We start from the raw sequence: 56,832 nt of genomic DNA, 5'->3' as shown, positions 1-56,832 counted from the left end.
TGGGCCGGGGTCAGCCCCGGGTGGGCCGCCTTGACCAGGGCCACCGCGCCCGAGACGAAGGCGGAGGCGGCGCTGGTCCCCCATCCCTCGTAGTACTTGTGGTCCGGGTCGGCGATGACGACGTCGACGCCGGGCGCGCTGACCGTGGCGTACCAGCGGCGGGTGGAGAAGGAGGCGCGGGTGCCGTAGCGGTCGACCGCGGCGGCGGCTATGACACCGGGGTAGGCGGCCGGGTACGAGATGTGGTCGCCCTTCTCGCCGCCGTTGCCCGCGGAGGCGACGACGACTGCGCCCTTCTTGAGCGCGTACTGCACGGCCTCGTCCTCGCTCGGCTCCGGGTGCGCGGAGGCGGAGTCGTCGCCGAGGGAGAGGTTGATGACGTCGGCGCCGTGGTCGGCGGCCCAGCGGATGCCCTCGGCGAGGGCGTTGCCGCGGGTGCTGCGGGCCTTGCCGCGGGCGGTGTCGCCGTCCTCGAGGATGACCCGCACGGGCAGGATCTTCGCCTCGGGGGCGATGCCCATGACGCCGTCGGCGTCACCGATTCCGTGGCCGTGCCCGGCGATGATCCCGGCCATGGCGGTTCCGTGCCGGGCCCAGGCTCGGTCGCCGCGCTTCGCGCCGAAGCCGATCAGGTCCTTGCCGGGCAGGACGTTGCCGTCGAGGTCGGGATGGTCGGACTCGACGCCGGTGTCCAGGACGGCGACGGTGATGCCCTTGCCCTTGGTGGTCTGCCAGGCCTGCCGGGTGTGCATGGCGGACAGGGCCCACTGCTGGGCGCGGATGCCGTCGGCGTACGCGGTGGTGGCCGGCACGAGGGCCAGGGAGCCGGCGAGGAGGAGGCTCAGGGCCGGGCCGGTCAGGCGGCCCACGCGGCGGTAGCCGCACATCCAACGCCTCATGAGGGCGTCTCCGTGGCCGAGCTGACGGTCTGGCGCAGGCGCCGCTGGATGCGGTCGGCGAGGCCCTGCGCCTCCTGGCCGAGGCCCGCCTGGGCGGGGGCGCTGGTGGCGCCGGACTCCATGGCGTCGGCGGCGGGCAGGGGCGAGTCGGCCGTACGTCCGTCGGCCCAGCCGGAGACCGCGTAGACCACGACCGGGGCGTCGGTGAGGACGGAGATGGTCCAGGAGGCGCGCTGCTTGGCGCCGAAGGCGGCGGCGACGGTGTTCTTTGCGGCGTACGGGCGGGGCATCAGGTCGGTACGGCGGTCCAGGCCCTCCTTCTTGAAGCGGGTGGCGAGGGAGGTCATGGCCGCGGAGTCGGCCTTGGTGAACAGGAGGCCGACGGTGGTGACATAGCTCTGGGTGGCGTCCGTGTAGGTGGCCCTGAGCAGACGCTGGCAGCCGACGGGGGCGAGGGCCTTGCGCAGCAGCGGGTCGAGGGCGTGCGCGCAGCCGCTGTCCGGGGCGACGGCGACACGGGTCCAGGTGCGGTCGGCGCCGCCGGGTCCCGCGCCGTTGCCCTCGACGGCGGGCGGGAACAACTCGTCGACCGGCACGTTGTGCCACATCGCTGCGGCCGCGGTGAATCCGTTGCCGGTCCCCGGGCTCCCCGAGTCACCGGTGAGCCAACTCCCGGTCACCGCACCGCCGATGAGCCCGAGTCCGAGCACGACACAGGCGGCGGCAGCGGCGGTTCGCGGCGCCACCCACGCCCCCAGCGGCCGGGGCCGCCCGCGCTCGTCGTACCCCTCGGCGTCCCCGAACGACACGACATGCCGGGCCGCGCTCCAGGAAAGGGCCGGGTCCGGGGACACGTGGCTCGCCGACGAGCCGGGCGCCTGGGAGGCCGGGGCGTCGCCCACCCGGGCCGGACCCCACGCCTGGCCGGAGACCGGTTCACCGACGGGCCGCGGGGGCACGCCGTCGGCCGAGCGGGGCGGGAAGACCGGCGCCGGGGAAGTGACGTTGCCGGACGCCCCGCCGCCCGCCGAAGGGGGCGCGGACGACGGAGCGGGCGGGCCGGCAAGGTGGCGCGGGTCGCACTTCACCGGGCGCGGCGGAGCCGAGGTACCCGAGGCATCGGCAGCGCGGGACGCCACACCAGCCGGGTGCCCGTCGGGCCGGGTGGTCGGCTCGGGCGGCACGGCAGCGGAATCGGTACGCCCGAGGGACTCGGCACTCCTGGAGTCCGGTTCCCGATCAGGCTGCGGTGGTATGCCCGCGGAACCCGGGCGGGCGTCCGGCGCGGGTGTCGTGGCGGGAGAGGCGGAGTCCGGCCGGGTCGCCGGCCTGGGCGGTACGGCGGGAGAGGCCGGGCCCGACGGGGCCGCCGGGGCGCCGGCGGCCCGGCCGGTGGGCGGCTCGGGCGTCCGGGCCGGGGGCACCGGTCGCAGGCGGGCGGGCCGCTCCAGCCGAGTGGCCGGCGGGGTGCCGGGCCGCCGGGGCGGCGCCGTGGCTCCCGGTCCGGTCTGGTCGGCGCTCGTGCGAAGCGGCTCGCGACCGGCGGTGGGCGGTGCGTCGGGGAATCGGGCGGAGGCCGGCGGCGGGGGCGCGGACGTCGTGCTCGGAGTCAGGCGGAACGGGCGGAGGGTGGGGAAGCGGGGCTGCCCGTCCGGGGGACCGGAAGCGGTGCGGCCCGCGTCGTCCTCGCCGCCGCTCCGGGACACCGACTCGGCCGAGGGGACGTTCGAGCCAGGCGTGCGGCTGCCGGCCGGGGCACCCGGACCTACGCGACGGCTCCCGGACGGCCCGCCCGGCAGTGGCCTGCCCTCGGCGAGGTCACCTCTCGTCGTGGCCTCGCCGGAGGCGGAGTCGTCGGGGTGGCCGGGCGGAGGTGTCGTGGGGCGGGGCGGGATCGGGGCGTGCTGCGCTTCCCTGCTCATGCACCCCCCGTTTCCTTGTGCCCGGGCCGTTTCCTCGTACGCGGGCCGCCGTCCTCGTCGCCCGGGCCCGGTGCGGATCAGTCCGCCCCCAGGCACGCATACCCGCAGCGGCGGCCCGGCATCCCGGCGCAGGGCGTCGGCCGGAGTCGTTCCGTCGTGCGTGCGCGTCACTCTACGGGGTGTCGCAGGGCGAACGGGAACCAGTCCGTGACCCCGGGGGTATCTGCCCGGAACGTCCCCCTACCCTGCGGTAATCCTGTCTGGCAGGCTTCGTGCATGACTGCGCGCGCCGCCGACAGGGCCCGTTACGACCGGGCCACCGCCCATCTCGACGCCCCTCTCGCGATCGTGGACCTGGACGCCTTCGACGCCAACGCGGACGATCTCGCCCGCAGGGCCGGCGGGAAGCCGATCCGTGTCGCCAGCAAGTCCGTACGCTGTCGTGCCCTGCTCGAACGCGTCCTCGCGAAGGACGGCTTCCGGGGCATCATGTCCTTCACCCTCGCCGAGTCCCTGTGGCTGGCCCGCTCCGGTTTCGACGACGTCCTGCTCGCCTATCCGTCCGCCGACCGCACCGGTTACGCGGAGCTCACCGGCGACCCCAAGCTCGCCTCGGCCGTCACCGTCATGGTCGACGACGTCGCCCACCTCGACCTCATCGACGCCGCGCGCACCGGCGGCCGTGAAGTCGTGCGCGTCTGCCTGGAGTTGGACACCGCGCTGAAGCTGCTCGGCGGACGGGTGCGGGTCGGGGCACGGCGTTCGCCGCTGCACTCCCCCGCCCAGGTCGCGGAGCTGGCGCGGGTGGTGGCCCGGCGGCCCGGTTTCCGGCTCGTGGGGATCATGGCCTACGAGGGGCACATCGCCGGTGTCGGTGACGCCGTCGCCGGGCGGCCGCTGCGCTCCCGCGCGATACGGCTGATGCAGGCGACCGCCCGCCGCGAGCTGGCCGAGCGGCGCGCCGCGGTGGTGCGGGCGGTCCGGGCCGTGGCGCCGGACCTGGAGTTCGTCAACGGCGGTGGCACGGGCAGTGTGCAGCACACGGCGGCCGAGGACTCCGTCACCGAGATCGGCGCGGGTTCCGGACTGTATGTGCCGCGCCTCTTCGACAACTACACGTCCTTCAAGGGGCGTCCCGCCGCCCTCTTCGCCCTGCCCGTCGTACGGCGGCCGGGGGTGGGCGTGGTGACCGTGCTCGGCGGCGGCTACCCGGCCTCCGGCGTGGCCGGGCCGGACCGGCTGCCGGTGCCGTATCTGCCCGAGGGGCTGCAGTACGACTCCCAGGAGGGCCCCGGCGAGGTGCAGACCCCGCTGCTCGGCTCGCCCTCCGACGACCTCCTCATCGGCGACAAGGTGTGGTTCCGGCACGCCAAGGCCGGCGAGCTGTGCGAGCGCTTCGACGCGCTGCACCTGATCGAGGGGGACGCGGTGACCGCCACCGTGCCTACGTACCGGGGCGAGGGCCGCACCTTCCTCTGATCGGTGCACGGTTGATCAGTACACGGTGTCCGGCTCGTCCGGGACCGGCGAGCCGTCCTCCCGCCGGAGCGGCCCGTGGGTGCCGTCGGGGGCCGTGTAGGCCGTGGTCGAGCACGGGTACGGGTGGGGCCTGCGGGGCAGCGGGTCGATGAACATGGGGGTGACCAGCCAGCGTCCGTCGGCGTCGTCGTAGGCGCGGCACATCAGCTCGGGCTTGTTGCGGTTGACGGCCAGATGGACGCCGGTGGCGTCGCCGACGAAGGTGACGTCTGTGTCGGCGTCGCCGGCCGCGAGGGCGGGCCGCCGCCGCCAGGGCTGCCGTTGCCAGGCCGCGGCACCCCGGACGCCGTACACCTCCTGGTTGATCCAGCAGCGCTTGCCGTCGATGTAGGGGATCACCTCGCCCCGGGTGGCCGGGATGCCGCCGCAGCCCTCGTTCCGGGGGGTGATGCGGCCCTGGTGGTCCAGGACCGGGCGGATGGCGATCGTGTGGGCCGCGTCGATGCCGACGCCCGCCGACCAGACCTCGGTGATGGGCTCGGCGCCCGCGGAGACGATGTAGACGTCGAAGCCCGCCCGCTGGAGGGTGTGGATCAGGTCGCGCTGCTGGTCGTAGTGGCGGACGTACGCGGGGAGGGTGTGCGTGCCGAGGGTGCGGGTCGCGCCGACGGGGGCGGCCAGGGCCTCGCGGCGGGCGGCCGCGGTGTAGGCGGTGAGTTCGGCGGGGGTGCGGCCGGTGAAGAGCTGGGGCACCCAGGCGTACTGCGGGACGGTGCGCCGGTGGTTCCAGGTCCCCGCGAAGGCCGGGGCGCCGGTCGTGGTGGTGGCGTTCTCGCGGATCTCAAGGATCTCGTCCGCGCAGCGGGAGCCGGACAGGACGGGGCCGGTGCCGGTGCCGCAGGCCTTGCCGAGGGCCTTGTCGGCGGCCGGCGTCAGCCACGTGCTGGTGTCCGTCCAATGGTCCGGGCGGAGCAGCTTCCCGTGGCGCAGGGCCCAGGTGAGGGTCGTGTCGGTGACGTCGTTCTTGGTGACCGTGTTGTCCCAGTCGAACGCGGCCACCGCGCCCCGGTGCCCGGAGCAGGTGCCGTAGGTGTCGATCACCTGTTGGAGGCGGGCGCGGTCGTCGCCGTACCAAGTGCCGGTCAGCCGCGGGCAGTCGGAGGGTGCGGGCGGTTGCGGGGTCGCGGCCGTCAGGGTGGTGGCGGCCGCGACCAGGGTCCACGCGAGAAGGTGTCGCATATGACCCGAACCGTACCGGTTTGCCCCCTAGAGCGGTGTGACGTACGCGCCCGAGATTCCGCCGTCCACCAGGAAGTCGGTGGCGTTGACGAAGGCGGAGTCGTCGCTGGCCAGGAAGGCGACGGCGGCGGCGATCTCCTCGGCCTCGGCGAACCGGCCGACCGGGATGTGCACCAGACGGCGGGCGGCCCGCTCCGGGTCCTTGGCGAACAGCTCCTGCAGAAGCGGAGTGTTGACCGGGCCCGGGCACAGCGCGTTCACGCGGATGCCCTCGCGGGCGAACTGCACTCCGAGCTCCCGGGACATGGCCAGCACGCCGCCCTTGGAGGCGGTGTACGAGATCTGGGAGGTGGCCGCGCCCATCCGGGCCACGAAGGACGCCGTGTTGATGATGGACCCCTTGCCCTGGCGGCGCATGTAGGGGATGGCGGCCTTGCAGCACAGGTAGACGGAGGTGAGGTTGACCTCCTGGACGCGCTTCCAGGCCTCCAGGCCGGTCTCCAGGATGGAGTCGTCGTCGGGCGGCGAGATGCCGGCGTTGTTGAAGGCGATGTCGACGCTGCCGTAGGTGTCGAAGGCCGTCTTGAAGAGGGCCTCGACCTGCTCGGGGTCGGTGACGTCGACCTTCACGAAGATCCCGCCGACCTCGTCGGCGGCGGACTTGCCGCGGGCCTCGTCGACGTCGCCGCAGACGACGTGGGCGCCCTCGGAGGCGAGCCGGCGGGCGGCGGCCAGGCCGATGCCGCTGCCGGCTCCGGTGATGACGGCGGTACGGCCGACCAGGCGGCGGCAGATGGTTTCGTCGGTCATGAGCGGCTCAGGCCTCCGTGCTGATGAAGACGTTCTTGGTTTCGGTGAAGGCGGTCAGGGCGTCCGGGCCCAGTTCGCGGCCGAGGCCGGACTGCTTGAACCCGCCGAACGGGGTCCAGTAGCGGACGCTGGAGTGGGAGTTGACGGACAGGTTTCCCGCACGGACGGCCCGGGAGACGCGCAGCGCGCGGCCCAGGTCGCGGGTCCACAGGGAGCCGGCGAGGCCGTACGGGGTGTCGTTGGCGAGGCGTACGGCGTCCTCCTCGTCCGTGAAGGGCAGAAGGACGGCGACCGGGCCGAAGATCTCCTCGCGGGCCGCCTCGGAGTCCGGCCGCTCCCCGGTGAGCACGGTCGGTGCGAACCAGAAGCCGGGTCCGTCGGGCGAGCTGCCGCGCAGCGCCTGGGCGTCGTCCGGCACGAAGGACCGTACGCGGTCCAGCTGCTGACGGGAGATCAGCGGGCCCATCTGGGTCTTCTCGTCGGCGGGGTCGCCCACCACCACGGCCGACAGGGCGTCGGCGAGGAACTCGTGGACCTCGTCGTACACGGACTCCTGGACGAGGATGCGGGTGCGGGCGCAGCAGTCCTGGCCGGAGTTGTCCAGGAAGGAGAACGGGTCGACCGCGGACTTCAGGTCGGCGTCGGCGAAGACGATGTTCGGGCTCTTGCCGCCGAGTTCGAGGGTGACGGGCTTGACGAGCCGGGCGCAGCGCTCCATGACCTCGCGGCCGGTGCGGCTGGAGCCGGTGAACACGATCTTCGCCACGTCCGGGTGGTCGACCAGGGCGCGGCCGGCGATGTGGCCGTATCCGGGGAGGACTTGGAACAGCCCTTCCGGCAGGCCCGCCTCCAGCGCGAGTTCGGCGAGGCGCAGTGCGGTGAGCGGGGTGGTCTCGGCCGGCTTGAGGACGACGGCGTTGCCCGCGGCGAGCGCCGGGAAGGAGCCCCAGGCGGCGATGGGCATCGGGAAGTTCCAGGGGGCGATCACGCCGACCACCCCGAGAGGTTCCTGGAAGGTGACGTCCCAGCCGCCGGGCACGGGGATCTGCTTGCCGAGGAGGCGTTCGGCGCCGCCGGCCGCGTACAGCAGCAGATCGCGGGCGTTGCCGGCCTCCCAGCGGGCGTTGCCGAGGAGGTGGCCGGCCTCGCGGACCTCCAGCTGCGCCAGTTCCTCGACATGGGCGTCGACGACGTCGGCGAAGCGGCGCAGCAGGCGGGCGCGGTCGGCGGGAGCCGCGGAGGCCCACCCCCGCTGGGCGGCCGTCGCGCGGGCGACGGCGCGGTCCACCTCGGCCGCGTCGGCGGCGGGGACGGTGGCGACGACCTCCTCGGTCGCCGGGTTGAGTACCTGGAGCTCGGACTCGTTCGACACGGAAGGACCTCTCACATGCGTTCGAAGGAGCGGCGCAGCTCCCAGTCGGTCACCGCGGCGTCGAAGGCCTCGAGCTCGACGCGCGCCATGTTGCGGTAGTGCGCGACGACCTCGTCACCGAAGGCGGCCTTGGCGATCGGGCTGTTCTCCCACAGCTCGGCTGCCTCGCGCAGCGTGGTGGGGACGTGCTCGAAATCGGCGGTGTAGGCGTTGCCGGGGCAGGGCTCGGGCAGCTCCAGCTTCTGCTCGATGCCGTACAGACCCGCCGCGACCAGGCCGGCGACGGCGAGGTGCGGGTTGACGTCGCCGCCGGGCAGCCGGTTCTCGAAGCGCAGGGAGCGGCCGTGGCCGACGACCCGCAGGGCGCAGGTGCGGTTGTCGTGGCCCCAGGCGACGGCGGTCGGGGCGAAGGAGCCCGGCTGGAACCGCTTGTAGGAGTTGATGTTGGGGGCGTACAGGAGGGAGAAGTCCCGGAGGGCGGCGAGCTGTCCGGCGAGGAAGTGCCGCATGACCTCGCTCATCCCGCCGGGTCCGGCCATGGCGTTGTTGCCGTCGGCGTCCGCGAGCGAGAGGTGGATGTGGCAGGAGTTGCCCTCGCGCTCGTTGTACTTCGCCATGAAGGTGATGGACACGCCCTCCTGGGCGGCGATCTCCTTGGCTCCGGTCTTGTAGATCGCGTGCTGGTCGCAGGTCACCAGGGCCTCGTCGTAGCGGAAGGCGATCTCGTGCTGTCCGGGGTTGCACTCGCCCTTGGCGGACTCGACGGTGAGTCCGGCGCCGGCCATCTCGTTGCGGATGCGGCGCAGCAGGGGCTCGATGCGGCCGGTGCCGAGCACCGAGTAGTCGATGTTGTACTGGTTGGCCGGGGTCAGATCCCGGTAGTTCGCGTCCCAGGCCTGCTCGTAGCTGTCCTTGAAGACGATGAACTCCAGCTCGGTGCCGACCTGGGCGGTGTAGCCGAGCTCGGCGAGGCGGTCCAGCTGGCGGCGCAGGATCTGGCGGGGCGCGGCGACCACCGGGGAGCCGTCCTCCCAGGCCAGGTCGGCGATGAGCATGGCCGTGCCGGCGTTCCAGGGCACGCGGCGCAGGGTGGAGAGGTCGGGGTGCATGGCGAAGTCGCCGTAGCCGCGGTCCCAGGAGGACATCGCGTAGCCGTCGACGGTGTTCATCTCGGTGTCGACGGCGAGGAGGTAGTTGCAGCCCTCGGTGCCGTGGTGGAGAACCTCGTCGAGGAAGAATCGTGCGGCGAACCGCTTGCCCTGGAGTCGCCCTTGCATGTCGGGGAAGGCCAGGACGACAGTGTCGATCTCACCGCTGGCGACGAGGGCGTGCAGCTCCTCGACACTGAGCGGGGGTGTGCGGTCTGCCACGGGAGAGCTCCTTCGGCTTCTTCGCGCTTTTTCGGCCGGGCCGGGAGCCATAAGGTATTGCGGAGAACCATTGCTTGGGAAGGGGGTACGGCCGGATGTCGCAGGACACTGACCCGGGGAGGGTGGGCGACCGTCTCACGCCGGTGCTGCGGACGGTGCGTGCGGGGAACGGCTTCGAGGAGGCTCTGGAGCAGATCCTGCAGGTCGTGCGGCTCGGTCTGGTGCCGGGCGGCGAGCGGCTGCCCGCCGAGCGGGAACTGGCCGAGCGGCTCGGGATCAGCCGGGTGACGCTCCGCGAGGTGCTGAAGGTGCTGCAGGACCAGGGGCTGGTGGAGTCGCGGCGCGGGCGGTACGGCGGAACGTTCGTGCTGCCGCGGACCGATGCCGGCGGCGAGGACGAGCTGCGGCGGCGGATCGCCGAGGTCGACATCGAGGACATGCTGCGGTTCCGGGAGGTCCTCGAGGTGGGCGCGGCCGGGCTGTGCGCGGCGCACGGCCTGACCGACGAGCAGGCAGGACGGCTGCGCGAGGCGCTGGCCCGCACGCACGACGCTCCACTGGCCGACTACCGGCGCCTGGACACGCTGCTCCACCTCACCCTGGCGGAGTTGTGCGGCTCGCCGACGCTGACCGCACAGTACGCGGCGGTGCGGGCGACGGTGAACGACCTGCTCGACTGCATCCCGCTGCTGGTCCGCAATCTGGAGCATTCGCAGCGCCAGCACATCGCGCTGGTCGAGGCCGTGCTGGACGGCGACGCGGACGGGGCGCGGGAGATGATGCGGGAGCACTGCGCGGGCACGGCCGCGCTGCTGCGGGGCTTCCTGGCCTGAGGGGCGCGGGACTCCCCGCCGGGAGCGAGGGCTTGCCGTTCACCGGCACCTCGGCAAAGGTATGAACTCAATCCATTGCGGGGAGCGTGAGGACGTATGGCGGGCAGGCCACTGATCGGCATCAGTACCTATCTGGAGTCCGAGGTGCGGTGGAGCGCGTGGGTGCTGGAGGCCGCGCTGCTGCCGGCCGGCTATCCGCGGCTGGTGCAGCGGGCCGGGGGGCTGGCCGCGATGCTGCCGCCGGACGAGCCGGAGCACGCGGCCGCGGCCGTGGCGCGGCTGGACGGCCTGGCGATCGCCGGCGGTCCGGACGTCGAACCGGTGCGGTACGGCGCGGAGCGCGACCCCCGCACGGGGCCGCCGGCCCGGGAGCGCGACGCCTGGGAACTCGCCCTGATCGACGCGGCCCTGGACGCGGGCGTACCGCTCCTCGGCATCTGCCGGGGCATGCAGTTGCTGAACGTCGCCCTCGGCGGCACGCTCACCCAGCACATCGACGGGCACGCGGAGGCTCCCGGGGTGTTCAGCCGGCATTCGGTCAAGCCGGTGCCGGGGACGCGGTACGCGCAGGCAGTCCCGGAGGAGACGTCCGTGCCGACGTTCCACCACCAGGCGGTGGACCGGCTGGGCGAAGGACTCGTCGCCTCGGCGTACGCGGCGGACGGCACGGTGGAGGCGATCGAGCCGGCGTTGGGCGACGGGTGGCTGCTGGGGGTGCAGTGGCATCCGGAGATGGGTGAGGACCTGCGGGTGATGCGGGAGCTGGTGCGGGCCGCTTCGTGAGCGGCCCGCACCGAGGCGTTCACCCCCGCGTCAGCGACAGCAGCTCCCGCGCCGGCCCCGTCGGCCGGTGCCCTGTCGGCCAGACCGCGCGCAGGTCCCGGGCCAGCAGGACCCCGTCGACGGGAATGCTCACCAGGCGGCGCATGGCGAGCTCCTCGCGGACCGCGAGTTCGCTGAGGACCGCCGGGCCCGCACCGCTGACCGCGGATGCCTTCACCGCCGTGGTGGAGGAGAGTTCGATGAGCGGGCGGGCGAGGCCCCCGAGGGCGGCGTCGAGGACCTGACGGGTGCCGGAGCCTCGCTCCCGCAGGATCAGCGGGGTGGCCGCCAGTTCGGTGGCCGGGAGGGGTTGTCTGCGGCGGGCCCAGGGATGGGCGGGGGCCGTGACGACGATCAGGCGGTCATGGGCGATCACGGCGGAGTCCAGACCCGGAGGCACCGTCAGGCCCTCCACGAAGCCCAGGTCGGCCTCGTCCGCCAGCAGGCGCTCCGCCACCGCCGCCGAGTTGCCGGCCAGCAGCGACACCGCCGTGTCGGGGCGCTCGGCACGCAGCGCCAGCAGCCAGCCCGGGAGCAGATACTCGGCGATGGTCATGCTGGCCGCGACCCGCAGACGTGAGTCGCGGCGGTCGCGCAGCGCCTGCGCCCCCACGTCGAAGGCCTCCGCCGCCTCCACGACCCGCCTGGCCCAGTCCGTCACCAGCGCGCCGGCGTCCGTGAGCCGGGAACCGCGCGGTGAGCGGTCCACGAGGGCCACACCCAGCTGGCGTTCCATCGAGCGGATCCGGCTGCTGGCCGCGGGCTGGGTGATGCCGAGCTCCCGCGCGGCCGCCCCGAGACTGCCCAGCCGGGCCACCGCCAGCAGCAGTTCCAGGGCCCCGAGGTCCGGCACCCGGTGCGCCAGGGTCCCGGGTCCGCGCCGCTCCTCCGCATCACTCATAAAACCAGCTTATGCCCTCATAGGGACGAACTCCCTGGTCGCAGGCGTCCGCCCGCGCGACGGTGGAGCCATGGTCACCGCAGCCGTCCGCAATCTCGGGCCCAACTGGTACGCATCCGTCATGGGCACGGCGGTCGTGGGCACCGCCGGGGCCGCACTCCCCCTGCACAGCGGCGCCCTGCGTCTCGCGTGCACCGTCGTGTGGGCGGTCTCGGGCGTGCTGCTCCTGGTCCTCCTCGGCGCCCGCGCCCTGCACTGGACCCACCACCGCGACCAGGCCCGGGCCCACCTCCTCGACCCGGCGACGGCCCCGTTCTACGGCTGCCTGTCCATGGCCCTGCTGGCCGTCGGCGGCGGCGCGATGGCCGTCGGACGGGACTGGATCGGAATCCGGGCGGCGGTCGCCCTCGACAGCGTGCTGTTCGTCGCCGGTACGGTCGTCGGGCTCGCGGCGGCCGTCGCCGTGCCGTACCTCATGGCCGTACGGCACCGGATCGAACCGGGGCAGGCCACGCCCGTGTGGCTGCTGCCGCTGGTCGCGCCCATGGTGTCCGCCGCGCTCGGGCCTGCCCTCGTGCCGCATCTTCCGGCCGGGCAGCCCAGGGAGACCCTGCTGCTCGCCTGCTTCGCGATGTTCGGGCTCAGTCTGCTCGCCACACTGCTGATGCTGCCCGTCGTCTTCGCCCGGCTGATCACCTCGGGCCCGCTGCCGCTCGCGCTCACGCCGACGCTGTTCCTGGTCCTCGGGCCGCTCGGGCAGTCCACCACCGCCGTCGGGATGTTCGCGGACGTCGCGCCGGGGGTCGTGCCCGCACCGTACGACCAGGGCTTCGGTCTGCTCGCCGTCCTCTACGGAGTGCCGGTCATGGGCTTCGCGCTGCTGTGGTCCGGGCTGGCCGCCGCCCATGTGGTGCGGGCCCGGCGGCACGGGATGGGGTTCGCGATGACCTGGTGGGCGTTCACCTTTCCGGTGGGCACCTGTGTCACCGGGGCCGCGGCGCTCGCCCGGCACACGGGGCTGGCCGTGTACGGCTGGCTGGCGGTGGGGCTGTACGCCGTGCTCGTCGCGGCCTGGGCGGCGGCGGCCTCCGGCACGGCGCGCGGGCTGCTCAGCGGTGAGCTGCTCGCAGGGCCTCGGCCAGCACCCGCGGCGCCTCGGCCAGTGACGGGCCGTACCACGTCAGGTGCCGTCCGCTGACGAGGGCGCAGGGCAGTCCCGGGAAGGCCTCCGGGCCGTCCTCGGGCGTGAAGCGGTACGGCTCGTCCGGGAGGACGACCAGGTCCGGAGCCGCCGCGCGCAGCTCGTCGAGCGGGATGCGGGGGTAGCGGTCCGCGTGCCCCGCGTAGAGGTGGTCGACGCCCAGGCGGTTCAGTACGTCGCCCGCGAAGGTGTCCCGGCCCAGGACCATCCACGGGCGCCGCCAGATCGTTACGACCGCCGTGGCGCGGGGAGCGGGTGCCAACAGCGACGACCAGGTGCGCTCCGCCTCCGCCAGCCAGCCGGGGCGTTCCGGCGCGCCGCACGCGGCCAGCACCCGGGTCAGTTCCCGGAAGGCCTGCGGCACGTCCCGGACCTCGGTGACCAGGACCTGAAGGCCGGCCGCACGCAGGGCGTCGAGGTCGGGGGCGCGGTTCTCCTCCTCGTTGGCGATCACCAAGTCGGGGGCGAGGTCCACGATCCGGTCGAGCCGGGGGTTCTTGGTGCCGCCCACCCGGGTGACGTCCAGGCCCACCGGATGGGTGCACCAGTCCGTCGCGCCGACCAGGACACCGGGCGCGGACACGGCCACCGCCTCGGTGAGCGACGGGACCAGCGAGACGACCCGCACTAGCGGGACCGGTCCTGGACCGCCTCGATGTGCTCGGCCACCGCCACGACGATCACGCGGGTGTCGGGCACCGTGGCCCGCCAGCGGTGCCGGACCCCGCCCGTGAGGTAGAGGGTGTCGCCGCGGCCGAGCCGGTAGGCGCGGCCCTCGGCCTCGATCTCCACGGCGCCGTCCGCGACGTACATCAACTCGTCGTTGCGGTGCTGGAATTCGCGCCCTGCGTCATGGTCGCCGGTGAACTCCGAGGCGTGCAGCTGATGGTGACCGCGGACCAGGGAGCGCACCCGGGGGGTGAAGTCCTGCTCGGGGCTGTCGGAGCGCACGACGCCGACACTGCAGGCGGGGTCGGCGGCGGCGAGGAGTTCGACGGCCGTCGTGCGCAGGGCGTCGGCGACCTTCTCCAGGGAGCTTGTGCTGGGGCGTGCCCGGTCGTTCTCGATCTGGCTCAGGAAGGGCACCGACAGTCCGCAGCGCTCGGATACGACGGCGAGGGTGAGTTCCAGCGCACGGCGTCGCCGCCGGACGGCCGCGCCCACCCGCACGGGCTGTTGTTCTTTGTGGTCGCCCATCGCTCCGGCTCCCTCCTTCGCTCGTCGCTGCGCTCTGCGGGTGCCCGGCATCGGGCACATCGCGTCTGATGAGTTCTCTGCACCCTACGCATGTTCGGCAAACCGTTTCATGCGGCCGTCACATCCATGTCACATCGCATGGGTGTGACCCTTACGGTTCGCGCCAGTGGACGAGCCCGTGCGCCCGCCCCGTCCCGGGGCCGTGATCGTGCGTCACCCCCTCGGTACTGTGCGCGGTCGGCCGCTCCCGGTTGCGGGGACGCGAAACTCGGGCGAGGACGTAGCGCTATGTGGTTGGCCGGATCCTTCTCGTGGACGGTGAAGGCGCCCAGGATCACCGCCGGTGGTTGGCATCACTGTTGGGGGGACAACCGTGCAACGCCCGGACCACCGTCTCGCTTCCGCGCTGCGCTTCGCGACGGAACTCGTGGCCTGGGTGGCCACACCCCGGGCCCTGGCCGCTCACTCCTGGGCGTGGGCGGTGCTCTCGCTGGTGCTGCCGATCGGTCTGCCGACCGTCTTCGCGACGCCGGGCGACAAGTCGAACGTGATCGTCCCCGTTCCGGGCGAGGTCACCATTGTGCTCGTGCTGCTCCAGTTCGGCGCGGCCGTGGTTGTTCACGGACCGCCCGCGCCGGCGCCGGCTGCGGTCCCTGCCGGTTCGGGGCGGCGGGTGACCGTCAGTGCCGTACGGCATGATGCGATGCGTGACCGGACGACTGATGCTCCTCGACACCGCCTCGCTGTACTTCCGCGCCTACTTCGGCGTCCCCGATTCGGTGAAGGCGCCGGACGGCACGCCGGTGAACGCCGTGCGCGGGCTGCTGGACTTCATCGACCGGCTGGTCAAGGACCACCGGCCCGACCGCCTGGTGGCCTGCATGGACGCCGACTGGCGGCCGCAGTGGCGGGTCGACCTCATCCCCTCCTACAAGGCGCACCGGGTGGCCGAGGAGCACGAGGTGGGACCGGACGAGGAGGAGGTGCCGGACACGCTCTCCCCGCAGGTGCCGGTCATCGAGGACGTGCTCGACGCGCTGGGCATCGCGCGGGTCGGTGTGGCGGGGTACGAGGCCGACGACGTGATCGGTACGTTCACCGCGCGCGCCGACGGCCCGGTGGACATCGTCACCGGTGACCGCGACCTGTACCAGCTGGTGGACGACGCACGCGGAGTGCGGGTGCTGTACCCCCTCAAGGGCGTGGGCACCCTGCAGATGACCGACGAGGCTCTGCTGCGCGAGAAGTACGGGGTGGACGGCAGCGGGTACGTGGACCTGGCGCTGCTGCGCGGCGACCCGAGCGACGGACTGCCCGGCGTGCCCGGCATCGGCGAGAAGACGGCCGCCAAGCTGCTGGCCGAGTTCGGCAACCTGGACGGGATCATGGCGGCGGTCGACGACCCGAAGGCGAAGCTCACGCCGTCGCAGCGCAAGCGCCTCGACGAGGCCCGGCCGTATGTGGCCGTCGCGCCGAAGGTCGTCCGGGTGGCCGCGGACGTGCCGCTGCCGGAGGTCGACACGACGCTGCCGCACACGCCGCGCGACCCTGCGGGGCTGGACGCGCTGGCGGTGCGCTGGGGTCTGGGCGGTTCCCTGCACCGGCTGCTGACGACGCTGGGGGCCTGAGCGGCCCGAGTTTTTTTCCGGCAAAACACGTTCAACCGGTCCGCATGATGGAGGTGTCACCCGAAAGGGGATGCTAACTTAGGTAAACCTAACCAATGGAGCAGGGAGGCCGACATGGCAGAGCGCCCGGCACGCAGGCCGCGCAAGCCCCATTCCGCCCAGGTCGTTCGCACGGAACGGCTGACCCCGCATATGCAGCGTGTGGTGCTCGGCGGCGACGGCCTCGCGGACTTCGCGGCGGACACCTGCACCGACCATTATGTGAAGCTCCTGTTCGGCCCCGAGGGCGTGACTTATCCGGAGCCCTTCGACCTGCAGCGCATCCAGGAGGAGTTCCCGCGCGAGCAGTGGCCGGTGACCCGGACGTACACCGTGCGCGACTGGGACCCCGAGACCCATGAGCTCACCCTCGACTTCGTGGTCCACGGCGACGAGGGCCTGGCCGGCCCGTGGGCGCTGCGGGCACAACCGGGCGACGTCGTGCGGTTCATGGGTCCCGGCGGCGCCTACGCACCGGACGCGGGCGCCGACTGGCATCTGCTCGCCGGCGACGAGAGCGCGCTGCCCGCGATCGCCCGTTCCCTGGAGGCGCTGCCCAAGGGCGCCAAGGCCGTTGCCTTCGTGGAGGTTTCCGGTCCCGAGGAGGAGCAGAAGATCGACTCCGATGTGGAGGTCGTCTGGCTGCACCGCGGGCACCGGCCGATCGGCCACGCCCTGGTGGAGGCCGTGCGGGCGCTTGAGTTCCCGGAGGGCCGGGTGCACGCCTTCGTGCACGGCGAGGCGAGCTTCGTGAAGGAGCTGCGCCGGCTGCTGCGGGTCGAGCGCGAGATCCCGCGCGAGGACCTGTCGATCTCCGGCTACTGGCGCCTGGGCCACAACGAGGACGGCTGGCAGGCCTCCAAGCGGGACTGGAACGCGCGCATCGAGGCGGAGCAGGAGGGCGGCTCGGCAGCCGCCGCGTAGGACGGCGGCAGCGGCGGCACCCCCGGCTGCCGGCGCGGCCTGCTTCGCGGAGCCGGCCGTGCGCTGTCCGAGGTACTCCCCGCGCTCGGGTCCGGCTTCCAGCTGGTGGGCGACGCCGCTTCCGGTCAAAGCGCTCGCCCTCCTCCACGGTCTGGCCATGACCACCAACCTCGCCCGGCCGCGGGCGGCGGTCTACGACTCGACGGGCGGACACCGGTACTTCCCGCCGGTTCACGGTGAATGTTCCTCCTCGGTCGCGCTGGGGCCGCCTACCGCGTCCACCGGGCGCGCACCGTCGTGATCGAGCCGGAGGCGGCCGAGCCGGTGCCCGCGTAACGCCTACGCTGGGCACCGATGAGACGCAAGACCCGCACCCCGCCCTCCCCCCTGCCCCAGCGCGAGGGGGTGGACCCGGTGCGGGTGCGGCTGCCCATGGCCGGGTCCTGGGCCACCGTGGGCGAGCATCTGGTGGAGCGGCTGTCCGGGGCCGGGCCCGGGGTGGTCGAGGCGATGCTGGACGCGGGGCGGATCGTCGGGGCCGACGGGCTGGCGGTTGCGGCCGACGCCCCGTACGTGCCCGGGATGTACGTGTGGTTCCACCGGGAACTCGCCGCCGAGATGCCGGTGCCGTTCCCGCTGACGGTGGTGTACCGCGACGCGCATGTCATCGTGGCCGACAAGCCGCACTTCCTCGCCACCACACCGCGCGGCAGCCATGTCACCGAGACCGCGCTGGCCCGGCTGCGGCGGGAACTGGACGTTCCGGAACTCTCCGCGGCGCACCGGCTGGACCGGCTCACGGCCGGGCTGGTGCTGTTCATCGTGCGGCCCGAGGAGCGCGGCGCGTACCAGACGCTGTTCCGCGACCGGCTGGTGCGCAAGGAGTACGAGGCCGTCGCCCCGTACGACCCCGCGCTCGCCCTGCCCCGCACCGTGCGCAGCCGGATCGTGAAGGAGCGCGGGGTCATGGCCGCGCGGGAGGTCGAGGGCGAGCCGAACGCGGTGACGCGGGTCGAGCTGCTCGAGCACCGGGAGGACGACCGACTGGGGCGCTACCGGCTGACCCCCGGCACCGGGCAGACCCATCAGCTGCGGGTGCACCTGAACGCCCTGGGTGTGCCCATCCTCGGCGATCCTCTGTATCCGGAGGTGACCGGCCCCGTACCGGCCGGTGACTTCCGGCGTCCGCTCCAACTGTTGGCGCGAAGGCTGGAGTTCACCGATCCGGTCACGGGGGTGGAGCACCGGTTCTCCAGCGGGCGTGTGCTGGAGGCCTGGTCCTCGTATGCGCGGTGGGCCGGTCAGTGACCGCGCCACCAGCGCTTGACGCGCTGCCAGACACCGCGCGGGCGAGCCGGTGCCAGAGGTGCCGCGGGAGGTGTCGGAGCCGGAGCCGGGCTCGGGGCCGCGGGGCCGGGCTCGGCGGCGGGTGCCGGCTGCGGGCGAGCGGTGGTGACCTGCCAGTGGGCGCGCTGCGGCGGGACGGGGGCGGGGCTGGGCTTGAGCGTGACGTCCTGCTGGGGCTTCGGTTCGAACCGCACGGGCAGCTCCACCAGATGCCGTGAGGCGATGGACGAGCGCCAGCGCAACTCGTCCTCCTCACAGTCCAGTTGGATGTCTGACAGCCGGGTCAGCAGCGCGTCGACGCCGACGTCGGCGATGGCACGGCCGATGTCCTGGCCGGGGCACTCGTGCGGGCCGCCGCCGAAGGCGAGATGGGAGCGGTTGCCCTGCATACTGGCCGACAGGTCGGGCCGTACCCGAGGGTCGATGTTGCCCGGAGCCGGGGCGAACAGCAGACCGTCGCCCCGGCTGATGCGCTGACCGCCCAGCTCCGTGTCCTGCTTGGCGAAGTAGCCGAGGACGGCGCTGAACGGCGGCTCGTCCCACAGGGACTGCTCGACCGCCTCCGGCACCGTCATCTGGCCGCCGTTGAGCTGGGCGCGGAAGCCGGGCTCGGTGAGGACCATGCGCAGCGCGTTGGCGAGGAGGTTGGTGGTGGCCTCGTAGGCGGCGATGAGCACGACTCTGAGGTGCTGGCCGATCTCGTCGTCGGTCAGCCGCGCCGGGTGGTTGATGAGGTGGCTGGTGAAGTCCTCCTCGGGTCGGGCGCGGCGGCGCTCGGTGAGCCGCATCAGGCAGCCCATGATGTACTCGTTGCTCGCGATCGCGGTCTCGGTGCCCTTGAGCATGTCTCGGGCGGCCTGCACGATCCGGTCGTTGTACTCCTCCGGCATGCCGAGGATCTCGCACATCACCGCCATCGGCAGGTGCTCGGCGAACTGGGAGACCAGGTCGGCCCGGCCCGTCTCGCAGAACTCGTTGACCAGGCGCTGGGTGTAGCGGCCGATGTAGCGGCGGATGTAGCGGTGGTCGATGGTCGACATGGCGCCGGTGACCGCCGCGCGCAGCCGCTGGTGCTCGTCGCCCTCGGCGTGGGAGCAGATGGGCTGCCGGGCGATGTGCGGCATGAGCGGATGGTCGGGCTTGACCATGCCTTCCAGGAGCGGGGTCCAGATGCGGCTGTCCCGGGTGTACTGCGAGGGGGTACGGACCAGGTGCAGGTTCTCGGTGTGCCCGAGGACCACCCAGATCGGCACGTCGTCGTGGAGCAGCACCGGCGCCACGGGCCCGTACTGTTCCCGCAGTTGCTCGTACAGGTCGCCCAGGTCGTCCGCCTCCGGGCCGTACAGCCGATGCAGCCCCCCGGGTCCGAGGCCGTGCGCCGGGCAGCCGGGCGGCGGGCCGAGCATGGGGTCGTCCGTACCGGTCGGGGAGTGGGATTCAGGCGTCACAGTGGTCGCTCCGAAGCTGAGGTGGATCCGGGGTGAGGGGGGTGGGGGTCAGGTGAGCACGCCGGCCATGGCGAGCGAGTGCAGGAAGTGCATCAGGGTCATCAGGACGTCGCGGCTGGAGGCCCGGCGCCGTGCGTCGCACTCCACGATGGGGATGTCGGGAGCGAGGTCGAGTGCCGTGCGCAGTTCCTCGATGGGGTAACGGGGTGCGCCCGGGAAGGAGTTGACGGCCACGATGAAGGGCACGCCGCGCTCCTCCAAGCGCCCTATGACCTCGAAGCTGACCTCCAGGCGGCGGGTGTCGACCAGGACGACCGCGCCGAGAGCCCCTTCGAACAGCCCGTTCCACAGAAACCAGAAGCGCTCCTGGCCGGGGGTGCCGAAGAGATAGAGCACCAGTCTCTCGGTGATGCTGATGCGGCCGAAGTCCATGGCGACGGTCGTGGCCGTCTTCGAATCGGAGCCGTAGTTGTCGTCGACGCCGACACCGGCCTGGGTCATGGTCTCCTCGGTGGTCAGCGGTCTGATCTCGCTGACCGAGCCGACCATGGTGGTCTTGCCGACCCCGAAGCCGCCCACGATGACGATCTTCACCGCGGCCTGGGCCGTGTGCGGCAGATGGTCCTGCGTCCGTGGACCGGGGACGGTGTCAGAGCTTTTGAAGTCCATGCATCACCGCTTCGAGGATGGAACGGTCGGGGAGCGCCTGACGGACGATCGGGGCGCGCGCCTGCACCAGTTCGGCCGTGATCAGCTCGGTGATCAGCACCGTCATCGCGCTGAACGGCAGGTTGAGATAGGCCGAGAGTTCGGCCACCGACAGGGGGGAGGAACAGAGCCGGAGCAGCGCCGCCTGCTCCGGTGCGACGGACGGCGGTGGATCGGCGCGCGCCACAATCAGCGTGACGAGGTCGAGCTCGGCGCGCCCGCCGTCGGCGCCGCCGGCGATGACATACAGCCGTTCGGGATTCTTCTTCTCCCCCTCCTGATCCCCGGTGGCGGGGAGCGCCATGGGCGGCGGTGGGGGCGGTTCCTGCCTGGGGGGTCGCCGCTTGCGTTGCGGAGGAGTCATACGGTCTGCCCGTTCCGCCGGGGCGGACTGGTGAGATGGGCGCCGATACGGACGACGAGGTCGCGCATCCGGCCGCTCATCCGGCCGGGCTCGCAGACCACGTCGGCGAGCACGGCGAGATAGGCGTTGGCACCGGCCGACATGAGGTAGAAGTAGCCGCCGTCGATCTCGATGACGACCAGGTTCATGTCCCCGCTGCTGCCAGGGAGTTCCTGGGCGACGGCACCCGCGAGGCTCTGCACGCCCGCGCAGGCCGCGGCGAGGCGGTCGGCGGCGTCGGGGTCACCGCCGTAGCGGGCGATGCGCAGTCCGTCGGACGACAGCACCACGATCATCTCGATACCCGGTACGCCGTCGGCGAGGTCCTTGAGCATCCAATCGAAGTTCGCTCGCTGCTGGATCACTTGAGGTCCCCCTCGTCGTCGGCCTCGCTGGGGGCCGGCTTCTCGATCAGGTGCATGTATGCGGTGGGATTGCGCGTGAAGTCGGTCGGATGCACGCCCGGGTTGCCCTCCTTGAGGCCCTCCCAGAAGGCCTCGACCCACATGCCGGGCTCGCGGTTGCGCAGCTTCTCGCGCTCGGGGTCGACCTCGGGCTCCGGTTCGGGTTCGGGCTTGGGCTGCGACCAGATGGTCGGCCTTCCCTCGCGTTCGGCCTGCTCGATGGCGGCCTGTTCGGCGTATCGCTGGGCCAGCGGGGTCTTCACCTTGCTCCGGCGCTGTGGCAGCCCCCCCGCCGTCCACTCGGTGACCACGGGGACGTCGTCCTCCATGGAGATCCCGGCGGGGATGCGCGGACTGGTGGGGCGGCGCTTCTTGGGCGGGCGCTTGGGGCCTTCCAGGGCGCCCAGTTCGGCCTTGGGCACGGCGGTGGCGCCGATGCCGTGAGCGAGCCCGGGGGCGGGATCGGTGGTCATCATGTTGCTGGGCACGATCAGGACGGCGCGGACGCCTCCGTACGCCGAGGAGCGCAGCGAGACCTGCATGTTGTAGGCCGAGCAGAGCCGGCCCACGACGGCGAGGCCGAGGCGGGGGCTCTCGCCGAGGTCGTCGAGGTCGACCCCGGCCATGGCGCGCTCCAGCATGTTCTCGACTCGGGCGCGAGCCTCCTCGCTGAGGCTGACGCCGCCGTCCTCGATCTCGATGGCCACCCCGGTCTGGACCTCGGTGGCGGTGACATGCACCTTGGTCTGCGGCGGCGAATAGCGGGTGGCGTTGTCGAGGAGTTCGGCGGCGGCATGGATGACCGGCTCGACGCAGGTGCCCTTGATATTGACCTTGGCGATGGAGGCCAGGTCGATGCGCCGGTACTCCAGGATCCGGGACATGGCGCCGCGCAGCACGCTGTACAGGGCCACGGGGTTGGGCCACTGGCGGCCGGGGCGGCCGCCGCCGAGGACGGAAATGGAGTCGGCGAGGCGGCCGATCAGCGCGGTGCCGTGGTCGAGGCGCAGCAGGTCGTCGAAGACCTCGGGGTTGCGGCCGTGGTCCTCCTCCATCTCCCGGAGTTCGTTGGCCTGCTGGTGGACGATGGCCTGGACGCGCTGGGCGATGTTGACGAAGGAGCGCTGTGCGGCGTCGCGCATGGCCATCTCGTCGTCCACGGCCTTGAGCACGGTGCGCAGCACGCGGCGCCGCGAGTCGGGGATGTTCCGCAGTTCGGGGTCGGCGTCGAGGACCGCGAGAATCGCCTCTCGGGGAGACTCTCCGGCGCGCAGCCGGTAGAGCGCCGTGGGCACGATCTCCTGGCTGAACCGGACCCACTCCTCGTCGTGGGCGGCGATGCGCCGCTCCAGATACGCGGTGTGACGGGCGTGCTCGGCCCGCAGGCTCTTCAGGTGCCGTCCGCGTCGTACCGCTTCTGCCGCCGTCGCGGTCACCAGCGCCGTGGCGACGGCTCCGCACCAGCCGACGGCGGCCCGGGCCGGCCCCGCCACGAGGGCGACGGCGGCCCCGGTCGCCGCGGCCATCACTATGGCCGGCAGCAACAGCACGCGCTTAAGGGGAAGTTCACGGCCACCGGGAGGCGATTGCACACTCACCATGTATGCCCTCTGAGACGAATCGGCTGGGTGTCGGGGGAGCTTGCAGGGGGAAGAGTCCTGGGGTACTTGGGATCTTCGTCACCTTTGGGAACAAGCGCACGAATTCACCTCAACTCGGTGCGCCGCGGGCGAGCTTAGTCCGACCGGATCATCGTCGTGTCATATTCAGCAAGCACCTGAAATGGCCTGTGCGACAGGAGTACGCTCAGCTCTTTTGTACGCTCGGATTACACTCGCACACGGTGCGTGATGGCGTACGGGCGTACGACGACGACTCACCGTGACGAGTGAGCGGGCCCCAGCGGGGGGATCAGACGCCGCCGATGCGCAGGGCCGCGTCGGCGGTGGCACGGGCGAACTCCGAGACCGGCGCCGCATCCGAGCGGTGTACGAGGATGACGCCCTCGATCAACCCGAAGACCGGGTCCCTGCGCAGCTCCAGCCCGCCGAGGTTGTGCGGCCCGCCGCACAGCGGCTCCGCGTCCGTCCGGTACAGCTCCCACAGCCGGTCCTCGGCGGAGCTGCCGTCATCCGCGAGCAGCCGGCGGGCGCGGGTCAGCGAGGGGGACGGTGGACTTCAGCAGCTCGGCGAGCAGTTCCACGTCGTGGCGGCGTATCCCCGGCTGGTGAACAACTCCGTGGTGGGCGCCCGTCCGACTGACAGAGCGGTACCGGGAAGGGGCGCGGAGCTGAATCAATGTGCGGCCCCGCCGCGTGGGCGCGACAAGCCACATCGCACCCGCCCCGCGCCCGCCAACGAACCATCACCCCACCGACGAATAGGCGACAACACCCCGCAGCAACTGATCAACCGCCTTGCGCGCAACCTTGGCCACAGTCGAGCCCTCCGCAGGAGACGCCGCCGAGATCTGCCCCAGCACATCGATCACCTGCTTGCACCACCGCACGAAGTCGCCCGCCGGCATCTCCGCCTCCCGCAGCACCTCGTCCAGTCCCTTCCCGGAGGCCCACATATAGGCCGCCCAGGCGAAGCCGAGGTCGGGCTCGCGCTGGCCGACGCCCTCGGTCTGGGTGATCCGGAACTCCTCCTCCAGCGCGTCGAGCCGGCCCCAGATGCGGACCATCTCGCCCAGCGCGGCCTTCGCCTTGCCCGAGGGCAGCTTCGGCGCCATGGCGTCGTCGCCGACCCGCGCCTCGTACACCAACGCGGAGACGCACGCGGCGAGTTCGGCGGGCCCCAGGCCCTCCCAGACGCCCTCGCGCAGGCACTCGCTCGCCAGCAGGTCCAGCTCGCCGTACAGCCGGGCGAGCCGCTTGCCGTGCTCGGTGACCTCGTCGCTGCGCAGATAGTCGAGCTCGGTCAGCAGCGCGACGATCCGGTCAAACGTGCGCGCGATCGTGTTCGTACGGCCCTCGATGCGCCGCTCCAGCTGCGAGGTGTCGCGCAGCAGCCGGTGGTAGCGCTCGGCCCAACGGGCGTGGTCCTCACGGTCGTTGCAGCCGTGGCAGGGGTGGGCCCGGAGCGCGGTGCGCAGCCGGGCGATCTCCCGGTCGTCGGCGGCCTGGGAGCGCTTCTTGCGGGCTCGCTCCGCCGGGATGTGCCCGGCCTTGGTGCGCAGCGCGGAGGCGAGGTCCCTGCGGGACTGCGGGGAGCGCGGGTTGAAGGACTTCGGGATCCGCATCCGCTCGAGCGGCTCGACGGGCACCGGGAAGTCCATCGACGCCAGCCGCTTGACCTGCCGCTCGGCGGTCAGGACCAGCGGGCGCGGGCCGTCGTGGTGCTCGAAGCCACGGTGGCCGTTGGACCGCCCCGCGGGCAGGCCGGGGTCCAGCACCAGTGCCAGGCCCGCGTACTTGCCCGTCGGTACGTGGATGACGTCGCCCGGCTTCAGCTTCTCCAGGGCAACGGCCGCCTCTGCCCGGCGCTGGACCGCACCCTGGCGGGCCAGTTCGGTCTCGCGGTCCTTGAGCTCGCGGCGCAGGCGCGCGTACTCCTCGAAGTCGCCGAGGTGGCAGGTCATGGAGGACTTGTAGCCCTCCAGGCCCTCCTCGTTGCGCTGCACCTGCCGGGAGATCCCGACGACCGACTTGTCGGCCTGGAACTGTGCGAAGGAGGTCTCCAGCAGCTCGCGCGAGCGGTGCCGGCCGAACTGCTCGACGAGGTTGACCGCCATGTTGTACGACGGCTTGAAGCTGGAGCGCAGCGGATACGTGCGCGTACCCGCCAGACCCGCCAGGTGCTCGGGGCTCATGCCGCGCTGCCAGAGCACGACCGCGTGGCCCTCGACGTCGATGCCTCGGCGGCCCGCGCGGCCGGTCAGCTGGGTGTACTCACCGGGGGTGATGTCGGCGTGCTGCTCGCCGTTCCACTTGACGAGCTTCTCCAGCACCACCGAACGCGCCGGCATGTTGATACCGAGGGCGAGGGTCTCGGTCGCGAACACGGCCTTGACCAGTCCGCGCACGAACAACTCCTCGACGACCTCCTTGAAGGTCGGGAGCATGCCCGCGTGGTGGGCGGCGATACCGCGCTCCAGGCCCTCCAGCCACTCGTAGTAGCCGAGGACGTGCAGATCCTCGGAGGGGATGGAGGCGGTGCGCTCCTCGACGAGGTCGCGGACCTGTTCCCGCGCCTCCTCGTCGTTGAGTCTGAGGCCCGCGTAGAGGCACTGCTGGACGGCGGCCTCGCAGGCCGCACGGCTGAAGATGAAGGTGATCGCGGGCAGCAGGCCCTCGGCGTCGAGCCGCTCGATGACCTCGGGCCGGCCCGGCGTCCATACGCGCGAGCGCTGTCTGCGCTCCCTCTCGCGGTCGGCCTCGCGCATCGCGCGGCCGCGTCTGCGGTCCTGGTAGGACGGCCGGCTGGCCTCCATGCGGGCCAGGCGGGCGAGGTCGGGGTTGACGGCCTTCTTATGGCCCTCCCCCTCCTCGAACAGGTCGTACATCCGGCGTCCGGCGAGCACGTGCTGGAACAGCGGCACCGGCCGGTGCTCGGAGACGATCACCTCGGTGTCACCACGGACCGTGTCGAGCCAGTCGCCGAACTCCTCGGCGTTGGACACGGTCGCCGACAGGGACACCAAGGTCACCGACTCGGGCAGGTGGATGATCACCTCTTCCCACACCGCGCCCCGGAAGCGGTCGGAGAGGTAGTGCACCTCGTCCATGACCACATAGCCGAGGCCGAGGAGGGTCTGGGAACCGGCGTAGAGCATGTTCCGCAGCACCTCGGTGGTCATCACGACCACGGCGGCGTCGGGGTTGACGCTGTTGTCGCCGGTGAGGAGGCCGACCATGCCCGTGCCGTAGCGGCGGCACAGGTCGGCGTACTTCTGGTTCGACAGCGCCTTGATCGGTGTCGTGTAGAAGCACTTCTTGCCCTGCATCAGGGCGAGGTGGACGGCGAACTCGCCCACGATCGTCTTGCCGGAGCCGGTGGGGGCGGCCACCAGCACGCCCTTCCCCGCTTCGAGCGCCTGGCAGGCCTCGATCTGGAAGGGGTCGAGGCCGAAGTCGTACATCTCGCGGAAGGATGCGAGCGCGGTGGCCTGCTCGGCAGCCCGCCTGCGGGCCGCCGCATACCGCTCGGCCGGGGAGAGGTCCTCTGTCATCGTGCTTTCGAGCGTACCGGGCCGCGCTGACAACAGGACGATCATTATCCGGAACGAGGGACGAACGGCAACAGGAGGTGCCTCCGTCCCCGGGGACGGAGGCACCTCCTGACGGTGTGGCGGCCTGGGGTCAGGTCACGTCGTCGTAGCCGTTGACCCGGTCCGGGCCCGCCTGCTCGGGCAGTGCCCGGGTGGCGGCGACGGTCTCGACCTCGCCGATGTCCTCGGGGGTGAGGTCCAGGTCGGAGGCCTCGTCGTCGTGGGGGCCCTCGGCCTCGCGGCGGCGCTTGCGCTTGTCGTTCATCAGCGAGAAGGCGACCGCGCCGAAGTACAGCACCCAGATCGGTCCGGCGAGCGCCAGCATCGAGATGGGGTCGGTGCTGGGCGTGGCCACGGCCGCGAAGACCGTGATGCCCAGGATCATCGCGCGCCACCAGCCGAGCATGCGCGTGCCGCTCAGCACCCCGGTGAGGTTGAGCATCACCAGCAGCAGCGGCAGCTCGAAGGAGAGCCCGAAGACGACCACCATGCGTGTGACCAGCTGGAGCAGGTCATCCAGTGGCAGCAGGTTGTCCACGCCGTTCGGCGTGAAGTCGATCAGCACCTTCGCCGTGGTGGGCAGCACCTTGTACGCGAAGAATCCGCCGCCCAGGAACAGCGGGACGCCCGTGAAGACGAAGGCATAGGCGTACTTCTTCTCGTGCCGGTGCAGGCCTGGCGCGACGAACGCCCACAGCTCGTAGAGCCAGATCGGCGAGGCGAACACGACACCGGCCATCAGGGAGACCTGCAGGGCCAGTGTGAAGGGCGCGAGAAGACCGTTGATGGTGATCCGCGCGCACTGGTGCGTGTCGGCGGACGACTTCGCCAGCTGTTCGAACGTTTCCTTGCAGCCGACCGAATCCAGGATCGGCTTCGTCAGGAAATTGATGATGTCGTTGTAGAAGAAGGCGGCCACGATCGTCACGATGACGATGGCCAGCATCGCCTTCGCGAGCCGGTTGCGGAGCTCGCGAAGGTGATCCGCAAGGGGCATCCGCCCCTCGGGATCCTTCTCCTGCTTGCGGGCAGACTTGGGCAACCCACGTCCTCATCTCATGCGGCGGGCCGGGGGCTTCCGGCCCTGCGTCAGCGCTGGGTGGTGTCCGTCGGCTCGTTGACCGGCCGCGAGCTGGTCACGTCGCCGGGGGCCGCCTGGATGGTGCGCTGCGCCGCGGGCTGTTCGTTGGTGGTGGGCGCCTGGGCGGAGGCGTTGCCCTCTTCCTTCATCGCCTTGGCCTCGCTCTTGAGGATGCGCGCGGACTTGCCGAGCGAGCGGGCCATGTCCGGAAGCTTCTTCGCGCCGAACAGCAGGATGATGACGACGAGGATGAGAATGATCTCGGGAGCTCCGAGCCTTCCGAACATAAGTCTTTACCTTCTCACCGAGGCGGCTGGGTGGGGTGCTGTCCGATCAGTCGGACATGTGTCCGAGTGATCGTGCTGACAGCGATCGTAACGCTCAGGGGTAAACGTCAGGCAATCCCCGTGCGTACTCCCGGTCAGCGGTACGGGCCTCGTTCTCCGCGCCGCGACCAGCAGCGTACCTGCCGAGGCGGGCAGCATGACAGGGCGAAGTGACGCAAAACGCTTGCGGCGCGGGACTCACAGTGCGTCCACAGTGGCCGTCACAGTGAGTCGACCGTACGGGCCGCGCTCACGGCCGCCCGCTCCAGATCCTCGGCCGCCCTGTTGATACGGCGCGCCGAGTCCGCGACCTGCGCTCCCAGACGCCGCGCCTCCAGGAAGACCCGGACGGCGAGCACGCCGAGGACGGCAAGACCCACAAAACCCACGGCTATCGCGAACATCGGCCAGAACATGAGGCCGAGCCTAGCCCCAGTCACACAGTGGAATGCAGCCGCAACGTCTTGACCCCGCCCCCGGTCAGCAGTTCGACGATGCGTTCTCCGGCGGGCTTGCGGACGGAGACCCCACAGTCCGGGCAGGTGAAGGAGTAGAAGGTCGTACGGCTGGTGGCGCCGATGGCGAGGCGCAGGGCGCTCGCGGTGAGTTCGAACCGGCCCCGGCAGTCCGGGCAGCCCGCCTTGAACACGACGGGGACCACTCTCTTCATCCCCGCGAAAGCGGCCGCGACCGTCATTTCCCTGGCACCGGACACCGGAGACTCGCTCAAAGCTCTCGCTCCTCTTTCTCTGGTCGTTCGCCTCTGGGACGCCACAGCCGGCGTCGGCCGCGGCGTCCCGGCCGCCGCGTCGCAGCCGGTCAGCCGGCTTCCTGCGCCGCCTCGAGCCCGTCGTACGCGGCCAGCGCCTCGCGGGCCGCCTGCCGGGCGCTGTCGGCGAGCTCGGGCGGCGAGACGATCCGGCCGTCACGGCCCAGGCGCAGCGCCAGTCGTCTGAGCGACGTCGGGTCGGGGGTGCGCAGAGTAATACGCAGCCCTCCGTCGGGAAGCTCATCGGCGCTGTCATGGGGGTAGTACTCGGCGACCCAGCGTCCGCCCGGGGCGACCTCGACGACGACCTCCGGGTCCTCGGCGGCCGGCTGGACCAGGGCCTCGGACAGATCGCGCAGCTCGATCTCAGGCGGCGCGGACGGCTCGTCGAGGATCCTGATCTCGGCGACCCGGTCGAGCCGGAAGGTGCGGCGCGCCTCGGAGCGGCGGCACCAGGCCTCCACATAGGTGTGCCCGACGCTGACCAGGCGGATGGGGTCGATCTCGCGCTCGGTGACCTCGTCTCGGGCGGGCGAGTAGTAGCGGATCCACAGCCGGCGGCGCTCGGAGATAGCCCGGTCGACGTCGGCGAAGACCCCGCCCTCGGACTCGAAGGTCACCGACAGGCGCGCACTGGCGCCCGCCGCCTCGCCGGCCGCGGTCTCGACCTTGGCCGTCGCCCGCAGCAGGGCCTGCCGGTCGCCCTCGCGCAGACCCGGCAGGGTCGCCACCGCCCGCGCGGCCACCAGCAGCGCGGTCGCCTCGTCGGCGGCCAGCCTGAGCGGCTCGGCGGCCTCGGCTCCGAGCGCGGCGGGGTTGTGCCACCAGATGCGCTCGCCGTCGGTGTCGATGTCCAGCAGGTCGCCGCCGCGGAAGCTGGTGCCGCACATGGGCAGCACGTCGAGGTCGGAGACCAGCTCGTCCTCGGTGATGCCGAAGGCGCGCGCGACGTCCGCGACCCGGGCGCCGGGGCGCTCCCGCAGATAGGTGACCAGGGAGAGCATCCGCCGGGTCTGGTCGATGGCGTTCACGGCCCTGACCGGTTTGCCTGCCACTGTCTTGCTCCGCTCCCCCTCAGCCCTTGGCCACGGCACGCAGCCGGTCCACCACGTCCGCGCGCAGCTCGGCCGGCTCCAGCACCACCACGTCCGGCCCGAACTCCACCAGCCAGGCGTCCAGGCCGTGCCCGTACGGAATCTCCAACTCGTCCCACCCGTCGCCGAGTTCCCGCACCGCCGTGGCTTTCGCCCGAAGGGGGTACCCCGAACCCGAGCGCAGCCGGATCAGCGCCGAGCGGTCGGCCGTCTCGCCGGCCCAGCTCGCGACGGTCTCGCGCACGGTGACGACGTCCGGCACCGGCGCCGTGAAGCCGGTGCCCCGGGAGCGGACCCTGCCGGTGATCCGGGACAGCCGGAAGACGCGCTCGGCGCTCCGGTCGCGGTCCCAGCCCGCCAGGTACCAGTGGCCGCGCCAGCACTCCAGGGCCCACGGCTCCACATGCCGGGTCTCGGGGTGGGCGGCGTTCGCCTTGCGGTAGTCGAAGACCACCGGGCGGCGGTCGCGGCAGGCCAGCATCAGCGGCTCGAAGGCGGCCTCGTGCACCGGGATGCGCGGCTCCAGGGCGCCATGGGCCTCGTACGGGTCCACGTCCTCGGGCAGTCCGGCCGCGCGCAGCTTCTGCAGGGCGCCGCTGGCCGCTCCCGCGAGGCGGGCCTGCTGCCACACCTTGGCGGCCAGCCCCAGCGCGGCGGCCTCCTCCGCGTCCAGGGTGATGGGCGGGAGGCGGTTGCTGTCCCGGCGGGCCAGATAGCCGACCTCGCCGTCCAGGTTCTCGACGGTCTCGATGACCAGGCCGAGCTCTCGCAGGTCGTCCTTGTCCCGCTCGAACATGCGGTTGAAGGAGTCGTCGCTTCCCGCTTCGAGATAGGCCTCGATGGACTCGCGCAGCTCACGCTTGCTGAGCGGCCGCCGCGTCCCCAGCAGACACAGCGCCAGGTTCATCAGCCGCTCGGCCTTGGCAATGGCCATCGACGCCCTTCGCCTCCCTATGGTGCTTACGATCGATGACCGTACCGCTCCTGAGTGGCGCGGCAAAAGCCGAGGGCCCATGCCTGTACGGGCATGGGCCCCGGATGACCGGCTCCGATCGGACGACGATCAGACCCCGAGCAGGTCCACGACGAAGATCAGAGTCTCACCGGGCTTGATCGCCGGCGTCGGGCTCTGGTTGCCGTAGGCGAGGTGGGCCGGGATGGTCAGCTGGCGACGGCCGCCGACCTTCATGCCCTGCACGCCCTGGTCCCAGCCCTTGATGACGCGCCCCCCGCCGAGCGGGAAGCGGAACGGGGTACCCCGGTTCCAGCTGGCGTCGAACTCCTCGCCGGTGCTGAAGGCGACACCCACGTAGTGGACGGTGACGGTCTGACCCGCCTGTGCCACCGCGCCGTCGCCCTCCCAGATGTCCTTGATCTCAAGGTCCGCCGGGGGCTCGCCGCCCGGGAAGTCGATCTCGGGCTTGTCGATGCTCACGTCTCTCGCTCCTGCTTGTGTACGACACGGAACGCGGACAGTCTTTCATCTCCGCCCGGGTCCTGCCTGCGACGGCAGGCCCCACCCGCCGCCGCTACATCGCCGCGAGGATGTCCACGGAGAAGACCAGGGTGGCCCCCTTCTTGACGACACCGCCGCTCGGCGGGTTGTCGCCGTACGCCAGCTCCGGCGGCACGACGATCATCACCCGGCTGCCGACCTTCTTGCCGGTCACGCCCTGTGCCAGCCCGTCGACGACCTGCTTCATCTGCTCCACCGAGAACTGGCTCAGCCGTCCCGAGCCGTACGTCTGCTGGAACGCCTTGCCGCCGTCCCAGACCACGCCCTTGAACTGGCACAGGACCGTCTGGTCCGCCTGGACCTCGGCGCCGTCGCCCTCCAGGACGTAGTTCGACACCAGCTTCTTCGGCGGGTCGGTCTTCGGGATGTCGATCGAGGGAGCCTTGCCGTCGGTGTTGGTGCCCACCTTCGGCAGGGCCGCGTCATTCTGCGGGACCGGCTTGCCGTGGGACGAGCTCTTCGAGTTGAAGGAGTCCAGCACGTCGACGACGAAGACCAGCGTGTCCGTGCCCTTGATGCCCGCCTGCGCATTGCCGGACGTGCCGTAGCCCCACTTCGGCGGCACCGCCATTTCGACCCGGCTGCCGACCTTCTTGCCGGTCAGTGCGTACCGCCAGCCGTCGATCACGCTGCCCTGCGCGACCTGGATGACGATCGGCCGGTTGCGGTCGTAGGAGTTGTCGAAGACCTTCGCCGTGGACCAGATCTGGCCGAGGTAGTTCGCCTGGATGAAGTCGTTCTCCGCGATCGTCTTCCCGGAGCCCGCGATCACCGTCTTCACCGCGATGTTCTCCGACGGCTCCCCCGGCCCCTTGGCGACCGTCGGCTTCTCGTTGAACTTCGTGCCCGCCGTAATGGCCGGCAGCGGGCCCTCCACGATCTTCGGCGGTGGCACGGAGGCCGAGGGCGACGGCGACGCACTCGCCTTGCTGGAGTCGGACTTTTCGTCACCGCATCCGGCGAGCGTGACCAGTCCTGCGGGCAGGGCGGCAAGGAGAAGTGAGCGTCGGCGCACGGTCAGGACCTCGTAATCGGTCGATCTTGTTGATGGCGTGCGCGCTACCTTACTGACGTTTGGGTGTCGATACGGGTTCCGGCCCGCCCTCGTTCGGCCGGGGGTCGGGGGGTTTCCCCCGGGACAGCACTGTCGCCATGACACGGGCGCCGTACGGAAACGTACGGCGCCCGTGTGGCGTTCCGGGACTCTTGTGCGGAAACGCTCCGCTCACCCCGTGCCGATCACATTCCGGCGATCAGTTTCTCCACCCGGTCGTCCACCGAACGGAACGGGTCCTTGCACAACACCGTGCGCTGTGCCTGGTCGTTCAGCTTCAGGTGCACCCAGTCGACCGTGAAGTCCCGGCGCTGTTCCTGCGCGCGCCGGATGAAATCGCCGCGCAGCCGGGCCCGAGTGGTCTGCGGAGGAACCGACTTGCCCTCGAAGATCTTCAAGTCGTTGCAGATCCGGGTGGCTTGACCGCGCTTCTCCAGCAGGTAGTACAGGCCACGACGACGGTGGATGTCGTGGTAGGCGAGGTCTATCTGCGCGACCCGCGGATGCGACATCGTCATATTGTGCTTGGCCCGGTACCGCTCGATGAGCTTGTACTTCATCACCCAGTCGATCTCGGTGCCGATCCGGTCCAGATCCTCCGACTCGATGGCGTCCAGCGTGCGGCCCCACAGCTCCAGGACCTGCTCGACCGTGCCGGTGCGGATCCCGCGGCGCTCGCAGAAGTCCACGGCCTTCTCGTAGTACTCCCGCTGCACCTCGAGCGCCGAGGCCTCCCGGCCGCTGGCCAGGCGCACCTTGCGCCGGCCCGTGATGTCGTGGCTGACCTCGCGGATCGCCCGGATCGGGTTCTCCAGGGTCAGGTCCCGCATCACCGTGCCCGCCTCGATCATGCGCAGCACCAGATCCGTCGCGCCGACCTTCAGCAGCATCGTCGTCTCGGACATGTTCGAGTCGCCCACGATGACATGCAGCCGTCGGTAGCGCTCCGCGTCCGCGTGCGGCTCGTCCCGTGTGTTGATGATGGGCCGGGAACGGGTCGTCGCCGAGGAGACGCCCTCCCAGATGTGCTCCGCCCGCTGGCTCACGCAGTACACCGCACCGCGCGGCGTCTGCAGCACCTTGCCCGCGCCGCACAGCAGCTGCCGGGTCACCAGGAACGGAATGAGGATGTCGGCGAGCCGGGAGAACTCCCCGTGCCGCGCCACCAGATAGTTCTCGTGACAACCGTAGGAGTTGCCCGCCGAGTCCGTGTTGTTCTTGAAAAGGTAGACGTCGCCCGCGATTCCCTCCTCGTGCAGGCGTCGTTCCGCGTCCACCAGAAGTCCTTCGAGAATGCGTTCTCCGGCCTTGTCGTGGGTGACCAGTTCGATCACATTGTCACATTCGGGTGTCGCGTATTCCGGATGTGACCCCACGTCGAGATAGAGCCGGGCGCCGTTCCGCAGAAAGACATTGCTGCTACGACCCCATGACACGACACGGCGGAAGAGGTACCGCGCCACCTCGTCAGGCGACAGGCGGCGCTGTCCCCTGAACGTGCACGTGACGCCGTACTCGTTCTCCAGCCCGAAAATGCGGCGGTCCATGACTGAACATTACGCCCGATCCCCTGAGCTGAAACGGGGTTCGGCAGCACGATTTGGATCATTTTCCGATGAAGCCGCAACCACCGCACCCCCGGCGGGAGCTGCGAGGACCCGCCCGGTGGCCAGGAGAACCAGCAATGACACGGCCCCCGCCGCACCCGGCACCGCGAAGCCCCACAGCGCACCACCCGCCTGGACCACCGGGCCCGCGACGCCCGTTCCCACCGACGCGCCCACCGTGAACGTCGTGACAAGCCAGGAGAACGCCTCGGTGACCGTACCGCGCGGCGCGTGCCGGTCGACGATCACGAACGCGCAGGCGATGGCCGGTGCCAGGAAGATTCCGGCGACCACGGTGAGCAACACCATCGCCACCGCGCCCGGCATCAGCATCAGCGGCAGGTAACACACCGCCAGAAGCCCCACCAGGACCCGCAGTCGCCGCTCGGGCGCGCCGGCCCACTGCCGCGCCCCGTACACGGTCCCGCCCAGCAGCGCGCCCAGCCCCAGGGCCGCCATCAGCCAGCCGAACACCGCGTCGCCCCCGTGGTCGTCCGCGTACGGCACGGAGGCCACCGTGATGGAGCCCATCGCGATGCCCACGAACAGGAACGAGCCCAGCAGCGCCAGCAGTCCGGGTGACCTGAGCGCGCCCAGCCAGTGTGCCTCGCGCGGTGCCGAACGCCAGGCGCGCGAGGGCGGCGAGACGACCACGGAGAGCGCCCCCAGCACGCCGACGGCGCTCAGGACGAGCAGCGCGGATCGCTCCGACCACAGCGACACGCACAGCGTCACGAGCAACGGTCCGACGGTGTACATCACTTCCTGGGCCACCGCGTCCATGGCGTACGCCGTGTGCACCTGCTCCTCCCGGCGCAGCACCGAGGGCCACAGGGCACGCAGCCCGCCTTCCAGCGGCGGAGTGAACAGGCCCGCGGCCGCGACCGTGGCGTACGCCACCGGCAGCGGGTCGGTGCCGGCGAAGGCGAAGCCGGTCATCGCGAGGGCCGACAGGACCGCCGCGGGCAGCTGCACCCGCGGCTGCCCGTACAGGTCCACCAGGCGCCCCAGCACCGGCTGTCCCACGGCGTTGGCCACTCCGTACACGGCCGCCAGGGCCCCGGCGAGGCTGTAGGTGCCGCCCTGCGCGCGGACGAACAGCACCAGCGCGATCGCCGCCGTGGCGTTCGGCAGCCGGCCCACCAGCGTGCCCACCAGCAGCCGGGCCGCGTGTCTCGCCCTGAGGATCTCCAGGTATCCCGCGGCCATGCCCCACCCTCACGTTTTACGTATAACTTCCACCGTCATACGTACCATGTGCGCTGTTCGGGCGTCCAGACGACGAACGACACGGGACCCTACGAAGGAGCACATCCACGGTGGCACGCAGCAGCACGCGCCCCACAAGCCGTGACGTGGCACAGGCCGCCGGGGTCTCCCAGGCCGCCGTCTCGCTCGTGCTCGGCGACAAATGGCGCGGCCGGGTCTCGGAAGCCACGGCAGAACGGGTCCGCGAGGCCGCACGCGAGCTCGGCTACCGGCCCAACCTCGCCGCCCGCAACCTGCGACTGGGCCGCACCCGCACCGTCCTCCTCGTCGTCCCGGCCCTCACCACCGAGTTCTTCGCCGGCGTCTACACCGGCGCGGCCAGGGTCGCCGCCCAGCACGGCTTCGGCGTCGTCCTCTACCCCTCCCCCGAGGGCATCGGCCCCGCCCGCGACCCCTTCGCCTCCGCACAGGCCGCCCTCGACGGCGTCATCGCCTCCTCCATGGCCGCCGACGCCCTCACCGCCATCCGCGGCGACCAGCTCCCCCTCGTCATGCTCGACAGCGACCCGGACGGAAGCCTCGGCGCCGCCACCGTCAACCTCGACATCACCGACGGTGTCCGCCAGGTCGCCGACCACCTCCTGGGCCTCGGCCACCGCCGCTTCCTCCACCTCGCCGCCGACATCGCCTCCTGGACCTTCGAAGTACGCGCGCGTGAACTGGCGGCACGCGTCGGCACCGTCCCCGGCACGGACGTCCGCACCATCCACGCCCCCATCTCGATCGAGGGCGCCCTCGCGGCCACGGAGGCCGCCCTGGCGCTGCCCGGGCCCCGGCCCACCGCCCTGGTGTGCGACGACGACAAGCTGGCGGCCGGGGCCTACAAGGCGCTGCGCCGCCGGGGCCTGCACGTCCCCGACGACATCTCCGTCACCGGCCTCGACGACCTCGCCCTCGCCACCGCCATCGACCCCGAGCTCACCACCGTGCGCCTCGACGCGGAGCTCTTCGGCGAACGCGGCATGCAGGCCCTCCTGGCCGTCCTGGAGGGCCGCGAGCCCGAGGGCGGCGACATCCCGGTGGAACTGGTCGTACGGGGCTCCACGGCACCGCCACGGGACGCCTGACGGCCGCCGCTCACTCGTCGGTCCTGCCGCCCGGACGACCGCGCCCCGGCCGATGACAACCGGCCGGGGCACGCGGGGCGAGGTGAGACGGCGTACTACTCCTCCTCGGAGCTCTCCGCCTCCGTGGCCGCACCGTCCGCCTCCAGCAGGCGCGACAGCTGACGGCCGACGATGCGCTTGAACTTGCGCTGCTGCGGACGCGTCCGGTCCAGCACCGCGACCTCCAGGCGCTCGGCGGGGATCTCCCGCTCACTGCCGTTCGTGTCACGGGACAGAGCCTGCACGGCCAGCTTCAGCGCCTCGGCCAGACTCATGCCGTCCTGGTGACGCTGGTCCAGGAAGCTGCTGATCTGCTCGGTGTTGCCGCCCACCGCGACCGAGCCGTGCTCGTCCACGATCGACCCGTCGTGCGGCAGCCGGTAGATCTGGTCACCCTCCGGCGTCTCGCCGACCTCGGCCACGACCAGCTCCACCTCGTACGGCTTCTCGGCCGCGCTGGAGAAGATCGTGCCCAGCGTCTGGGCGTAGACGTTCGCGAGACCGCGGGCGGTCACGTCGTCCCGGTCGTAGGTGTAACCCCGCAGATCGGCGTAGCGGACGCCACCGATGCGCAGGTTCTCGTACTCGTTGTACTTGCCGGCGGCCGCGAAGCCGATCCGGTCGTAGATCTCGCTGAACTTGTGCAGCGCGCGGGACGGGTTCTCACCGACGAAGACAATGCCGTCGGCGTACTGCAGCACGACCAGGCTGCGGCCACGGGCGATGCCCTTGCGGGCGTACTCCGCCCGGTCGGCCATGGCCTGCTGGGGTGAGACATAGAACGGCGTCGACACCGGTTATCCATCCCTTTCTGTCGAAGTCACTGGACCACCTTGATAAGACCGGGCGCCGGGCTAGAGCAGAGCGGCCCGCGGGCCGTCCGGCTCCTCCAGACGCCGTGCCAGCACCGCACGGGCGATCTCGGAGGACTCGTCCTCGGTCAGCCGGCGGAAGCCGTCCTCGGTGATCACGGTGACGATCGGGTAGATCCGGCGGGCGACATCGGGACCACCGGTCGCCGAGTCGTCGTCTGCCGCGTCGTACAGGGCCTGCACCACGAGCGTGGTGGCCTGGTCCTCGGTCAGGTCCTCACGGAACAGCTTCTTCATCGCACCGCGCGCGAAGATCGAGCCCGAGCCGGTGGCGGCGAAGTTGTGCTCCTCGGAGCGGCCGCCCGTCACGTCGTAGGAGAAGATCCGTCCCTTGGCCCGGTCCACGTCGAATCCGGCGAACAGCGGCACCACGGCCAGGCCCTGCATCGCCATGCCGAGGTTGGACCGGATCATCGTCGAGAGCCGGTTCGCCTTGCCCTCCAGCGACAGCTGCGCGCCTTCGACCTTCTCGAAGTGCTCCAGCTCCAGCTGGAAGAGTTTGACCATCTCGACGGCCAGACCGGCGGTGCCGGCGATGCCGACGGCCGAGTACTCGTCGGCCGGGAACACCTTCTCGATGTCCCGCTGCGCGATGACGTTGCCCATGGTGGCCCTGCGGTCACCGGCGAGCACGACGCCCCCGGGGAACGTCACGGCCACGATGGTCGTGCCGTGCGGCGCCTCGATCACGCCCTGGGTGGGCGGCAGCTGCCGCTTGCCGGGCAGCAGCTCGGGCTGGTGCTCGGAGAGAAAGTCCATGAACGAAGAGGACCCTGGCGTCAGGAAGGCAGCTGGTAGACGCCCGGTGCCACGAGTATTGGCTTCCACGAGTTTCCTTCCAGATAGGCGGCGGCCCGGCGTACCGCGTCGGGGTCGTCCCTCAACAGGCCGAGGCCGGAATCGCAGTTGAAGCACATTACGCGAGGGACCCTACCCGTGTTGCGGCGGTGATCCACATGCCTTGGAGAGGCGGACGGACGGATACGGCGGGTGCCGCCCCCGGAGGCGGACAGTTCGTCACGCCCGGCTTCGGGGAGGCCGTACGAAGACTGCGCGCGGCTCGGCCTCACCGCACCGCGCGCAGCGCTTCAGTTCCGACTCGTCCGCGACCCTGAAACCCCACCGACATTCGATTCGAAGGAAAAGGCGGCTTACTGGCCACCCTTTTGAACGAAGGACCGCACAAAGTCCTCTGCGTTCTCCTCGAGCACGTCATCGATCTCGTCCAGGACGGAGTCCACGTCGTCGTTCAGCTTCTCGTGGCGCTCCTTCAGGTCGCCGGAGGCCTGCGCGTCCTGCGCCTGCTCCTCGACCTCCTCCGTGGAGCGCGTCGCCTTCTGCTGGCCGCCGCCGGTGTCCTTGGTCGCCATAACCCTCACCCCGCTCAGTTCGCCCGACATGGTCGACAGGTCGGCATTCCTGCCGATCGGTGATGATCAGACCCTACAAGCCGGGTCCGACATCGGCCCCGCAGTTTCTCCAACGTACGGGGGCCACCTCGATGATTCCCGGGCGCCGGGATTTCCACCCCGCGCGCCCGATGCGGTCCGTGTGCCGCGTCAGCCGCCGGAAAGGACCCTGACCAGGTCTTCTGCGGTGCGACAGCGGTCCAGGAGCTCCTTGACGTGATTTCGCGTTCCGCGAAGCGGTTCGAGGGTTGGGACGCGCTGGAGGCTGTCGCGGCCGGGGAGGTCGAAGATGACCGAGTCCCAGGAGGCCGCGGCGACGTCGTCCGCGTACTGCTCGAGGCAGCGGCCGCGGAAGTAGGCGCGGGTGTCCTCAGGAGGGCTCGTACGGGCCCGCTCGACGTCGGCCTCGTCCAGGAGCCGCTTCATGCGTCCACGGGCCACCAGACGGTTGTAGAGGCCCTTCTCGGCCCGTACGTCCGCGTACTGGAGGTCGACGAGGTGCAGCCGGGCGGCGTCCCAGTCGAGGCCGTCGCGGCGGCGGTAGCCCTCCATGAGCTCCCGCTTGGCCACCCAGTCCAGCTCCCCCGCCAGGCTCATGGGATCGTTCTCCAGGCGGTTGAGGGTGTCCTCCCAGCGGGCGAGGACGTCCTTGGTCTGTTCGTCGGCGTCGGCGCCGAAGCGGTCCTCGACGTACTTGCGCGACAGCTCGAAGTACTCCATCTGCAGCTGGACCGCGGTGAGTGTCCGGCCGCTGCGGAGGGTGACCAGACGCTTGAGCGTCGGGTCGTGGGAGACCTGGTGCAGGGTTCGTACGGGCTGGTCCACGGCCAGGTCGACCGCGATGAAGCCGTCCTCGATCATGGAGAGGACCAGGGCCGTCGTGCCGAGCTTCAGGTAGGTCGAGATCTCCGAGAGATTCGCGTCGCCGATGATCACATGGAGCCGGCGGTACTTCTCCGCGTCGGCGTGGGGCTCGTCGCGGGTGTTGATGATCGGCCGCTTGAGGGTCGTCTCGAGGCCCACCTCGACCTCGAAATAGTCGGCGCGCTGGCTGAGCTGGAAGCCGTGCTCGTGGCCGTCCTGGCCGATGCCGACGCGGCCCGCTCCGGAGAAGACCTGGCGGGAGACGAAGAAGGGCGTGAGGTGGCGCACGATGTCCGAGAAGGGGGTCTCCCGCTTCATCAGGTAGTTCTCGTGCGTGCCGTAGGAGGCGCCCTTGTTGTCGGTGTTGTTCTTGTAGAGGTGGATGGGCTGGGCGCCGGGGAGCTGGGCGGCGCGTTCCGCGGCCTCGGCCATGATCCGCTCGCCGGCCTTGTCCCAGAGGACGGCGTCGCGGGGGTTGGTGACCTCGGGGGCGCTGTATTCGGGGTGTGCGTGGTCGACGTAGAGGCGGGCGCCATTGGTGAGGATCACATTGGCGAGTCCGATGTCCTCGTCGGTGAGCTGGCTGGCGTCGGCGGCCTCGCGGGCGAGGTCGAAGCCTCGGGCATCCCGCAGCGGGTTCTCCTCCTCGAAGTCCCAGCGGGCCCGGCGGGCCCGGTGCATCGCCGCCGCGTAGGCGTTGACGATCTGGGACGAGGTGAGCATGGCATTGGCGTTGGGGTGGCCGGGGACGGAGATCCCGTACTCCGTCTCGATGCCCATTACTCGCCGTACGGTCATGCGGCCCTCCTTGCCCGGCGGCACCCTCGGTCGTGGACGCCGCTCAAGTACCGCTGGCGCTCCGGTGCGTGTGCGGTGCCCGTCCCCGCACTGCGCGACTCGGCGGTAGGAAAGAGCCTAGAACGCCTTTGCGCTGGTGGGGAGATCATTTGCGTCATTGCCTGCTCCAGCCGTGGCCCGAAAAACAGTCGGCTGCGGATACCCGGTGAGGGCACCCGCAGCCGCCCTGCCTTTTACAGGTACTGACCGGTGTTTGCCACCGTGTCGATGGAGCGTCCGGTGTCCGCGCCCTGCTTTCCGGTGATGAGGGTACGGATGTAAACGATCCGTTCGCCCTTCTTTCCGGAGATCCGAGCCCAGTCGTCGGGGTTGGTGGTGTTGGGCAGGTCCTCGTTCTCCTTGAACTCGTCCACGCAGGCCTGGAGCAGGTGGGAGACGCGGAGACCCTTCTGGTTGTGCTCGAGGAATTCCTTGATCGCCATTTTCTTGGCGCGTCCGACAATGTTTTCGATCATGGCGCCGGAGTTGAAGTCCTTGAAGTAGAGGACTTCCTTGTCACCGTTGGCGTAGGTGACCTCCAGGAAGCGGTTTTCCTCGGATTCGGCGTACATGTGCTCGACCGCGGTCTGGATCATGCTCTGGACCGTGGTGGACTTGTCGCCGCCGTGCTCGCCGAGGTCGTCCGCGTGCAGTGGCAGGCGCTCGGTGAGGTACTTCCCGAAGATGTCCTTGGCCGCTTCGGCGTCCGGACGCTCGATCTTGATCTTCACGTCGAGTCGGCCGGGGCGCAGGATGGCGGGGTCGATCATGTCCTCGCGGTTGGAGGCACCGATCACGACCACGTTCTGCAGCCCCTCGACACCGTCGATCTCGGCGAGCAGCTGGGGGACGATGGTGTTCTCCACGTCCGAGCTGACGCCGGAGCCACGGGTGCGGAAGAGGGATTCCATCTCGTCGAAGAAGACGATCACGGGGGTGCCCTCGCTGGCCTTCTCCCGTGCGCGCTGGAAGACGAGGCGGATCTGCCGCTCGGTCTCGCCGACGTACTTGTTCAGGAGCTCGGGGCCCTTGATGTTGAGGAAGAAGCTCTTGCCGGCGGCCTGGCCGGTCACCTCGGCGACCTTCTTGGCCAGAGAGTTCGCCACGGCCTTGGCGATGAGCGTCTTGCCGCATCCGGGAGGCCCGTACAGCAGGACGCCCTTCGGCGGCCGCAGTTCGTGCTCCTTGAAGAGGTCGGGGTAGAGGTACGGGAGCTCGACCGCGTCGCGGATGGCCTCGATCTGGTTGCCGAGGCCGCCGATGGCCTCGTAGCCGATGTCGGGCACCTCTTCGAGGACGAGTTCCTCGACCTCGCTCTTGGGGACGACCTCGTAGACGTAGCCGGAGCGGGGTTCGAGCAGGAGGGCGTCGCCGGGACGGATGGTGACGTCCAGCAGCGGCTCGGCGAGCCGTACCACCCGTTCCTCGTCGGTGTGCCCGAGCACCAGGGCGCGCTCGCCGTCCTCAAGGATCTCCTTGAGGGTGACGATGTCCCCGACGCGCTCGTACTCCATGGCCTCGACCACGTTGAGCGCCTCGTTGAGCATGACTTCCTGGCCGCGCCTGAGGTCGTCGAGGTCGACGCTGGGGCTGACGTTCACCCGGAGCTTGCGGCCCCCGGTGAAGATGTCGGCCGTGCCGTCCTCGTTCGCCGTCAGGAAGACGCCGAAGCCGGCCGGTGGCTGCGCGAGCCTGTCGACCTCTTCCTTGAGGGCCACGATCTGGTCCCGGGCCTCGCGGAGCGTGTTGGCGAGTCGCTCGTTCTGGGCGGACACGCCGGCCAGGTTCGTCTGCAGCTCGACGATCCGCTCTTCGAGAATCCTCGTGTGTCGCGGAGAGTCGGCGAGCTTGCGTCGCAGGACGGCGATCTCCTGCTCAAGGTAGGCGATCTGCCCGGCCGGGTCGTCGGACCCTCGTCCCGGGCGGATGCCGCGGTTCATGTCGTCGTCGTGGGCTGCCACGGTCCTCACCTCCTCCAAGGGGAGCTGGACGCTTCCAGACCCTACCTGGGTGGGTGTCGATTGAAACCCCTAGATCACAAAGACTGTCAAGGAGTGTCCGATCTTCACCCTTGCGCTCTCCCTCACGCCAGGGGAATACCCACCGAACATGATTGGGAAGCCGCCGGAGGTAGGCTCGAGGAGTTCAACACCCGTCAGAGCTGGCCGGATTCCCGTCGGCTCGGCGCAGATACGTCAGGAGAGATGACCGTGCAGCAGGCGACCCGAAGCGACGGCGAGGCGCTGGAGGTCTGGATCGACCAGGACCTGTGTACGGGCGACGGAATCTGCGCCCAGTACGCACCGGAAGTGTTCGAGCTGGACATCGACGGGCTGGCGTATGTGAAGGGCGCGGACGACGAGCTGCTGCAGGCCAAGGGGGCAGTCACGCCGGTGCCGTTGCCGCTTCTGACCGACGTGGTGGACTCGGCGAAGGAGTGCCCGGGCGAGTGCATTCATGTGCGTCGGATTTCGGACAGGGTGGAGGTCTACGGGCCCGACGCGGAGTGACCCCCCAGCCACTCGCCGTGATCATTGTCTGATTTCTCACACGCCCTGGGATCCCAGGGCGTGTTTCGTTTGTCCGGCGCGCGCGCCGGAGCTCACACGCTGTGGGCGCCGGCGGGTGTCGAGCGGACGAACGCCCCGCCCTTCCACTGCCACTTGGCTTCCGTCCTCGTATCGGGGCAGCAACTGGGTACGTCGGCCGAGGAGTAGCCGAGCAGCGTCGCGGTGACGGCTCCGGCGCGAACGGTGAAGTCGGTGACCGTGAGCCGGTCCTTGGGGTCGACCAGGGTGGCGACGATGCGGGGCCGTTCGGCGCCGGCGGCCCGGGTGAGGACGTAGACGCCGTCGGGCGGGGTGCCCATGGGGGCGTCGCAGTGCACCACCGCGACCGTCTCGGGCCGGCCGTCCCCGTCGAGGTCTCCAGTGGCCTTCTTCTGGACCTTCACCTTCACCGGACCGCATTTCAGGGGGAAGTCGACGCCCTCGGTGCTGGGCGGCGCGGCGGCCGCGGGGGCGGACTTCGTCCCGGTGCCGGCGGCGGGCTGGGCGGCCTTGGCCGAGCCCGGCTGCAGCACGGAGGAGAGAGCCACGACGCCGGCGACAGCGGCTGCGGTGGCGACCCAGTGGATGGGGCGGGCGTGGGTGTGAGCCAGTTCCGGGACGGCGGATTGCTGCACTAGGAGTGTCTCCTGTGGTGGCTGTGCCGGTGGGGGTGGCCAGCATGGTGCCACACGTCACACCGCGGGGGAACGGCGGGGTCCGGGATTTCGGCAGGCTGTGCGGCTCGAGTGCGACGGAGGCCCGGGAATCCTGGTGCCCTGTCAACGCACGGGCGCCGTGGCGGAGTTCCCGGGACATTTCCGGAACTCCGCCACGGCGCCCGTGCGTTGGTCTGACAAAAGGCGACGAAGGTGGCAAGAAGGCGACAAAGGGACGCCTCAGCGACCGGCGCCTCCGTCGGCGTTGGGGCCGGCGTAGTCCTCGCCGTAGGCGCCCTTGGCGGGGCGGCGGCGGCGCATGGGCGGCTCGACGCCGTCGGCGAGGCGGCGGGCGGTGAGGAGGAAGCCGGTGTGGCCGATCATCCGGTGGTCGGGGCGGACGGCCAGGCCCTCGATGTGCCAGTTGCGGATCATCGTCTCCCAGGAGGTCGGCTCGTTGAAGCAGCCGATCTCGCGGATGGACTCCACGGTCCGGGCGAGCTGGGTGGTGGTGGCGACGTAGCAGCACAGGATGCCGCCGGGCACGAGTGCCTTGGAGACGGCCTCCAGGCACTCCCAGGGGGCGAGCATGTCGAGGATGACGCGGTCGACGTCGGTGTCGGACAGGTTGTCCTGGAGGTCGCCGACGGTGAGCTGCCAGGCCGGGTGCGGGCCGCCGAAGTAGCGCTCGACGTTCTGCCGGGCGATGTCGGCGAAGTCCTCGCGGCGCTCGTAGGAGTGCAGCATGCCCTGGTCGCCGATGGCCCGCAGCAGGAAGCTGCTGAGCGAGCCGGAGCCGACGCCGGCCTCCACGACGCGGGCGCCGGGGAAGATGTCGGCGAAGGCGAGGATCTGCCCCGCGTCCTTCGGGTAGACGACGGCTGCCCCGCGGGGCATGGACAGGACGTAGTCGGGGAGCAGGGGGCGCAGCGCGAGGTAGGCGACGTTTCCGGTGGTGCGGACAACGCTGCCCTCGGGAGCGCCGATCAGCTCGTCGTGGGGGAAGGATCCCTTGTGGGTGTGGAAGTTCTTCCCGGCTTCGAGCGTGAACGTGTAGTGGCGGCCCTTGGGGTCGGTCAGCTGTACCTGGTCCCCGACCTTGAAGGGCCCGCGCCTGCGGGCGGCACCGGTCGGTTCGGACATGTGAACAGCCTACCGGTCCCCACAGGCGGCTCGGACCAACGGAAGAGGTGGGTGGGCCGACGGCGCGGGCGAACGGCGCGCACCGGTCGCGGCCGCGTCACGCGGGTCTTGCCATGGCCTTGACGAAGGCACGCTCGACGTCCGCGGCGGAGAGCACTCCGTAGATTTCCCCGGTCTCCTCGACGACGAGGTACTCGGTGGCCGGGGCGGCGCGCAGGGCGTCGAGGAGTTCCTCCCCGGAGAGCTCGGCGGAGACACGCATCCCGTCGGTCAGTTCCTGGGCGAGACCGCCGACGGAGACCCAGGGGCGACGGTGTTCGGGTACGCCGACGATGGCGGCCTCGCGGACGAGCGAGAGGGGGTTGCCGTCGGCGTCGACGACCACGAGGGCGCGGGCACCGGCCGCGTTGGCCCGGCGCAGGGCCTCCGAGAGCGGGGTGTCGGTCTGGACGGGGACGGCCCGGCGGGTGAGGGTGCGGGCGCGCAGCTCCGGGAGGTGTTCACGCAGGCGGGCCATGCGGAGGCTGTTGCCGGCGCCGGTCCAGATGATCGCGGCGAGGATGGCGGCGAGCAGGGCGTCGGTGACGGTGTCCATGCCGTTGATCTCCTCGTTGCCGGAGCCGAAGGCGCCGGACTGGTTGAGGAGGGGGAGGCCGATCAGGACGGAGATGGCGAGGGCGCGGCCGACCCAGGCGGCGGCGACGGTGCCGCTCATGGGCTTGCCAGTGATCTTCCAGACGACGGCGCGGAGCATACGGCCGCCGTCGAGCGGGAGGCCGGGCAGCAGGTTGAAGGCGGCGACGATGAGGTTGGAGATCATCAGGCCGGCCAGCAGGACGCCGGGGACGGTGCCGGGCCGTACGGGCTGCATGGCGAGGTAGAACACCCCGGCCAGCACGAGGGAGAGCAGCGGGCCGACGAAGGCCAGCACGAACTCACGTCCCGGTGTCTCGGCCTCCTTCTCGATCTCGGAGACGCCGCCGAAGAACTGGAGCTGGATGCGGCGGACCGGGAGTTTGAAGCGGATGGCGGCGACGGTGTGGGCGAGCTCGTGGACCAGGACGGAGGCGTAGAAGGCGACCGCGAAGAAGAGGGACACGAGGTAGCGGGCGGCGCCGAGCTCCGGCAGCACGCGGTCCAGCTGTCCGCCGAACACCCAGGTGATCAGGGCGGCGACGAGGAACCAGCTGGGTGCCACGTAGACGGGCACCCCGAAGGGCCGCCCCATGAGAAGCCCGCCACCGGGCTCCTTGGGCCGCACCGGCGGCTGCCCCTTGGCGATCCCGGCGTCGGCATGGGACCGGTCGGGGTGCTTCTCGAAGCCGGGGCCGGGCTTGGGTTCCGGGCGGCTGCCGGGGGCGGTGCCGGGGGCCGGGGTGTCACCGGTGTCCTCCTCGCCGCCCGGGGCCGGGGCCTTGTCGGAGTCGCTGTCGCCGTGGGACTCGCTGTCGCCGCCGGAAGCCGGGTCGACCGTGCCGCGGTCACTGTCGCTGTCGCGCGGGGTCGTGCTCTCGCCCTCGGTTTCTGCGGGAGTGGTCGGCTCCGGCTCGGGGCGGGTGGGGTGGTCGGCGCCGTCCGCGGTGGGCGGCCGCGCGGCGTCGTCGGGCTGCGGCCCGGGGGGCTCGGTGTCCGGGGTCGTAGGAACTGTGGGGTGTTCGGTCGGCTTTTCGTTCCCGGGCCGCGGCCGCCCGCTCCCGCCGCTCACGTCCACGGTGTCCCCTCGTTCGAAGCGTCTTCCGCACCATCCGGGCGGAAGGGTCTGGGTCGATGGTATGCGGCCGTCGTGACTCGTTCCGCCCCGGCACCCCCTGTGTTTGCCCGGCGGCCGTACGGGACCGCGGCCCGCGGGTGGGTGACTGTCAGTGGCGGGCCGTATGGTCTGTGGTCATGGACAGCAGCATCGAGGGCGCAGAAGCGGTTCCACCGGTCATGGCCGAGCCGGTGACGGCGGCGACCGAGGGCAGGGCGGCGGCCGCTGCCCGGCCCGCGGTCATAGCGCCCGCTTCGCTGTCGCCCTCGCGGGCCAGTGACTTCATGCAGTGCCCGCTGCTGTACCGGTTCCGGGTGATCGACCGGCTGCCGGAGAAGCCGAGCGAAGCGGCGACCAGGGGCACCCTGGTGCACGCGGTCCTCGAGCGGCTCTTCGACGCACCCGCCGCCGAGCGGACCGCGCCGAGGGCGAAGTCGCTGATCCCGGGACAGTGGGACCGGCTGCGGGAGACGAAGCCCGAGGTGCTGGAGCTGTTCGCGGAGGATCCGGAGGGCGAGCGGCTCGCGCGCTGGCTGAGCGAGGCCGAGCTTCTCGTGGAGCGGTGGTTCACGCTGGAGGACCCGACCCGGCTGGAGCCCGCCGAGCGCGAGCTGTTCGTGGAGGCCGAGCTGGAGTCCGGACTGCGGCTGCGCGGGATCATCGACCGGGTCGATGTGGCGCCGACCGGTGAGGTGCGGATCGTCGACTACAAGACGGGAAAGGCGCCCCGCCCGGAGTACGCGGAGGGCGCGCTGTTCCAGATGAAGTTCTACGCCCTCGTCGTCTGGCGGCTGAAGAACGTGATCCCGCGCCGGCTGCAGCTCGTCTACCTCGGCAGCGGTGATGTGCTGACGTACGACCCCGTCCTCGCCGACCTGGAGCGCGTCGAGCGGAAGCTTCTCGCGCTGTGGGAGGCGATCCGGCAGGCCACCGAGACGGGCGACTGGCGGCCGCGCCCGACCAAGCTGTGCGGCTGGTGCGACCACCAGGCGCACTGCCCGGAGTTCGGCGGCACTCCCCCGCCGTATCCGCTGCCGGTCACCGCGGCCGGGTCCGGCGAGGTGTGAGCCTTCGGGGCCGTGCCCCGGAGGCAAGCCGATCAGCCCGTGCAGGGCAGAATGGGGCCGGACTAGCGAAGGAGACTCACGTGGCCATCCGCGTCCTACTGGTCGACGACCAGCCGCTGCTGCGTACGGGCTTCCGGATGATCCTGGAAGCCGAGCAGGACATCGCGGTCGTCGGCGAGGCCGGAGACGGCCTCCAGGCGCTCGACCAGGTGCGGGCCCTGCAGCCCGATGTGGTTCTGATGGACATCCGCATGCCGCGGATGGACGGTGTGGAGGCGACCCGGCAGATCACCGGACCGGGACGGGACGGACCGGCGAAGGTGCTCGTGCTGACCACCTTCGACCTGGACGAGTACGTGGTGGAGGCGCTGCGGGCCGGGGCCAGCGGGTTCCTGCTGAAGGACGCGCCCGCCAATGAGCTGGTGCAGGCGATCCGGGTGGTGGCCGATGGTGAGGCGATGCTCGCGCCGAGCATCACACGGCGGCTCCTCGACAAGTACGCCACGCATCTGCCGTCGGGTGACGAGCCGGTGCCGGACACGCTGCACACGCTCACCGACCGCGAGGTCGAGGTGCTGAAGCTGGTGGCGCGCGGGCTCTCGAACGCCGAGATCGCCGCGGACCTGTTCGTCAGCGAGACGACGGTCAAGACGCATGTCGGGCATGTGCTGACCAAGCTGGGGCTGCGGGACCGGGTACAGGCGGCGGTGTACGCGTACGAGAGCGGTCTGGTGCGTCCCGGCGCGCAGTAGGCACCGCGGCGAGCATCCGTCGTACGACGAGGGCGCCCCTTCCCCGTGGAGAGATCCGCGGAGAAGGGGCGCCCTTCGTGTGCGTCCCGGGGGCCGTCAGCTCTTGCTGAGTTCCCAGAAGCGGAACACGGTCGAGGCGTCGAGGCAGTACTCCAGCCCGTAGACGCCGTCGCGGGTGACCGCGTACTGCTTGGCCTGCCAGACCGGGAGGACCGGGAGCTCGTCGGCGACGATGTCCTGGAGGCGGCCGAAGTCCCCGTCGGTGGCGGCGCGGTCGCTCTGGGCGGCGGTGCTCGGGATGAGGGAGCCGGTGATCGTGGTGTTGCGGTAGTTGTTGCTCAGCACGTTGCCCTTGCCGAAGAACGGGGCCGTGAAGTTGTCGGCGTCCGGGTAGTCGGGCACCCAGCCCTTCACGTACACGCCGTACTTGCCCTTGGCGATGTCCTTCTCGTACTGGTCGAAGGCGACGGACTTGACGTCGGCGTCGAACAGGCCGCTGGCGTTGAGCTGCCCCGCGATGGCCTTCAGCTCCTGGTCGGTGGCCGGGCCGTAGCGGGAGGGGGTGGACCAGAGGGTGAGCTTCACCTTGCCGGTGATGCCGTCGGCGCGCAGGGCGGCGGCGGCCTTGGCCTGGGAGGGGCGGGCGCCGTAGGTGTCGAAGAAGGCCGTGTTGTGGCCCGCGATACCGGCCGGGATGATCGAGTACAGCGGGGTGGCCGTGCCCTGGTAGACGTTCTTGATCAGGGCGTCGCGGTCGATGAGATGGGCAATGGCCTTGCGCACGCCGAGCTTTCCGGCGACCGGGTCGTGCATGTTGAAGACCAGGTGCTGGACCTCGGCGCTGCTGCCCTCGATGACCTCGACGCCCTTGCTGTCGTTCTGCTTCTCTATGTCGGAGATGTCGCCCGCGGTCAGACCGCGGTACGCGATGTCGACCTCGTCGTCGAGGAGGGCCTTCTTCAGGGCGGTCTGGTCGCCGTGGAAGAACTTGAGGGTGATGCCGGAGTTCTTGATCTCGGCGGTGCCCTTGTAGTGGGAGTTGGGCGAGAAGACGGCCTCGTCGTCCCCGAAGGAGTCCATCGTGTAGGGGCCGGAACCGACGGCCTTGTCGTCCTTGCGGAGGCCGTTCGCGTCGTACTGCAGGTGGTCGACGATGGAGCCGGCACCGGAGGCGATCTTGCTGGGGAAGGTGGCGTCGGGCACGTTGAGCCGGAAGACGACGGTCTTCTGGTCCGGGGTCTCGACGCTCTCCAGCATCGGGAACATGATCGCGGGACCGGCCGAGTCGTTGATCTTCAGCATGCGGTCGAAGGAGAACTTCACGTCCTTCGAGGTGAGCGGGTCACCGTTGCTGAACTTGAGGCCGTCCTGGAGCGTGCACCGGTAGACCTTGGCCTGGCCGTCGGTGAAGGTGCACTCCTTCGCCGCTTCCGGCTGGGGCTCCGTCGCGCCCTTGGGGAAGCTCAGCAGCGACTGGAAGACGTTGTTGAACAACAGCCAGGACCCGGGGTCATAGCCGGAGGCGGGGTCCGTGGCGAGGACGTCGTCGGACATCCCCATCACCACGGAGGAGCCGGTACCCCCGGAATCACCGGTCTCCGAGCCGCAGCCGGTCAACAGGCCGGAGGCCAGCCCCGCCACGATGGGCAGGACCGGCCACTGGTTGCGCTTGTTCACGTGCATGTGCCTTGTCGTCGGATCTCGTCCCCGGAGCGCCGTCCCGGACCCGGGGCAAAAACCCGATTACCTTACCGCCCGTCGGCGATATGCGTTCGCCGGACGGTAAGTGACGGATCGTCAGCCGCCCGCTCCGCGGCCGAGCTCCCACAGCTGAAGCGTCGAGGACGAGTTGAGCGCGTAGGAGGCACCCGTGATGTCGTTCCGCGCGGCCACGTACTGCTTGCCCTGCCACAGCGGCAGCACCGGAACGTCGTCGGCGACGATGTCCTGGATGCTCGTCAGGCTCTTGGAGGCGGTCAGCCGGTCGGCCTCGCGGCGGGACTCCGGGATCAGGGTGTTGCGGATCTTGTTGTTGGCGTACGGCGAGCCGAGGAAGTTGTCCTTGTCGAGGAACGGCGCCAGGTAGTTGTCCGCGTCCGGGAAGTCGGGGAACCAACCCATGCCCCAGACGTCGTACGCGCCCTTGCGCGAAGCGGTCTGGAAGGTCGCCCACGGGGTGCCCTGGATGCGGACGTCGAACAGGCCGCTGTCGTTGAGCTGCTTCTGCAGGATCTCGAACTCCTGCTTGGTGGCCGCACCGTAGTGGTCGGTCGTGTAGTGCAGGGTCAGCTTCACCGGGGTGGTGATGCCGGCCTGCGTCAGCAGCGCCTTCGCCTTGGTGACGCTGGGGTTGCCGTACTTGTTGAAGAAGGAGTTGGAGTGGCCGGTCAGGGTGGCCGGGACCAGTGAGTACAGCGGCTCGGCCTGGGTGCCGTACACCTTGGAGACGAGCTCGCCACGGTTGATGACCTGGGCCATCGCCTCGCGCACGGCCTTGTTCTTCACGGTCGGCGCGCTGGTGTTGAAGGCCAGGTAGCGGATTTCCAGACCCGGCATGTCGACCAGGTCGACATTCTCGTCGCTGCCGGCGTCGAGCTTCTTGATCTGCGACGGCGTCATGTTGCGAATCATGACGTCGATGTCGCCCTTGTCGATGGCGGCGCCCATGGCGGCGGCATCCGTGAAGGAGCGCATCACGACCTTGTCGTTGCTCACCTTCAGGCTCCCCTTGTAGTTGGGGTTCTTGGCGAAGGTGGCGGTGACGATCTCGTCGTTCTTGACGTCGGTCTGCAGGGTGTACGGGCCCGAGCCGTCGATGTCGAACCCGTCGCGCAGCTTGTCCTTCGCGTAGTCCGCGGGGTTGACGATGCCCGCGACCGGAGTGGACAGCTTGTACGGGAAGGTGGCGTCGGCGGTCTTCAGGTGGAAGATCACCTCGCGGTCGCCCTGCGTCTCGATCGTGTCGATGTCGGACATCAGGGCGAATACACCACTGTCCGCCTTGACGCGCAGGGCCCGCTCGATGGAGTACTTGACGTCCTCGGCCGTGATGGCGTCGCCATTGGCGAACTTCAGGCCGTCGCGGAGCTTGCAGGCATAGCGTTCGTTGCCGCTGTCGGTGAAGCCGCAGCTCTCTGCGGCCTCGGGCACCGGGTCGCCCTCGCCCTTGGGCTGGATCATCAGGGTCTGCACGGTCTGGCGCAGGATGTTCCAGGTGCCGACGTCGTACGCGTAGGCGGGGTCGAGCGGCGCCGGAGCGTCCTTGGTGGCGGTGAACCGATCCGTGGTGCCGACGACGATCGCGTCGCCGCTCTTGCTCCCGCTGTCGGATCCGCCGCACGCGGCGAGAACCGGCGTGAGCAGGCCGGCCACGGCCGGCAGCACCAAATGCTTACGGTTCATGCTCGAAGTTCTCCAGAGCTGTTCGGGTCCGTGTACCCGGCATGCAGGGGTGTCGCGGCGGATCACGGGGGAAACGGCGATGTTCTCGCGACGAGATTAGTCCGCGCCAGCACGGGGGTTCACAGCCGCCGGAGTTGAGTTCCCATCACGCAGTGAAACCGGGTGCGGACACACCGAAAACCCGACAGAGGCAGGATTAGTGCAGCGTTCCACCAATCAGGACACAAAGGCACGGCGATTCCCCCCGAACGGGGGTGCCCTGCACACCTCGACATCGATGTCGAGCCCGGAGGGCGTGGCGAACGTCACAGCCTCAAACAGGTTAGGGGGTGGCTGAATTCGGCCAAACGACTCGACTCGAATTTCGCGGGGTGAGGGGCGGTGACTTTTTCCCCAGTGGACTTTGTACGCTGGGTGAACGCCTAGCGCACTTGCGTCATCAGACCGCGCAGAAATGCCAGGTCGACCTCTTCGAGAGAGGTCACCACGGTGCGGCGGGCGGCAGGGGCGATGGGGGCCACGGACGGCACCGCGACGACCTGACAGCCGGCGGCCTCCGCCGCCGCGACGCCGGTCGCGGTGTCCTCGACGACGGCGCATCTGGCCGGATCGACCCCCAGTCCGGAGGCGGCGAGGAGATACGGGTCCGGGTACGGCTTGGTGCGCGACACCTCGTCGCCGGCGATGGACAGGGCGAAGTGCTGGCGGCCGAGGGAGGCCAGTACGCGATCGATGATGCGCCGGTGCGAGGCGGAGACCAGGGCCGTGGGGATCTCGTGCTCGTACAGCTCGGCGAGCAGTCTGGCGGCGCCCGGCATCAGCGGCAGGGTGCGGCCGATACGGTCCTCGAAGCCGTCGTTGAGCAGCACCGTGAGCTCGGCGAGGGTGATGTCGGCGCCGGTGGCCTCGATCAGGAAGCCCGCGCTGCGGGTCATGGGGCCGCCGACCACGACATGGCGCCAGGAGTCGTCGAGGGCGTGGCCGAGGCGCGCGAAGACCTCGACCTCGACGTCCCACCAGAAGCCCTCGGTGTCCACCAGGGTTCCGTCCATGTCGAGGAGCACGGCCTGCAGGGCTGAGCCTTCCGCCGTACGGGTTCCGAGCGCGGGGACCGTGCTGGTCATCCGGGCGCACCTCCTTGAGGGACGATCAGGCCGGTTCCCCAGCGGGGAACCGGCCTGCGGTGGATCGACCAGTGTACGACTCCCGCAGGTGAAACGCCTGGTTTATCACTGGGGCGCGGGGGAATCCCCAGAAACACCCCCTGGACGCCCGGGAGGCCTGAGGTATGCCACGGGTGCCCTTTCGGCGGGCCACACCGGCCTGCCGGCAAGCACAGCCGGGAGGACGACCGCCCGCCCGGGGCACCCCCGCGGAACATGGCCCGCTGGGGGCTCCGAAGCCGGCTGTTCGCCCCGACACGCCCGCCCTCAGGGTGTGACCCCACGGCCCGGCCGAAGCCCCCAGGGGCTGCACCACGGAACCGAGCCCCGCGGCCAGCGCACCCAGCTGGGCAACCGCCCACCGGCGGACACCGGCCGGAGCACCCACAGGCATGACCGGCCGGAGCACCCCGGGGCGGCTGCACGTCCCGCCACGCCCGCCCTCACGGTGTGACCGCACGCCCAGGGCGCGACCGTGCGCCCCTCACCGCGGAACCGAGGCCGATCGGCGAGCGCCCGCGGGCGCACCGCGAAGCGGCGCCCGGCGACACCCCGTGGGCGATGGCCCGCCGGGGGCACGCAGAGCCGCTGAAGACCCCGCTGCACCTGCCCCGCGGCGTGACACCGCGGGTGGCACCGCTGAGGGCGCGGAGGCCGTCGGCGCCCCCGGCCCGGAGGTCCTCCGCCGAACCCCCGGAGGGCTCAGCGGGCGTTGAAGTACTTGGCCTCCGGGTGGTGGATCACGATCGCGTCCGTGGACTGTTCCGGGTGCAGCTGGAACTCCTCCGACAGGTGGACGCCGATGCGCTCCGGCTGGAGCAGGTCGGCGATCTTGGCGCGGTCCTCCAGGTTGGGGCAGGCGCCGTAGCCGAGGGAGAAGCGGGCGCCCCGGTACTTGAGGGCGAACATGTCCTCGATGTCGCTCGGGTCCTCCCCGGCGAAGCCCAGTTCGGAGCGGACCCGGGCGTGCCAGTACTCGGCGAGCGCCTCGGCCAACTGCACCGACAGACCGTGCAGTTCGAGGTACTCGCGGTAGGAGTCCGACGCGAACAGCTTGGCGGTCTCCTCGCCGATCCTGGAGCCGACGGTGACGACCTGCAGCCCGACGACGTCCGTCTCCCCCGACTCCTCCGGGCGGAAGAAGTCGGCCAGGCACAGGCGGCGGCCACGGCGCTGGCGCGGGAACGTGAAGCGGGTGCGTTCGTTGCCTTGCTCGTCGAGGACGATGAGGTCGTCGTCCTTGGAGACGCAGGGGAAGTAGCCGTAGACCACGGCCGCCTCGAGCAGGTTCTCCGTCTGGAGCCGGTCCAGCAGGCCGCGCAGACGGGGGCGGCCCTCGGTCTCGACGAGTTCCTCGTAGCTCGGTCCCTCGCCGGTGCGGGCCTGCTTCAGACCCCACTGGCCCTTGAACAGGGCGCCCTCGTCCAGCCAGCTCGAGTACTCCTTGAGCTGGATGCCCTTGACGATCCGGGTGTCCCAGAAGGGCGGGGCCGGCACGGGGTTGTCGGTGGCGACGTCCGAGCGGACGTGCCCCTCCTCCGGCCGGTCCTCGATCTCGACCGCGGCCGCGGCCGCGGCCCGCACCCGGCGCTGCTTGAGCTCCGGCAGCTTCGCCCCGGGCACGCCGCGCTTGACGCCGATGAGGGCGTCCATCAGGCGCAGCCCCTCGAACGCGTCGCGGGCGTAGCGGACCTCGCCCTCGTACAGCTCGTACAGGTCCTGCTCCACGTAGGCGCGGGTCAGGGCCGCTCCGCCAAGGATGACGGGGTAGTCGGCGGCCAGGCCCCGCTGGTTGAGCTCCTGCAGGTTCTCCTTCATGATCACCGTGGACTTGACCAGGAGCCCCGACATGCCGATGACATCGGCCCGGTGCTCCTCGGCCGCCTCCAGGATCGCGGAGACCGGCTGCTTGATGCCGAGGTTGACGACGTTGTAGCCGTTGTTGGACAGGATGATGTCGACGAGGTTCTTGCCGATGTCGTGCACGTCGCCGCGCACGGTGGCGAGCACGATCGTGCCCTTGCCCTCGGCGTCCGACTTCTCCATGTGCGGCTCGAGATGGGCGACGGCGGCCTTCATCACCTCGGCGGACTGAAGCACGAACGGCAGCTGCATCTGGCCGGAGCCGAACAGCTCGCCGACGACCTTCATACCGTCCAGGAGGGTGTCGTTGACGATGTCCAGGGCCGGGCGGGTCTCCAGGGCCTGGTCCAGGTCGGGCTCCAGACCGTTGCGCTCGCCGTCGATGATGCGGCGCTTGAGGCGCTCCTCCAGCGGCAGGGCGGCCAGTTCCTCGGCCTTGCCCGCCTTCAGCGACTTCGCCGTGGCGCCCTCGAACAGGGCCATCAGCTTCTGGAGGGGGTCGTAGTCCTCGGTGCGGCGGTCGTGGATCAGGTCGAGGGCCGTCTGCACCTCCTCCTCGTCGAAGCGGGCGATGGGCAGGATCTTTGAGGCGTGCACGATCGCCGAGTCGAGGCCCGCCTTCACGCACTCGTCGAGGAAGACGGAGTTGAGCAGGATGCGCGCGGCCGGGTTGAGGCCGAAGGAGATGTTGGACAGGCCGAGGGTGGTCTGGACGTCCGGGTGGCGCCGCTTGAGCTCGCGGATCGCCTCGATGGTGGCGATGCCGTCCTTGCGGGACTCCTCCTGACCGGTGCAGATGGTGAAGGTCAGGGTGTCGATGAGGATGTCCTCCTCACGGATGCCCCAGTTCCCGGTCAGGTCATCGATCAGCCGTTCGGCGATCTCGACCTTCTTCTCGGGGGTGCGGGCCTGGCCCTCCTCGTCGATGGTGAGCGCGATCAGGGCCGCGCCGTGCTCCTGGGCGAGCCGGGTGACCTTGGCGAAGCGGGACTCGGGGCCGTCGCCGTCCTCGTAGTTGACGGAGTTGATGACCGCGCGTCCGCCGAGCTTCTCCAGACCGGCGCGGATGACCTCGACCTCGGTGGAGTCGAGCACGATCGGCAGGGTGGAGGCGGTGGCGAAGCGGCCGGCCAGTTCCTCCATGTCGGCGACGCCGTCGCGGCCGACGTAGTCCACGCACAGGTCGAGCATGTGCGCGCCCTCGCGGATCTGCTCGCGGGCGATCTCCACGCAGTCGTCCCAGCGGGCCTCGAGCATGGCCTCGCGGAACTTCTTGGAGCCGTTGGCGTTGGTCCGCTCGCCGATCGCCAGGTAGGAGGTGTCCTGGCGGAACGGGACGGTCTGGTAGAGGGAGGCGGCACCCGGCTCGGGCCGCGGGCTGCGCTCGGTCGGGGTGAGGTCGCGGACGCGCTCGACGACCTGGCGCAGATGCTCGGGGGTGGTGCCGCAGCAGCCGCCGATGAGGGAAAGGCCGTACTCGCGTACGAAGGTCTCCTGGGCGTCGGCGAGCTCCGGTGCGGTCAGCGGGTAGTGGGCGCCGTCCTTGCCGAGAACCGGCAGGCCCGCGTTGGGCATGCAGGCCAGCGGGATGCGGGCGGTGCGGGCGAGGTAGCGCAGGTGCTCGCTCATCTCGGCCGGGCCGGTGGCGCAGTTCAGGCCGATCATGTCGATGCCGAGCGGCTCCAGCGCGGTGAGGGCCGCGCCGATCTCCGAGCCGAGGAGCATGGTGCCGGTCGTCTCGACGGTCACCGACACGATCAGCGGCAGGTCCAGGCCGAGGGCCTCCAGCGCCCGGCGGGAGCCGAGGACGGCGGCCTTGGTCTGCAGCAGGTCCTGGGTGGTCTCGACGAGCAGCGCGTCCGCGCCGCCGGCGACCAGTCCCTCGGCGTTGCGCTGGTAGGCGTCGCGCAGGGTGGTGTACGGGGCGTGGCCCAGGGTGGGCAGTTTGGTGCCGGGGCCCATGGAGCCGAGGACCCAGCGCTGCCGGCCGTCCCGGGCGGTGAAGTCGTCCGCCACCTCTCGGGCGACGCGGGCGCCGGCCTCGGACAGCTCGTACACGCGGTCGGAGATGTCGTACTCGCCGAGCGCGGAGTGGTTGGCCCCGAAGGTGTTGGTCTCGACGCAGTCGACGCCCACGGAGAAGTACGCCTCGTGGACGGAGCGGACGATGTCGGGGCGGGTGAGGTTGAGAATCTCGTTGCAGCCCTCGAGATTCTCGAAGTCCTCGAGGGTGGGTTCCTGCGCCTGGAGCATGGTGCCCATGGCTCCGTCGGCGACCACCACACGGGTGGCGAGTGCTTCTCGGAGCGCGGACGCACGGGTCCGGCTGTCGGCGGAAGGGGACGGTGGCAACGAGGCCATGAAGGGCTCCCTGGGATGCGACGGCTGTCGGCTATGCGGCTTCCCGGGCGGACCGGGGAGGACGCACGGCGCCAGAGTAACCGCCTGTGGGCTTGGATGGGCAGGACGTCCACAAGGCGGACGGGTGTGGCGGCCGAGCCACACCCAGGCCACATGTGATGTAA

General features: G+C 70.7%; 50 protein-coding genes (1 of these 50 cut by a window edge). 12 read left to right on the top strand and 38 right to left on the bottom strand.

The genetic code is table 11. The features are described from left to right. Together mycP and Q8A52_RS23975 are read right to left on the bottom strand one after the other, a co-directional pair. Positions 1-899, bottom strand: the 5' portion of a protein-coding gene (mycP, locus tag Q8A52_RS23980) for a type VII secretion-associated serine protease mycosin (RefSeq protein WP_408649240.1). It extends 307 nt beyond the left edge of the window; the window shows 899 of its 1,206 coding nt (coding positions 1-899); it begins with the start codon at positions 897-899; its stop codon lies beyond the left edge, outside the window. Continuing rightward, positions 896-2,821: a hypothetical protein gene (locus tag Q8A52_RS23975; RefSeq protein WP_316755009.1), complete on the bottom strand. Its 1,926-nt coding sequence runs from the start codon at positions 2,819-2,821 to the stop codon at positions 896-898. Before Q8A52_RS23975 ends, mycP begins: the two co-directional genes overlap by 4 nt. Positions 2,822-3,097: 276 nt before the next feature. On the opposite strand from Q8A52_RS23975, the gene Q8A52_RS23970 reads away from it, so the two are divergent. Then, positions 3,098-4,300: an amino acid deaminase/aldolase gene (locus Q8A52_RS23970; RefSeq protein ID WP_316755007.1), complete on the top strand. Its 1,203-nt coding sequence runs from the start codon at positions 3,098-3,100 to the stop codon at positions 4,298-4,300. 15 nt (positions 4,301-4,315) lie between these two features. On the opposite strand, the gene Q8A52_RS23965 is transcribed toward Q8A52_RS23970, so the two are convergent. The 4 genes from Q8A52_RS23965 to Q8A52_RS23950 are packed head-to-tail and all read right to left on the bottom strand — an operon-like array spanning position 4,316 to position 9,091. Next, positions 4,316-5,539 carry an HAD family hydrolase gene (locus tag Q8A52_RS23965; RefSeq protein ID WP_316755005.1) on the bottom strand — a complete coding sequence of 408 codons (1,224 nt, stop codon included), beginning with the start codon at positions 5,537-5,539 and terminating at the stop codon, positions 4,316-4,318. 27 nt (positions 5,540-5,566) lie between these two features. Continuing rightward, the gene (locus Q8A52_RS23960) at positions 5,567-6,349 is read right to left on the bottom strand and encodes a 3-oxoacyl-ACP reductase (RefSeq protein WP_316755003.1); all 783 of its coding nucleotides are present in this window, start codon (positions 6,347-6,349) and stop codon (positions 5,567-5,569) included. 7 nt (positions 6,350-6,356) lie between these two features. Further along, entirely contained in the window at positions 6,357-7,721 is a 1,365-nt protein-coding gene (locus tag Q8A52_RS23955; protein WP_316755001.1) for an aldehyde dehydrogenase family protein, read from the bottom strand. An 11-nt stretch (positions 7,722-7,732) separates the two neighbouring features. Beyond that, entirely contained in the window at positions 7,733-9,091 is a 1,359-nt protein-coding gene (locus Q8A52_RS23950) for a glutamine synthetase family protein (RefSeq protein WP_316754999.1), read from the bottom strand. 95 nt (positions 9,092-9,186) lie between these two features. On the opposite strand from Q8A52_RS23950, the gene Q8A52_RS23945 reads away from it, so the two are divergent. Then, entirely contained in the window at positions 9,187-9,924 is a 738-nt protein-coding gene (locus Q8A52_RS23945) for a FadR/GntR family transcriptional regulator (RefSeq protein ID WP_316754997.1), read from the top strand. A 96-nt stretch (positions 9,925-10,020) separates the two neighbouring features. Continuing rightward, positions 10,021-10,707 (top strand): gamma-glutamyl-gamma-aminobutyrate hydrolase family protein, encoded by a 687-nt coding sequence (locus Q8A52_RS23940; protein WP_316754995.1) that lies wholly within the window; start codon positions 10,021-10,023, stop codon positions 10,705-10,707. A 19-nt stretch (positions 10,708-10,726) separates the two neighbouring features. On the opposite strand, the gene Q8A52_RS23935 is transcribed toward Q8A52_RS23940, so the two are convergent. Next, positions 10,727-11,647 carry a LysR family transcriptional regulator gene (locus tag Q8A52_RS23935; protein ID WP_316754993.1) on the bottom strand — a complete coding sequence of 307 codons (921 nt, stop codon included), beginning with the start codon at positions 11,645-11,647 and terminating at the stop codon, positions 10,727-10,729. A gap of 70 nt (positions 11,648-11,717) precedes the next feature. Between Q8A52_RS23935 and Q8A52_RS23930 the strand changes: the two genes are divergently transcribed. Further along, positions 11,718-12,845: a TDT family transporter gene (locus Q8A52_RS23930; RefSeq protein ID WP_316754991.1), complete on the top strand. Its 1,128-nt coding sequence runs from the start codon at positions 11,718-11,720 to the stop codon at positions 12,843-12,845. Here Q8A52_RS23930 and Q8A52_RS23925 read toward each other — a convergent pair. Together Q8A52_RS23925 and Q8A52_RS23920 are read right to left on the bottom strand one after the other, a co-directional pair. After that, positions 12,757-13,476 (bottom strand): helical backbone metal receptor, encoded by a 720-nt coding sequence (locus tag Q8A52_RS23925; RefSeq protein WP_316754989.1) that lies wholly within the window; start codon positions 13,474-13,476, stop codon positions 12,757-12,759. The two genes, Q8A52_RS23930 and Q8A52_RS23925, sit on opposite strands and share 89 nt — an antisense overlap. Beyond that, positions 13,476-14,045, bottom strand: a complete 570-nt coding sequence (locus tag Q8A52_RS23920) for a helix-turn-helix domain-containing protein (protein WP_316754987.1) — start codon at positions 14,043-14,045, stop codon at positions 13,476-13,478. Before Q8A52_RS23920 ends, Q8A52_RS23925 begins: the two co-directional genes overlap by 1 nt. 698 nt (positions 14,046-14,743) lie before the next feature. Here Q8A52_RS23920 and Q8A52_RS23910 point away from each other — a divergent pair. The 4 genes from Q8A52_RS23910 to Q8A52_RS23895 all read left to right on the top strand — a co-directional run bounded on the left by Q8A52_RS23910 (position 14,744) and on the right by Q8A52_RS23895 (position 17,944). Continuing rightward, positions 14,744-15,673 (top strand): 5'-3' exonuclease, encoded by a 930-nt coding sequence (locus Q8A52_RS23910; protein ID WP_316755249.1) that lies wholly within the window; start codon positions 14,744-14,746, stop codon positions 15,671-15,673. Between the two features lie 114 nt (positions 15,674-15,787). Continuing rightward, positions 15,788-16,636 (top strand): siderophore-interacting protein, encoded by an 849-nt coding sequence (locus Q8A52_RS23905; RefSeq protein ID WP_316754984.1) that lies wholly within the window; start codon positions 15,788-15,790, stop codon positions 16,634-16,636. A 157-nt stretch (positions 16,637-16,793) separates the two neighbouring features. Further along, the gene (locus tag Q8A52_RS23900) at positions 16,794-16,937 is read left to right on the top strand and encodes a hypothetical protein (RefSeq protein WP_316755262.1); all 144 of its coding nucleotides are present in this window, start codon (positions 16,794-16,796) and stop codon (positions 16,935-16,937) included. Positions 16,938-16,990: 53 nt separating this feature from the next. Further along, the gene (locus Q8A52_RS23895) at positions 16,991-17,944 is read left to right on the top strand and encodes an RluA family pseudouridine synthase (RefSeq protein ID WP_316754982.1); all 954 of its coding nucleotides are present in this window, start codon (positions 16,991-16,993) and stop codon (positions 17,942-17,944) included. Here Q8A52_RS23895 and Q8A52_RS23890 read toward each other — a convergent pair. The 16 genes from Q8A52_RS23890 to Q8A52_RS23810 all read right to left on the bottom strand — a co-directional run bounded on the left by Q8A52_RS23890 (position 17,938) and on the right by Q8A52_RS23810 (position 34,814). Continuing rightward, positions 17,938-19,431 (bottom strand): cytochrome P450, encoded by a 1,494-nt coding sequence (locus Q8A52_RS23890; protein ID WP_316754981.1) that lies wholly within the window; start codon positions 19,429-19,431, stop codon positions 17,938-17,940. The two genes, Q8A52_RS23895 and Q8A52_RS23890, sit on opposite strands and share 7 nt — an antisense overlap. A 48-nt stretch (positions 19,432-19,479) precedes the next feature. Continuing rightward, positions 19,480-20,100: a GTP-binding protein gene (locus tag Q8A52_RS23885; RefSeq protein ID WP_316754979.1), complete on the bottom strand. Its 621-nt coding sequence runs from the start codon at positions 20,098-20,100 to the stop codon at positions 19,480-19,482. Beyond that, a complete protein-coding gene (locus Q8A52_RS23880; RefSeq protein ID WP_316754977.1) occupies positions 20,081-20,503 on the bottom strand; it encodes a DUF742 domain-containing protein in 423 nt (140 codons plus the stop codon). The genes Q8A52_RS23885 and Q8A52_RS23880 overlap by 20 nt, the downstream gene beginning before the upstream one ends. Further along, positions 20,500-20,907: a roadblock/LC7 domain-containing protein gene (locus Q8A52_RS23875; protein ID WP_316754975.1), complete on the bottom strand. Its 408-nt coding sequence runs from the start codon at positions 20,905-20,907 to the stop codon at positions 20,500-20,502. The genes Q8A52_RS23880 and Q8A52_RS23875 overlap by 4 nt, the downstream gene beginning before the upstream one ends. After that, positions 20,904-22,547, bottom strand: a complete 1,644-nt coding sequence (locus tag Q8A52_RS23870; protein ID WP_316754973.1) for a sensor histidine kinase — start codon at positions 22,545-22,547, stop codon at positions 20,904-20,906. The genes Q8A52_RS23875 and Q8A52_RS23870 overlap by 4 nt, the downstream gene beginning before the upstream one ends. Before the next feature lie 764 nt (positions 22,548-23,311). After that, on the bottom strand, positions 23,312-26,164 hold the full coding sequence (locus tag Q8A52_RS23860) for a DEAD/DEAH box helicase (protein WP_316754971.1): 2,853 nt from the start codon (positions 26,162-26,164) through the stop codon (positions 23,312-23,314). 85 nt (positions 26,165-26,249) lie between these two features. Beyond that, positions 26,250-27,200, bottom strand: coding sequence for a twin-arginine translocase subunit TatC (gene tatC / locus Q8A52_RS23855; RefSeq protein ID WP_316754969.1), 951 nt, complete (start codon positions 27,198-27,200; stop codon positions 26,250-26,252). Positions 27,201-27,247: 47 nt separating this feature from the next. Next, positions 27,248-27,526, bottom strand: a complete 279-nt coding sequence (tatA, locus tag Q8A52_RS23850) for a Sec-independent protein translocase subunit TatA (RefSeq protein WP_316754967.1) — start codon at positions 27,524-27,526, stop codon at positions 27,248-27,250. Between the two features lie 260 nt (positions 27,527-27,786). Then, positions 27,787-27,981: a hypothetical protein gene (locus tag Q8A52_RS23845; protein ID WP_316754966.1), complete on the bottom strand. Its 195-nt coding sequence runs from the start codon at positions 27,979-27,981 to the stop codon at positions 27,787-27,789. Positions 27,982-28,001: 20 nt separating this feature from the next. After that, positions 28,002-28,295 carry a hypothetical protein gene (locus tag Q8A52_RS23840; RefSeq protein ID WP_316754965.1) on the bottom strand — a complete coding sequence of 98 codons (294 nt, stop codon included), beginning with the start codon at positions 28,293-28,295 and terminating at the stop codon, positions 28,002-28,004. Between the two features lie 89 nt (positions 28,296-28,384). After that, positions 28,385-29,389, bottom strand: a complete 1,005-nt coding sequence (locus Q8A52_RS23835; RefSeq protein WP_316754964.1) for a helix-turn-helix transcriptional regulator — start codon at positions 29,387-29,389, stop codon at positions 28,385-28,387. 19 nt (positions 29,390-29,408) lie between these two features. After that, a complete protein-coding gene (locus tag Q8A52_RS23830) occupies positions 29,409-30,362 on the bottom strand; it encodes a helix-turn-helix transcriptional regulator (RefSeq protein ID WP_316754963.1) in 954 nt (317 codons plus the stop codon). 129 nt (positions 30,363-30,491) lie between these two features. After that, positions 30,492-30,863, bottom strand: a complete 372-nt coding sequence (locus Q8A52_RS23825; protein ID WP_030053355.1) for an FKBP-type peptidyl-prolyl cis-trans isomerase — start codon at positions 30,861-30,863, stop codon at positions 30,492-30,494. Between the two features lie 94 nt (positions 30,864-30,957). Then, positions 30,958-31,959 (bottom strand): FKBP-type peptidyl-prolyl cis-trans isomerase, encoded by a 1,002-nt coding sequence (locus tag Q8A52_RS23820; protein WP_316754956.1) that lies wholly within the window; start codon positions 31,957-31,959, stop codon positions 30,958-30,960. A 224-nt stretch (positions 31,960-32,183) separates the two neighbouring features. Then, positions 32,184-33,545, bottom strand: a complete 1,362-nt coding sequence (gene pafA, locus Q8A52_RS23815; protein WP_316754954.1) for a Pup--protein ligase — start codon at positions 33,543-33,545, stop codon at positions 32,184-32,186. A 9-nt stretch (positions 33,546-33,554) separates the two neighbouring features. Further along, complete coding sequence (locus Q8A52_RS23810; RefSeq protein ID WP_316754952.1) at positions 33,555-34,814, bottom strand: MFS transporter; 1,260 nt, start codon at positions 34,812-34,814, stop codon at positions 33,555-33,557. A 110-nt stretch (positions 34,815-34,924) separates the two neighbouring features. On the opposite strand from Q8A52_RS23810, the gene Q8A52_RS23805 reads away from it, so the two are divergent. Next, on the top strand, positions 34,925-35,941 hold the full coding sequence (locus Q8A52_RS23805) for a LacI family DNA-binding transcriptional regulator (RefSeq protein ID WP_316754950.1): 1,017 nt from the start codon (positions 34,925-34,927) through the stop codon (positions 35,939-35,941). Between the two features lie 95 nt (positions 35,942-36,036). On the opposite strand, the gene prcA is transcribed toward Q8A52_RS23805, so the two are convergent. The 6 genes from prcA to arc all read right to left on the bottom strand — a co-directional run bounded on the left by prcA (position 36,037) and on the right by arc (position 41,923). Further along, complete coding sequence (gene prcA, locus Q8A52_RS23800; protein WP_316754949.1) at positions 36,037-36,774, bottom strand: proteasome subunit alpha; 738 nt, start codon at positions 36,772-36,774, stop codon at positions 36,037-36,039. A 60-nt stretch (positions 36,775-36,834) separates the two neighbouring features. After that, positions 36,835-37,680, bottom strand: coding sequence for a proteasome subunit beta (gene prcB / locus Q8A52_RS23795; RefSeq protein WP_316754947.1), 846 nt, complete (start codon positions 37,678-37,680; stop codon positions 36,835-36,837). After that, positions 37,632-37,769 carry a hypothetical protein gene (locus Q8A52_RS49090; RefSeq protein WP_408649239.1) on the bottom strand — a complete coding sequence of 46 codons (138 nt, stop codon included), beginning with the start codon at positions 37,767-37,769 and terminating at the stop codon, positions 37,632-37,634. The genes prcB and Q8A52_RS49090 overlap by 49 nt, the downstream gene beginning before the upstream one ends. Before the next feature lie 234 nt (positions 37,770-38,003). Beyond that, entirely contained in the window at positions 38,004-38,222 is a 219-nt protein-coding gene (locus Q8A52_RS23785) for a ubiquitin-like protein Pup (protein ID WP_316754943.1), read from the bottom strand. A 189-nt stretch (positions 38,223-38,411) separates the two neighbouring features. Continuing rightward, positions 38,412-39,923 carry a depupylase/deamidase Dop gene (dop, locus tag Q8A52_RS23780; protein WP_361615711.1) on the bottom strand — a complete coding sequence of 504 codons (1,512 nt, stop codon included), beginning with the start codon at positions 39,921-39,923 and terminating at the stop codon, positions 38,412-38,414. A 233-nt stretch (positions 39,924-40,156) separates the two neighbouring features. Further along, positions 40,157-41,923, bottom strand: coding sequence for a proteasome ATPase (gene arc / locus Q8A52_RS23775; protein WP_316754941.1), 1,767 nt, complete (start codon positions 41,921-41,923; stop codon positions 40,157-40,159). A gap of 243 nt (positions 41,924-42,166) precedes the next feature. Between arc and Q8A52_RS23770 the strand changes: the two genes are divergently transcribed. Then, positions 42,167-42,472 (top strand): ferredoxin, encoded by a 306-nt coding sequence (locus Q8A52_RS23770; protein WP_316754939.1) that lies wholly within the window; start codon positions 42,167-42,169, stop codon positions 42,470-42,472. Positions 42,473-42,564: 92 nt separating this feature from the next. On the opposite strand, the gene Q8A52_RS23765 is transcribed toward Q8A52_RS23770, so the two are convergent. The 3 genes from Q8A52_RS23765 to Q8A52_RS23755 all read right to left on the bottom strand — a co-directional run bounded on the left by Q8A52_RS23765 (position 42,565) and on the right by Q8A52_RS23755 (position 46,021). Further along, on the bottom strand, positions 42,565-43,146 hold the full coding sequence (locus tag Q8A52_RS23765; protein WP_316754937.1) for a hypothetical protein: 582 nt from the start codon (positions 43,144-43,146) through the stop codon (positions 42,565-42,567). 261 nt (positions 43,147-43,407) lie between these two features. Beyond that, a complete protein-coding gene (locus Q8A52_RS23760) occupies positions 43,408-44,310 on the bottom strand; it encodes a tRNA (adenine-N1)-methyltransferase (RefSeq protein WP_316754934.1) in 903 nt (300 codons plus the stop codon). A gap of 97 nt (positions 44,311-44,407) precedes the next feature. After that, the gene (locus Q8A52_RS23755; RefSeq protein WP_316754933.1) at positions 44,408-46,021 is read right to left on the bottom strand and encodes a site-2 protease family protein; all 1,614 of its coding nucleotides are present in this window, start codon (positions 46,019-46,021) and stop codon (positions 44,408-44,410) included. A 176-nt stretch (positions 46,022-46,197) separates the two neighbouring features. On the opposite strand from Q8A52_RS23755, the gene Q8A52_RS23750 reads away from it, so the two are divergent. Both Q8A52_RS23750 and Q8A52_RS23745 read left to right on the top strand, forming a co-directional pair. Beyond that, positions 46,198-47,127: a RecB family exonuclease gene (locus Q8A52_RS23750; protein WP_316754931.1), complete on the top strand. Its 930-nt coding sequence runs from the start codon at positions 46,198-46,200 to the stop codon at positions 47,125-47,127. 80 nt (positions 47,128-47,207) lie between these two features. Next, positions 47,208-47,879: a response regulator transcription factor gene (locus Q8A52_RS23745; RefSeq protein WP_316754929.1), complete on the top strand. Its 672-nt coding sequence runs from the start codon at positions 47,208-47,210 to the stop codon at positions 47,877-47,879. A gap of 96 nt (positions 47,880-47,975) precedes the next feature. Here the strand turns inward: Q8A52_RS23745 and Q8A52_RS23740 are convergent, their stop codons facing one another. From Q8A52_RS23740 to metH, 4 genes are all read right to left on the bottom strand, one after another. Next, positions 47,976-49,556 carry an ABC transporter substrate-binding protein gene (locus tag Q8A52_RS23740; RefSeq protein ID WP_316755247.1) on the bottom strand — a complete coding sequence of 527 codons (1,581 nt, stop codon included), beginning with the start codon at positions 49,554-49,556 and terminating at the stop codon, positions 47,976-47,978. A 120-nt stretch (positions 49,557-49,676) separates the two neighbouring features. Beyond that, on the bottom strand, positions 49,677-51,281 hold the full coding sequence (locus Q8A52_RS23735; protein ID WP_316754925.1) for an ABC transporter substrate-binding protein: 1,605 nt from the start codon (positions 51,279-51,281) through the stop codon (positions 49,677-49,679). Between the two features lie 422 nt (positions 51,282-51,703). Continuing rightward, positions 51,704-52,405 carry an HAD family hydrolase gene (locus Q8A52_RS23730; RefSeq protein ID WP_316754924.1) on the bottom strand — a complete coding sequence of 234 codons (702 nt, stop codon included), beginning with the start codon at positions 52,403-52,405 and terminating at the stop codon, positions 51,704-51,706. 741 nt (positions 52,406-53,146) lie between these two features. Continuing rightward, positions 53,147-56,668: a methionine synthase gene (gene metH, locus Q8A52_RS23725; protein WP_316754922.1), complete on the bottom strand. Its 3,522-nt coding sequence runs from the start codon at positions 56,666-56,668 to the stop codon at positions 53,147-53,149. Positions 56,669-56,832 lie beyond the last annotated feature (164 nt).

The organism is Streptomyces herbicida (assembly GCF_032656585.1).
In the GTDB taxonomy this organism is placed as follows: Bacteria; Actinomycetota; Actinomycetes; order Streptomycetales; family Streptomycetaceae; genus Streptomyces; species Streptomyces herbicida.
This window is presented reverse-complemented; position numbering and strand designations above follow the sequence as displayed.

What these genes read in the sequence shown, in the direction of transcription:
- Q8A52_RS23975 (WP_316755009.1), bottom strand. Translation starts at nt 2,821, where the DNA reads ATGAGCAGGGAAGCGCAGCACGCCCCGATCCCGCCCCGCCCCACGACA.
- Q8A52_RS23970 (WP_316755007.1), top strand. Translation starts at nt 3,098, where the DNA reads ATGACTGCGCGCGCCGCCGACAGGGCCCGTTACGACCGGGCCACCGCC.
- Q8A52_RS23965 (WP_316755005.1), bottom strand. Translation starts at nt 5,539, where the DNA reads ATGCGACACCTTCTCGCGTGGACCCTGGTCGCGGCCGCCACCACCCTG.
- Q8A52_RS23960 (WP_316755003.1), bottom strand. Translation starts at nt 6,349, where the DNA reads ATGACCGACGAAACCATCTGCCGCCGCCTGGTCGGCCGTACCGCCGTC.
- Q8A52_RS23945 (WP_316754997.1), top strand. Translation starts at nt 9,187, where the DNA reads ATGTCGCAGGACACTGACCCGGGGAGGGTGGGCGACCGTCTCACGCCG.
- Q8A52_RS23940 (WP_316754995.1), top strand. Translation starts at nt 10,021, where the DNA reads ATGGCGGGCAGGCCACTGATCGGCATCAGTACCTATCTGGAGTCCGAG.
- Q8A52_RS23935 (WP_316754993.1), bottom strand. Translation starts at nt 11,647, where the DNA reads ATGAGTGATGCGGAGGAGCGGCGCGGACCCGGGACCCTGGCGCACCGG.
- Q8A52_RS23930 (WP_316754991.1), top strand. Translation starts at nt 11,718, where the DNA reads ATGGTCACCGCAGCCGTCCGCAATCTCGGGCCCAACTGGTACGCATCC.
- Q8A52_RS23920 (WP_316754987.1), bottom strand. Translation starts at nt 14,045, where the DNA reads ATGGGCGACCACAAAGAACAACAGCCCGTGCGGGTGGGCGCGGCCGTC.
- Q8A52_RS23910 (WP_316755249.1), top strand. Translation starts at nt 14,744, where the DNA reads ATGCGATGCGTGACCGGACGACTGATGCTCCTCGACACCGCCTCGCTG.
- Q8A52_RS23905 (WP_316754984.1), top strand. Translation starts at nt 15,788, where the DNA reads ATGGCAGAGCGCCCGGCACGCAGGCCGCGCAAGCCCCATTCCGCCCAG.
- Q8A52_RS23900 (WP_316755262.1), top strand. Translation starts at nt 16,794, where the DNA reads ATGACCACCAACCTCGCCCGGCCGCGGGCGGCGGTCTACGACTCGACG.
- Q8A52_RS23895 (WP_316754982.1), top strand. Translation starts at nt 16,991, where the DNA reads ATGAGACGCAAGACCCGCACCCCGCCCTCCCCCCTGCCCCAGCGCGAG.
- Q8A52_RS23885 (WP_316754979.1), bottom strand. Translation starts at nt 20,100, where the DNA reads ATGGACTTCAAAAGCTCTGACACCGTCCCCGGTCCACGGACGCAGGAC.
- Q8A52_RS23880 (WP_316754977.1), bottom strand. Translation starts at nt 20,503, where the DNA reads ATGACTCCTCCGCAACGCAAGCGGCGACCCCCCAGGCAGGAACCGCCC.
- Q8A52_RS23870 (WP_316754973.1), bottom strand. Translation starts at nt 22,547, where the DNA reads ATGGTGAGTGTGCAATCGCCTCCCGGTGGCCGTGAACTTCCCCTTAAG.
- Q8A52_RS23860 (WP_316754971.1), bottom strand. Translation starts at nt 26,164, where the DNA reads ATGATCGTCCTGTTGTCAGCGCGGCCCGGTACGCTCGAAAGCACGATG.
- tatA (WP_316754967.1), bottom strand. Translation starts at nt 27,526, where the DNA reads ATGTTCGGAAGGCTCGGAGCTCCCGAGATCATTCTCATCCTCGTCGTC.
- Q8A52_RS23845 (WP_316754966.1), bottom strand. Translation starts at nt 27,981, where the DNA reads ATGTTCTGGCCGATGTTCGCGATAGCCGTGGGTTTTGTGGGTCTTGCC.
- Q8A52_RS23830 (WP_316754963.1), bottom strand. Translation starts at nt 30,362, where the DNA reads ATGGCCATTGCCAAGGCCGAGCGGCTGATGAACCTGGCGCTGTGTCTG.
- pafA (WP_316754954.1), bottom strand. Translation starts at nt 33,545, where the DNA reads ATGGACCGCCGCATTTTCGGGCTGGAGAACGAGTACGGCGTCACGTGC.
- Q8A52_RS23810 (WP_316754952.1), bottom strand. Translation starts at nt 34,814, where the DNA reads ATGGCCGCGGGATACCTGGAGATCCTCAGGGCGAGACACGCGGCCCGG.
- Q8A52_RS49090 (WP_408649239.1), bottom strand. Translation starts at nt 37,769, where the DNA reads ATGTGCTTCAACTGCGATTCCGGCCTCGGCCTGTTGAGGGACGACCCC.
- Q8A52_RS23785 (WP_316754943.1), bottom strand. Translation starts at nt 38,222, where the DNA reads ATGGCGACCAAGGACACCGGCGGCGGCCAGCAGAAGGCGACGCGCTCC.
- dop (WP_361615711.1), bottom strand. Translation starts at nt 39,923, where the DNA reads ATGACCGTACGGCGAGTAATGGGCATCGAGACGGAGTACGGGATCTCC.
- Q8A52_RS23770 (WP_316754939.1), top strand. Translation starts at nt 42,167, where the DNA reads ATGACCGTGCAGCAGGCGACCCGAAGCGACGGCGAGGCGCTGGAGGTC.
- Q8A52_RS23760 (WP_316754934.1), bottom strand. Translation starts at nt 44,310, where the DNA reads ATGTCCGAACCGACCGGTGCCGCCCGCAGGCGCGGGCCCTTCAAGGTC.
- Q8A52_RS23750 (WP_316754931.1), top strand. Translation starts at nt 46,198, where the DNA reads ATGGACAGCAGCATCGAGGGCGCAGAAGCGGTTCCACCGGTCATGGCC.
- Q8A52_RS23735 (WP_316754925.1), bottom strand. Translation starts at nt 51,281, where the DNA reads ATGAACCGTAAGCATTTGGTGCTGCCGGCCGTGGCCGGCCTGCTCACG.
- Q8A52_RS23730 (WP_316754924.1), bottom strand. Translation starts at nt 52,405, where the DNA reads ATGACCAGCACGGTCCCCGCGCTCGGAACCCGTACGGCGGAAGGCTCA.
- metH (WP_316754922.1), bottom strand. Translation starts at nt 56,668, where the DNA reads ATGGCCTCGTTGCCACCGTCCCCTTCCGCCGACAGCCGGACCCGTGCG.